The sequence below is a fragment of the Lacrimispora amygdalina genome (assembly GCF_003432035.1).
GTDB classification, from domain to species: domain Bacteria; phylum Bacillota; class Clostridia; order Lachnospirales; family Lachnospiraceae; genus Lacrimispora; species Lacrimispora amygdalina.
This window is the reverse complement of sequence record NZ_QOHO01000041.1, coordinates 1-57,671: the sequence shown is the minus strand read 5'-3', so window position 1 is coordinate 57,671 and position 57,671 is coordinate 1. Positions and strand designations below refer to the sequence as shown.

The following is a 57,671-nucleotide window of genomic DNA, read 5'->3' as shown; positions in this document are numbered from 1 at the left end:
CGAAAAATGCAAGAACAAACAGGGTGCAAAGATAGGGGATCATCTGGAGAAGCTGGTAGGGGGTGGACGGACTTAACAGCTGCAGCCGGATCTGCAGTGCATCGCAGAATCCAAAGAGCAGACAGGCTAACAATACGCCGGAAGGCATCCAGCGTCCGAATATAACGGCTGACAGTGCGATAAACCCGCGGCCTGCCACGATTCCTTCGGAGTAGGTGCTGGTGTAGCAGATGGTTAAATACGCCCCGCCGATACCTGCAAGTGCGCCGCAGATAACGCAGGCTATGTATTTTTGCAGCACTACATTGATTCCCAGTGTTTCTGCAGCTTTGGGAAATTCGCCCACGGCTTTAAAATTAAGCCCGGCTTTTGTCCTGTTAAAGAAAACTGCAGTGACAGGTACCAGGAGATAGGCAGCATATACCAGAGGAATATGGTGAAAGAACAAAGGCCCAAGAACCGGGATGCTGCTTAGGACCGGAATGGGAAGCGCCTTCATGGATACGCCCTGGATAAGTGTTGAAGTATCGGAAAAGGAAAGGCGGTATATGAAGGAAGCCAGTGCCGGTGCAAAAATATTAATTGCCATGCCATAAACAATCTGCGGAGCACACAAGCGAATGGTGCAGAACGCATAAATCATATTAATGGCAATGCCTGAAAGGGCGCCTGCAAGAATACCGGCTGTGGGGCTTCCGGTTTTATATCCGATTAAAAACCCGATTAATGCACCGAAGGACATGATTCCGTCAAGACCGATATTGACTAAGCCGGCCCGTTCCGAGTAGGTTTCAGCCAGTGCAACAAACAGGATGGGAGTAGCCATACGAATGGTGGAAAGCAGAAGCTCTGTAAGAAAATTGATATTTAAAAATGCATCCATCAGTTGGTAACCTCCTTTTTCCCAATATGGCTGTTTATGTACTGTCTGATTGCGGGGAGCTTTAAAAGCGCAGTGCCAGCCACCGCAAATATGATTACCAGTGCCTGAATAATATCAACTACTGCAGTGGGAATCTGCATACCGGTCTGCAAAGTACTGGCTCCTTTTCTCAGCACAGCAAAGATAAATGCCACAGCAGCAGTTCCGATTGGATTTAGCTGGGCGATCAGTGCGATTGCCACTCCGTCAAAACCGAATCCCTGCCCAAATCCGCCCATCAGTCTCAGCTGCTTGCCGTGAAGCTCCACGCTTCCGCCAAGTCCTGCCACTGCTCCGGAGGCAATAAAGGAAAAGAGAACATACCGGTTTACGGGGAAACCATTGAAAAATGCTGCAGTGGAATTTAATCCCACTGCCCTCAGCTTAAATCCCTTTGAGGTATAGAAAAGAAAGTAGTATCCTGCAAGTGCAAGTAATAATGCAATCCATACACCCCAGTGAACTGGAAAGCTTTTCGATACGACTGCCAGTCTGGTGCTGTCGGGGATGGCAAAGGTCTGGGGTACACTTCCGTCACGCAAAAGGGTTGTATAAACGTAACCCATAAAAAGAGTGGCCACATAATTCAGCATGATGCTGACAATCATTTCATTTAAGCCTCTTGTAATCTTTAAAATTCCGGGAATTGCGCCCCATACTGCTCCTGCTGCCGTGCCGATAAGAAGACTGAGCAGTATTCCTGCAGATCCTTCTATTCCGGACTTTGTAACAAAAAATATGCTGGCGACTGCTCCCATTACGAACTGACCTTCCCCGCCAAGATTGAATACACCGCATTTATAAGAGAAAGCGGCAGTCAGTCCCGTAAATATCAAAGGGCAGGCAATTACAAGGGTCTGAGCGATCTTTCTGCTGCTTCCGAAAGCACCGGAAAACAGAAATCCATATGCCTGAAAGGGGTTTTTGCCCAGGCAGATAATAATGATGCCTCCTATAATAAATGCTACCAGAATGGATAACACGGGCACAATGACCTTCATTAAATTTTCTTTCTGCTTCATGTCCTAATTCCCCTTTCCTGCCATTGCAAGTGAAATTTGTTCAATAGGCGGATTGACTCCTGAATAGGTTCCCATGACCTGTCCCTCGAACATGACCAGAATCCGGTCGGATAAATTAAGTATTTCATCAAAGTCCGCACTGATTAAGAGAATCGCACAGCCCTTATCCCTGGCAGCAGCCATGGTATCATGGACATAACGGGCGGCTCCGATATCTAAGCCTCTGGTGGGATGAACCGCGATTAAAAGTTCCGGGTCATTTTCCATTTCTCTTGCCAGTATAATTTTCTGCTGGTTGCCTCCGGATAAGTTGCGCACCTCCTGCTCGATGGAAGCGCATCGGATATCATTTTTTTCCTGCATTTCAAGGGCAAATTTGGTAATGGCCTTATTCTTTAACAGTGCTCCGTGCCCATAGGAGAAACGGGCTTCTTCTGTTGCCTTTAAAATCAGATTTTCCCTGACTGTCATATTGCCGATGAGTCCCATCTTATTGCGGTCCTCCGGGACATGGGAAACATGGGAGAGGATAAAGCCGTTTGGTGCAAAACGGGAGATGCGGGAGGCCTTTAACAAAACATTTCCCTCCTCAGGAGCGATAATCCCTGCAGCAAGCTGTGCAAGCTGTGACTGGCCGTTTCCATCCACTCCTGCAATGCCCAGGATTTCTCCCTTCCGTACGGTGAGACTCACATCATTTAAGCCGCTGTGCTTATGTTGTTTTTGATAGCTGATATTTTGAAAGCTTAAGACTTCATCACCGGGAGACGTTACTTTTTTATAATTACTGGGTACCATTTCCCTTCCGATCATTAAGTTTGCAAGCTGGGTGCCGTCGGTGTCCTCTTTATTTAATGTGGTAACGGTCTCACCTGCCCGCAAAATCGTGATCCGGTCACTGACTGAAAGGACCTCCCTCATTTTGTGGGAAATAAAAATGACGGATTTTTGTTCTCCGGTCAGCTTCCGGATAATGGCAAAAAGTCCTTCTGCTTCCAGGTCGGTAAGTGCAGCCGTCGGTTCATCAAGAATAAGAAGTTCCGCTCCCCGGTAAAGAGCTTTTAAAATTTCAACCCGCTGCTGGGCTCCTACAGAGATTTCCGTGATCTGCTTGTCCAGTTCCACATCAAGACCGTATTTTTCTGATAGTTCCAGGATTTCTTTTCTTACCTGGTCCTTTTTTATAAAGAAAGAGGAATCCTTCCGGCTTCCGAGAATAATGTTTTCTAATACGGTCATGGCTTCTACAAGCATGAAATGCTGGTGAACCATGCCAATACCCATTTTTACTGCAGCTTTTGGAGAATCAATTTTCACTTTTTCTCCACGGAGGAAAATGGCTCCGCCGGTGGGCTGGTATAAGCCGATAAGAATATTCATCAGGGTGCTCTTTCCGGCCCCGTTTTCTCCCAGCAGAGTATGTACTTCTCCCTCCCTTACAGAGAGATTGATATTACGGTTGGCATATACATCTCCAAACTGCTTGGTGATCTGCTCCATTCTCAGCAATTCCTTCATTGGTTCCTCCTAGCCTCTGATCTCCCTGATCAGGATTGATTTGCAATAAGCAAAATATGAATCTAAATCAAATGCCTCTTTGTCAACCAGAAACTGAACCGTGGCTCCCTCCAGCAGAGAGACCGCAATCCCGGCAATCAGATTCTGCTTTGCAGATGGCATATCCGGTGAAAATTTTTCTACGATTTCCCGTATTTCCGTTCTCCAGTTTTGATAGGAGAGGCAGAATTCCTTATGCATATCAGGATCCAGACGGGATTGATTCCAAAAATCCAGCTCAGCAACATCATATTTATCTTCTATTAAAATCGTGTAAATCTTTTGTTTTATAAAAATGTCCAGACGATCTTCAAGAGTCGCTTCCGGACCAATTCCTGACTGGTTAATGGATTGCTGGCGGATTTCGCGGTAACGGTTTAAGACTTTTTTCTGAACAGCAAGGAGAAGCTCTTTCTTGCTGTTATAATAATAGTGAATATTGGATTGAAACAAATGTGCTTTTTCTGCCACCTGCCGGATTCTCAGGCCGCTGATGGTTTTTTCCTGAATGATAGTAAGGGCTGCATCCAGAATCCTGTCTTCTGTTGAAATGCTGCAGGGTTTTTCTTCTATTGATAAAATTTGACCCATATCCTGCCTCCCTTTTGGTCAGATGACCAATTTCTTGCATTATACGGAACCGTTCTTATGGTGTCAATGAAAAATCAGAATAATTGGATATATTAAGCATTGGATTAAGAATATAAAAGAATAGCACTTGAAAATTAATAAAACAAGGAAAATAATAAGGGGCAATGGGTGAGATTTCCAGTTTTAGTTAAAAAACAGGATTGGAGAAAATTTCCAGATATTCCGAAATGTACCTTTGTTTGATATTATTTCTGTTATAAAAAAATTAAGAAATATATTGCAAATTTCCATTGTATATGATATAATGCCAGTGTTGTGAAACAAATATTTATGCGCGAGTGGCTCAGTTGGTGGAGTACGACCTTGCCAAGGTCGGGGTCGCGGGTTCGAGTCCCGTCTCGCGCTTTTTAAAAGCCTTGTATTTACAGGGCTTTTTCTTATTGTGTTACATTTCATGTTGCATAGTCTCAAAATGTTCTATGATCTTTCCCGTGAAAATCGTGTTGTAATCTTCCATAGTTCCCCGATAAATTAGAATTTAACGTATTATGAACATTGAAAACTTAATGTTGATAGTTAGTAGAAATTGAAGTATCATAAACATATAAGCAGTATTTTATATTGTTGTAATTCTAGTGTAAGTAAAATTTTAGAGGGATAAACATGAAATTGAATAAAAAAAAGGTACACATATTATTATTCTGTGCTGCTATCTTATGGGCTATAGTAACAGATGCGTGGGGATATTCTTCATTGCTTTTTGGAAATATGGATAATGATTGGGGGAAATCTTTGTATGGCATAATCAGCCGTGGAATATGGTGTATTCCCTTTATGTTTTTAATTGTAAAGTGTGATGATATCATTCCTATAGGTTTTAAAGACTTATTTTCTAATAAATGTCATTGGAAATCTATAATTATTATTTTTTTAGTTAATACAATTTATATAATGGCAGCAATGTATGTAAATCACGGTGATTTTTGGGTCAATCATGATATTCGTATTTCACAATTGCTTTTAAAGTTTTTAATGGTATGTTTTGTGGAAGAAATTGTTTATCGAGGATTTGGAATGAATGCTTTTTTAGCGTTCGTGAGTGAAAGGAAAGCTAACTTGTTTTCAGCTATATATTTTGTTTTGTTACATTTCCCTTCCTACTTTATTCACTGGTATTTAGATGGAACATTTGCTATTACAGCAATGCTTACACAGGCCGTATATGTATTGGTACTTGGGCTTATATTTGGATATTTGTTTAGAAAAAGCAAATCTATCTTACCCCCTATGATTATTCATTTTTGGTCAGATTTTGCATCAGTGATGTTTATAGGGTAATCATTTCTATGCAACACAGTATAAACATAACTTAAAGTCATTACATTACAATTATATTATCAAATCAGACAATGAACTACTAACTATGAAAATATTGTTTAGTAGTTTTTTTATGCAGCAAAACTGATATTTCCCGGAGTACCGGGAGAAAGGAAGAACCCGCATTTAATTGACAAAGGAGAGAAAATAATATAGAGTTAGATTAGAATAACGCTGTATACGGAGAATAAATGGAAGAATATTATGGAATTTTAAGAAAATCTGATATATTTCAACTGGCCGATGACGATACGTTAAAACATGTTCTCTATTGTTTAGAGGGACATGTAAGAGTCTATGGCAAGGGTGAAATAATATATCAATACGTGGCTGTCAGGAACAAGCGTTATTCCTGCATATTTCTTGACAGCTTTCCTTAAAGAAGATAAAATATGGGTATTAAAAGCTTATATTTCTTCGCTAATCTGATGATATGTCCATAAGCAGAGTTAATACAATCATATCAGAATATTCATGTAATAAATCCATAACAATATATAAAGGGGGAAATGGTATGTTTTTACACAAAAAAATTATGGTTATGTTGGGGGCAGGCATGTTTATGATAGCGGTTCCGTTTACGTCTATGGCTTCTTCCAACACAATCCAGGAGGTAAAAATTAATATTGATTTACAACAAGATGGGAACGATTTAGATGTCAGTGTCACCACCGATTCCAATATGTGCCGTGTAGATGATGTGGCTGTACTTAGTGGGTCGGATATTAATTGGACGGATGATGATGCGCATATTCTGAAAGTTCAGCTGAAGGCTGATGATAACAATACGTTTACTTATGGAATAGAAAAGCATATATCGATAAGTGGTGCCAATGGATCGTTAGTGAAAGGCCAGTCAAATGATTGGGAAATAACAGCATATATCGCGTTAGATGTTTTTAATAAATATAACATAAATGTGCGTGATTTAGCTTTAAGTGATCTGGAATGGGATGAGATGAATGGGATAGCCAGATGGAACGCAGCGGGTGACTCAGATAAGTATGAGGTGCAGCTTTACCGCGGCAGCCAATCCGTAACTTCTGTGTTTAAAACTGAAGAAACCAGCTATGATTTTTCCAGTTTTATTACCAAATCTGGTTCTTATACCTTTAAAGTTCGTGCTATAACGGATTCGTCACTTAAGGGTAGCTGGAAAAAATCCGAATCCTGGCATGTAAATTTGAAAGATGCTGAAAAGATAAGTTCCGGTGGTTCTGCTGATACGCTGTCAGGTCCTGGGGACAGCCGTAGTGGCAAATGGATAAAAGATGATAAAGGGTGGAAGTATCAGAATGCTGACAAAAAGAATACAATCAGTAACTGGCAGTATATTAATGGAAACTGGTATTATTTCAATGAATCGGGATACATGGTAACCGGCTGGATCAATTGGAAAACCAAGTGGTATTATTGTGGTGATGATGGAGCCATGGACATTAATGCAATCACGCCGGATGGGTATCATGTAGGAAATGATGGTGCGTGGACTGGGTCATGATAGTTAAGAATATGATAAAAGAAATATCTGTTTAATATCCTATGGTATGTGAACTGCATTTATCACGTTTAAAAAGCCTTGTATTGCAGGGCTTTTTATTTTACATGTTGTTGTTTTATTATAGCCGATCCAGTATTTAACAATGAGTGCGACTACGAAATCAGAAAATTAATTCTATTGGCTAATGCTAAACCAACCGCTTATACTGTATTATGGATATAAGCCGTAACATTTGGTATGGCATGATACAAAGTAAGAAAGTAGAGGGAAAAAGCACGAAAAAAAGAGGTCTTATTGTAATATCTTTTATTATACTATTTATAATTATAATATGTATTGCCATGAACCAGAAGAAAGTTATCACTGATATAGAAGAATATGGTTTTAACGGTTTTAAAGGGTATAGTAATTTAGATGTTTTTCCAGAAAGTATACCTGATGATGGTACAGATGCTCAATACTATTTTGAGTATAAAGATGGCATCTTTGACCCCTATTATCAAATCTATTTGAAATGTACTTACGATACACCAACATATTCTGATGAAGTCAAGCGATTAGCTCAAATAAAGGAAGACTACCAAGGAACTACACAGAAAATACGTTATAATACAGAGGATTTTGAATATCCGGCGTATGTTTCTATTTATGGGGATGATGGCTGTTATGAATATGCGCTTTTAGATGAAGGTAACCAGACTATTATTTATATATTTACACAATGGGCGAAAGCAGATAATATAAAATTCGAGAATGCTTACTTACCGAATAACTTTATGTTAGAATCAGAGCATGCTTTTTCTATTTACATGTTTGATTTAGGTGACGGAGGACGCTATGTAGTAGATAATAAATACAATAGTAAATAAATGCATCTTAATAAACTTTAGCTGGGTAATACAATCCATTCTTTCTTCCCGGTTCATTCATCACCTGAACCGATGTTTCATCTTATGAAAAGGTCTTTTTAATTTACATGTTGCATTCTATGCTGTACAGTCTTAAGATATTAAAAATGGCATTACGGTTTATTGTGAAGATTATCTATGAAAGGGTGCATCTGGTATGAGGCTGTTCCATGTGAGCGAGGAAGGTAATATTGATATTTTTAATCCCAGAATTCCAGAGAGAAAGGACTTAGATAAAAGTGTTGGATTAGTATGGGCTATCGATGAAAAACATTTACCTGATTTTTTAACGCCAAGAGATTGTCCGAGAGTAACTTACCACATAGGTGAAGGTACATCGGAACATGACAAGGAGGTTTTTTTCACCTCACTTGATATTGAGCATGTTGTTATTATTGAAAGTTCCTGGTTTCAAACTATGAAGAATACGCATTTATATCTTTATGAATTTGATGCGAAAGGTTTTGAATTGCAGGATGATATTGCAGGATATTATATATCGAGAGAGGCTCAAAAACCCATTGCAAAATATACTGTTAATGATTTATTTGAGGCTTTGTTAAAAAGAAATGTGGAACTTCGAATTATAAAGAATTTATGGGATATATCTGATAAAATTAAATCAACAACATTAAATTGGTCAATATGCCGTATGGGATATGCCCAGCCAAGATTATAAAGTAGATATTATATTAGAATCTCTTTTTTTAATTGACACCCTAAAACCATACATGAAAGATACAAGGAGAATTTAAAATGAACTATGATGCATTAATTATTGTAGACATGCAGACGGCTTTGGTGGAAGCAGAACCTTATAATAAGGTGGCTGTTGTAGAAAATATAAAGGCATTATTGGATTTCTGCAGAAAAAAGAGAATCCCGGTAATTTACGTTCAACACGATGGTGGAAATGGCGATGAGCTGGAGCATGGCAGCAGCGGCTGGACGATATATAAAGATATAGCTCCTATGCCAGACGAAAAAATATTTGAGAAACAATATAACAGTGCATTTAGAAAGACCGGGCTCCATGAATATCTCCAGGAGAAAGGTGTAAAAAACATTATCTTATGTGGTATGCAGACGGAGTATTGTTTAGATGCTACCTGCAAGGTAGCTTTTGAATATGAATATGATGTAACCATACCACAGTCAGCAACGACAACATTTGATAACGCTTTTGCAAGCGGTAAAGAATTAGCAGGATATTATGAAAATAAAATATGGAACAACCGTTATGCGAAAATTGTTGGTATGGAACAGATTCTAAAATTAATTTGTTCTTGACTCTTTCATAATGTGAGGGTTTATACTCCTGTTGTAAGATATTATAAACGTCAGGAGGCTTGGATTAATGCAGAAGAGACTGATTACGCTAAAGCATCACGCAGATGACTATGAATGTATGTGGAATGGAATTGAAGACTTGTATATACGGGAGACTGGAGAGACGCTTCCGCCGAGTTTCTTTTTCATTCTCGCCTCATTCGGATCATTCTGCTACATGAAAACACCAAAATCTAAATTGAAACGAATGATTGCATTGGGTGACGGCCGCACAAAGCAGATGTATGAATTTCTTGCTCCTATTGTAGGTTTTGAATATAAACATTACGAGTATAAGATGTTTGAACAGGCAATTAACAAGGCTAAGTCGGAAATTGACGCAGGCTATCCCCCTGTTTTGGGGGCACTTGATATGTGCTATCTGCCATACTATTCAAAATTTTATCTTGGAGAGCATATTCCATTCCACTATGTTTTGATGACTGGTTATGATGATGATGCACAGTGTATAGAGTTGTTTGACTGTGGGCGTGAGGAAATGCAGGTACTTCCTTATACAGAACTGCGTAAAGCGTGGAATTGCAGCTATTCTGGCTTGTCCGGACCAAACACCGTCTGTACGGTCAGATTATGTGCCGCAAAAACCAAATACCAGATTGCAAAGGAAGCGTTGGAAAAGAAAGCAAAAATGTTTTTATATCCGCAGGTGGGCTTTACTGGCAGAAAAGGATTTCAAAAGTTTATACAAGAATTACCTAAACTAAAAAGTGAACTTACGAAAGAGGATTATGATAATATACTCTCTAACCTGGTGATGTTTTTCGGTGCAGTACCCACAGTGCCTAACGCTCTGCGGGGAATTAGAAAACCGGATGAAGTAAACTTTAATGGTGGATTTGATAAAATGTGCCGTGTTCTCAATGAAATAGGAAAAGAATTTGGTAATGATACATGGCTTAAAGTGTCCATTATATTCCAACAGGGAGCCGAAATCGTCTCGGAAATCAAAGATGTGATAGTGGCCTATTTAACTGGAGAGAAGGATAGGACGGACGAACTGACGGAATTGTTTACAAAGATAATGGAGATTATGACAGAGGGCTTTATTCTTTTGGAAACATAGTATTCTATATCTTAAGGATAATAAATAAATCTTGGAGGTAAAAAAATGGCTTTTGATTTTAAGAAAGAATATAAAGATTATTATATGCCCAATAACATACCTGAAATAATAACTGTTCCGGTCACAAATTATATCGCAGTGAGAGGAAAAGGGGACCCAAATCAGGAAGGCGGAGCATATCAGAATGCGATGGGGATTCTATATGCGGTTGCATATACCATTAAAATGAGTTATAAGGGTCCCCATAAAATAGAAGGTTTTTTTGAATATGTAGTCCCGCCTCTGGAAGGATTCTGGTGGCAGGATCATGTCTCGGGTGTAGATTACACAAACAAGGACGCATTCAATTGGATTTCAGTTATTCGTCTGCCGGACTTTGTTACAAAAGAGGATTTTGACTGGGCAGTGACAGAAACGGGTAAAAAGAAAAAACTGGATTGCTCTTCGGCTGAGTTTCTGACGGTAGATGAAGGGGTATGTGTGCAAATCATGCACACAGGACCATTTGATGATGAACCTGTTACCGTTGCCATCATGGATGAGTATTTGCATGAAAACGGGTATATAAATGATATGACAGATACACGTTTTCACCATGAAATTTATCTTTCGGATACCCGTAAAGTGCAGCCATCAAAATGGAAGACAGTCATACGGCATCCGATAAAAAGGACCTGAATTTAGCAGTATATGACGCTTTTAGGAGATATAAGAATGAATGATATAAAAGCAATGGTATGGTTGTTTCCTATACTTTTTATTTTTCACGATTTTGAAGAAATAATTTTTATGCAATCGTGGGTAAGCAGGAATAGAAGTTATCTCTGTGAAAGATTTCCTGGATTATCAAAAAGATTATTACCTCATTGTGATAATATTACAACCTCATCTTTTGCATTTGGCGTAGCAGAAGAATTTATTCTGATTAGCATAATTACAGTTGTTTCTTATGTTATGAATTGGTATATCTTATGGATAGGAGTGTTTATTGCATTTACTTTGCATTTAGTAATACATTGTTTTCAGGCACTTATTGTAAAAAAGTATGTTCCTGCTATTATTACAAGTGTTATTTGTCTGCCTATATGTATTTACATTATTAAACATACAGTGGAACTGTTTCCTCTGGATACTGTTGTCTTGTACTCTGTTTTATCCTTTCTATTTATGGTGGTTAATTTAATTTTTGTTCACAAAGTTATGGAGGTATTCAGCAAATGGTTAGCACATAGCCACTGATTTAAGTCTTATTCCGGTATTCACTGGGCTGGATACCTACATAGGATTTAAAAACCCTGCTGAAGTAAGCACTATCCGGATATCCGGATAGTTCCCCCACCTTCTGCACTTCCATATCCGGATTATGGAGCAGCAGCCGTTTAGCTTCATTGATCCGAAGTCTGGTCAGATACTTGGAAGGCGTTTCTCCAGTACTTTTCTTAAATATCTTTCCAAGATATTCCGGTGTAAATCCGAATTTCTCACTCAATTCCTGAAAGAAAACTTCCTGCTTATAATTCTCCTGAAGATATTTTTCCATAAGTCTGCAAATAGATTCCTGGCTCAGTCTTTCGTTAACTGTGCAGTAGGATTCCAAAACATCAGTTTCGGATTTCATGGTAATCAGCAGTTTCTGAAGTGATTCGAAAAGGTTTTCAATAGTAACCGGCTTTAATAAATAATCTACGACTCCATAACGGATTGCGGACTGGGCATAGGAAAAATCATTATACCCGCTGATAATAATAATCTTAACACTGGGATGGTTTTTCTTTAAATAGCTTGCCAGTTCAATTCCGTCGCACTGGGGCATGTGGATATCCGTAATAATGAGATCAGGACAGTTTGCTTCTGTTAATTCTATGGCTTCCAGTCCATTGACTGCTTCGCCGGCCAGCTTAAGAGGTAAATTTAAGGAAGATATTTTCTTGATCAGGTTTTTTCGAATGAGGCTTTCGTCTTCCGCTGCAAGATAACTATAGCTCTGGATGGTGTTCATAATATTCCTCCCTTGACTGATAGATAGGGCCGCCCACTATAAAGCTGGTTCTGCCGGGAGTTGAACAGTCAATTTGAAAAACTGCTTCGGTCCCGTAGAGAAGCCTTAAACGAAGGCAGACATTTTTAAGTCCCATATTGCCGATCTGCAATGAATTCCATTCTTTATTCATATCCAGGTTTTCGTATAGCTTTAATAGTTCTTCTTTCTTTTCTTCGCTTAACAGGCCTCCATTATCCTCTACCTTTAAGTACCACTGCCCGTTTTCGGAGTAGGAAGAAATAGACAGCTGCCATGGCGGAGTAATCTGAAATCCGTACTTGAAGACATTTTCCACAATGGGCTGAATAATGAGCTTTGGTATATAGATCTGTTCCGTACCTTCTCCTATGTTCATGTTATAGGTAAAACCTTCATGAAAACGCATCTGCATACAGTTTAAGTAGCATTCCGTATAGAAGATTTCTTCTTTAAGCGGAACGATCATTTCCCTGGAAGAAGAAATATAACGGAAATAATCACAAAGGTAACGACACATTCGAATGATATCCTCATTCATATTTTCTTCCGCCATAACGGAAATATTTGTCAGGCAGTTATATAAGAAATGGGGATTGATCAGTGACTGGGCGGCCTGAAACTTGGCCCGGGTTTCCTCGGACTTGGACAATAATACCTCCTGTGAAGTGGAACGCAGCTTTTCGTACATGCTGCGAATGGACTCGCAGAGCAGGGAAAGCTCTTTAATACTGCTGTCAGCGGAGGTTAAATTAACCTTCTTTTCATCAAGGACACGGCTGATGGTGATTTTTCCTGTGGCTGCCGTCAGCTTTTCTAAGGGGACCGTCAAACGCTTGGAAATAAAAAAACAGATGAAGAGTGTTACCAGGATGGATAATGCCCCGATCAGGAAAAATGTTGTCCTGAAAAGAGAAAGAGATTTATAAAAAGCGGATTGGGGCCTGACCAGGATCACAGTCCAGTCGTAACCTTCGATAGTCTGGTATGTAAAGAGAAATTTTCCGCTGCTTTCTGTATTTAAGACTCCTGCCTGACCTTCAGCGGCAGCAGTGTGAGTTATCATGGCATAGTAATCTGGATAAGAAGAATCGGATGCATATGGATATACAAGCTCCTGCCTGGAATTGTAGATAAAAACACGGCTGTCCGGATTCTGGCTTTCAAGCTGCGAGGAAAGGGAAAAAATCCTGTCACAATCCTGGACAACTTCAACAATACCCTCCGGTTTGCCGTCTGTATCCAGAAAAAGGCGTACCAGGGAGATGAATTTCTGAGATTTCTGATTTTCGCCTTTGGCAGGCAGCTCTCTGTTTACCACGGGTGCTGTTATGTACTTATGTCCATTTAATGCCAGAGTCTGGGAATACCAGGGCAGGCGTTCCAAATCTACGGTAGTGGTCCTAAGCCAGTAACCGGCCTCCACACAGGAACCATCCATCGTATATAAGTTAATTTCAGAGGCACTCTGATATGCTCCGATCATGGCCGTAACGATGTCGTGAATTGCCATCGCCTTTTCCCTGGAAGCAGCCTGATCTGCGGGTGGCGTGCCGTCACGCTGGAATGTGGTGGAAAACTCCCTGAAATTCATTTTTATGGCGTTGGAATATACGATATTCATGGAAATTGAAGAGATGCTGTCAAGCTGGGTCCTGACCGAGCTTTCTACCGATGCGCACATATTTTCCAAATCCTTGGAAGCATCCTTTAAGGCATTTTTACGGTAATGGCTATAAGTAAAAACGAAGAAAATAACCAGTAGTATCAGGATAAAAAGACCATATATAATAAAGAGATACCATTTTTGGGAATATTGTTTTCCTGACTTTTTGATCGAAAAGCACCTCCCTTCGTGAACAATATTATACAATGTAGTTCAAAAAAATGCAAATGGCAGTTCGGAATTGTCTATTTTGCCCCGAAGCCCCTTGTGGTATTATGAATTTATAACAAAACATTACTTTTTTCAAAGGAATTTCCGGAAAAAGTAACAAGTCTAAGTGAGAAGAAAAAAGGAGAAGGTCATGAAAAAGAGAGGAAAGAAAATTATCAGTCTGACTTTGGCGGCTATACTCGCGGCAGGAATGACAGCGGGCTGCAATCCAGGAGGAAACAGCGCAAAAAGTGATGACAGCAGTGGTTCCAAAAAGAATGTTACGCTGACATTTGGCAGTCACCAAAGCGGTCTTCCTACTTCCGGTATCGTTCAGGAACTTGCCAAGGAGTTTGAAGGTGAAACCGGAATTAAGATCGATTTTCAGATTTCCCCGGATGCTCAGTGGAGGGATTTGATTAAGGTAAAGCTTGAGTCCGGAGAAGCACCCGATATTATATGCGCAGATACACCCATCAGCCTTGTCTCCAGTATTCACATGGATAAGTATTGCGCCGAACTGACCGGTCAGGACTGGGTAAACCGGTTAGATGCAAGTGCAAAGTCGGCCGTTTCTGTTGACAGTAAGGTATATGGAATTACTTTTCCAGGCGCAAAAATGTATTTTTATCTCTATAATAAAGACATTTTCAATAAATTAGGTCTGACGGTTCCCACCACTTATGCAGAGTTTAAAAATGTCTGCCAGAAAATCAAGGATTCCGGTACCACACCGATTTTTGAAGCTACCACCAATGGGTGGCACCAGGTGCTTCCGCTGTTTGAAACAGGCGGATTGTGGCTGGCTCAGGATCCGGATATTTACCAGAAATTAAATGACAACAAGATTGATCTGGATGAGATCCCGGCACTTTCTACCATTATCGGGCAGTTAGATGAATGCGCCAGAGCAGGATATTTTGGAGACGATTATTTAAGCAATGCATGGGAAAACGGAAAAGAGGCAATGGCCTCCGGAAGATGTGCCATGACAATTGCGGAACTGGGGTACCGCGGCCAGATCGACGCCGATTATCCTGATTTTAAAGCAACTGAGAAATTAGGAGCTTTCGTTATGCCGTGGGGGGATAATCAGACCATTGGAGTAAACCCTGCAAGCAATGCTTATTTCATTAACAAGGACAGCAAATATGTGGAGGAAGCAAAGCAGTTTTTCGAATTTCTTTCAAGACCTGAAAACTTACAGAAACGTCTTGACGGACAGCCGGAGTTAAGCAATTTATGCTGGCCTGAGATCAAGAGCAAATATTCGGAAGAGGATCAGAAGTTTTTGGATTCCTTAAAAAAGGCCAATGTGGTTCAGACCTCAGTGAATTACATTGACAGCCAGTGGATGGATGTAGGAAAGGATTTAGAATCAATGTATACCGGTGCAATGACACCTGAAGATGTTCTTGATTCAATTATGAAACGGCGTACGGAGCAGGCAACTCTGCAAAAAGACCCTGGCTGGACAAAATAAAGGAACGATGCAAATGAACAGAAAAAAAATATACCCATGGTATTATGCTGCCGGCGCAGCCATTCTCTTCTTTCTCCTTTGTTTCCTTCCGGGAGTGCTTGGAATCGCTTATTCCTTTACAGACTGGAATAATTTCAGCGATGAGATACATTTTGCAGGACTGGCAAATTATAAAACGGTTTTTCATGGAAATTCGGAATATATGAAATACATAGCCAATACCCTGTGGTTTACAATTGCTACAACGGTTCTTAAGACTGTTGCAGGGCTGGCTCTGGCTCTGCTATTAACTCAGACCTTCATCAGGGGTAAAAATCTTCACCGTATGGTCATATTTTCGCCCCAGGTCATGTCTTATCTGGTGGTAGGTCTGGTTTTCAGGAGTATGCTTCATCCGACTACCGGGTTTTTAAATAATTTCCTGAGAGGAATCGGATTTGGAGGGCTGGCAAAGAACTGGCTGACTGATTTAAAGCTTGTGTTTCCAACTGTGATCCTGGTTGATACCTGGAAGGGTATGGGATATATTATGGTGATAGTAATCGCGGGGCTGCTTTCTGTAGCCCCGGAGTACTACGAGGCCGCCAGCATTGACGGAGCCAGCTTTTTTAAGAAGTTTACCTGTATCACCCTGCCGCTGTTAAAACCGGTTCTAGTAAATGTGACAGTATTAAATGTTACGTATGGTCTGCGTGTCTTCGACATGATCTATTCCCTGACAAACGGCGGACCGGGTAATGCAACAGGAGTGATCAATACAGCAGTATATAAAGAATTTTCCAAAGGCAATCTGGCTATGGGTACCACTCTATCCAGTATATTGTTCTTTGTGGTTCTGTCTCTTTTGTATTTCATTATCTGGTCCATGGAAAACAAGGAGGTGGAGGTATGATGAAGAAAAGTATTGTTTCCATAGCGGGAAACCTGATATCATTTCTAATCAGTCTGATCGTCCTTCTTCCGCTGGCGGTGTTATTTATCAATTCGTTTAAGACCTCAGCGGAAGCCAACCGTATGACTCTTTCCCTTCCGAAAAAATGGGTAGTTGAGAATTATATTACAGTGGTAGAAAAGGGAAAGCTGTTCTCCTCCTTTTTAAACGGAATCCTGTATGCCTCCTGCAGTGTGGTGATTATTGTTATTCTGGTATCGGCTGCCGCTTTTGTGATCTCCAGGAATCAAAAGGGGATCAACCGCTTTTTGTACTATTTTATTATTTCAGGAATTGCAGTCCCCATTAATAACGTGGCGCTGATGAAGGTCCTTCAGGTTCTTCATCTGGTAAATACACGGATTGGCATAATTCTTTTATATGCGGCTATTAATATTCCTTTAAGCCTTTTTCTTTCTTTTGGATTTATAGCAACAATCCCGAGGGAGATTGATGAAGCAGCGGTCATTGACGGGTGCAGTCCCCGCCAGCTGTTTATAAGGGTTATCGTACCGTTAATAAAGCCCATTATGTCTACGGTATTCGTACTGGAATTTATGACGGTCTGGAATGATTTTACCATGCCGCTGTATTATTTGAATAATTCAGGAAAATGGCCTATGACCCTTGCAGTATACAGCTTTTTCGGAGCATTTGAAAATTCATGGAATCTGGTGGCAGCCGACATTATATTGACACTGGCACCGGTGTTAATTGTATTCATATTAGGTCAGAAGTATATTGTCGGCGGAGTATCCACCGGTTCGGTGAAAGGATAAGCAACAGGAGGTGTTCATGGAAAGGTATGAGATTGATGAACTGGTAAAAGAACTGACACTGGAAGAAAAAACAGGAATGATACACGGACAGGGGATTTTTCATACGGGCGGAGTAAAACGTCTGGACATTCCTCCTCTCTGGATGTCCGATGGACCCATGGGAGTGAGAAGAGAACTTGAGGATGATAACTGGAATCCCAAAGGAACCACGGATGATTTTGTTTCCTACCTGCCCTCAAATACCGCTCTTGCATGTACCTGGAGCCGCAGTCAGGCAGAACGGATGGGACGCGTTCTGGGAGCAGAGGCAAGAGGAAGGGGGAAAGATGTAATTCTGGCTCCCGGAATCAATATAATCCGCTCTCCGCTTTGCGGACGTAACTTTGAATATATGAGTGAAGATCCATATCTTACTGCCCAGCTGGCAGTTCCATTAATAAAAGGAATCCAGGAAAATGATACAGCAGCCTGCGTGAAACATTTTGCAGTTAACAACCAGGAAACAAACCGCCTGTCAGTCAGTGTTAAGGTCAGTGAGCGGGCACTGCGGGAAATCTATCTTCCAGGCTTTGAAGCAGCAGTAAAAGAGGGAAAATCGAAAACCATTATGGGAGCCTATAATAAATTACGGGGAGATTTCTGCTGCCACAACCGGTATCTTCTTTGGGACATTCTTCGTAATGAATGGAAGTTTGACGGAGTTGTGATTTCTGACTGGGGCGGTGTCCATGATACATCAGAAGCGGCTTTGGGCGGGCTTGATATTGAAATGTCCGTTACCAGTAATTTTGATGATTATTATATGGCAGATCTTCTTTATAAAAAGGTTCTGGCAGAGGAAGTGGCTGAGGAGATAATTGATGAAAAGATCAGACACATCCTGAATTTAATGAACAGCCTGTCCATGCTTGGTGATAAAAGGAAGACCAGAAGTCCGGGTGTATATAATGCCCCTGCCCATCGGGAGGCAATCCTGTCCTGCGCAGAAGAAGCGGTCGTGCTTCTGAAAAATGAAGAAAAAAGGCTTCCTCTGGTACTTGCCGGAAAGAAGCGTCTGGCGGTGATTGGTGAAAATGCGGACGCACTTCATGGGGCAGGGGGTGGAAGTGCAGGAATCAAGGCATTGTATGAGATTTCTCCTTTGATGGGGCTTACGATGGAGGCCGGCGGAAACATTGAGGTGGTTTATGAACCTGGAGCAGGGGATGATGGAGTGAAAAGAGCCGCTGTGCTTGCCGCGGAATGTGAAGATGTCATTGTCTTTTGCGGTCTGAATCATGAATATGATGTGGAAGGGCAGGACCGTAAGGATATGAAGCTCCCTGCCGGGCAGGAGGAGCTGATCTCGGCAGTGTTAAATGTCAATGATCATGCGGTTATTGCAGTACTGGCGGGGTCACCCGTTGATTTGGAAGCCTTTGCAGACCGTGCAAAAGCCATTGTCTATACCAGCTATAATGGAATGGAGGGCGGACGGGCGCTTGCCAGAGTCCTTCTGGGAAAAGTTAATCCTTCCGGAAAGCTGCCGTTTACGTTACCAAAGCGTCTTGAAGACTGTCCCGCTCATAAGCTGGGAGAATTCCCCGGAAGTGAAACGGTTGTTTACGGAGAGGGAGTATTTGTGGGATACCGTTATTTTGAATCAGAAGATGTTAAGGTACGATACTGTTTCGGTCATGGATTGTCTTATACTGAGTATGTGTATGAGGATCTTAGAGTTGAAAAGGCCAGTTATGGCTTTTTAGTAAGGGCAGATGTAAAAAACTGCGGAAATCGGGCTGGCTTTGAAACCGTTCAGGTTTATGTCAGAGCTGCAGGAAAGAATGTGAAGAGACCTGTCATGGAACTGAAGGGATTTAATAAAATAGCATTAGAGCCAGGAGAAAGAAAGACACTTGATTTTTATTTAGCTGAAAAGGCTTTTTCTTATTACAATGAAGAGCTTAAATGTTTTACTGTACCCGATGATGAATATGAGATTTGTATGGGCAGTTCTGTTTCTGATATACGCTTAAGACAGTGGGTAGAGGTTAAGGAATGTGTATTAGAGACAGAAAAATATGATATGGAATGAACTGATTAATTCAGGCAAGGAGAACAGATATGAAATTCACCAGTGGTTTTTGGAAGGTAAGAGATGAAATTACGCCCCTTTATGCTGTTGAATATGCAGGCAGCCGGATAAATGGAGGGGAATTAACGGTTTATGCACCGGGAAAAAGTATAAAAAGCAGGGGAGATATTCTGAACCTTGGGATGCTGACAATCCGTATAACAAGTCCCATGGAGGACGTGCTGAAAATCTCGGTTTCCCATTTTGAAGGGCTGGCTGACCAGGGACCATTAACAGCGGTTTCAGAGTGCAGTCCAAGGGTAAGCATTGTTGAATCAGGGGAAGATATTGTTTTTCAGACAGGACGCACCAAAGCTGTTATTGATAAACGGCCTGATTCCTGGGGCATCCGTTTTTATGACGGAGACAGGGAGCTTACCAGTACCGGTTTTAAAAATATGGCTTATATGAAAAACAGGGAAAACGGAAGATGTTATATGGTTGAACAGCTTGCTCTTGATGTGGGAGAATATGTTTATGGAATGGGTGAGAGGTTTACACCTTTTGTAAAAAATGGGCAGATCGTGGAAATGTGGAACGAGGACGGAGGAACTGCCAGCGAAATCGCATATAAGAATATCCCGTTTTATATGACGAATAAGGGTTATGGCGTTCTGGTCGGTGATCCTGGAGATATATCCTATGAGGTCGCCAGCGAGAAGGTGGAACGTGTTCAGTTTTCTTTAGAGGGAGAGCGGCTGGATTATTATATCATAAATGGTCATACACCCAAAGGTACCATTAAAAAATATACGGAATTAACAGGAAAGCCTTCCCTCCCTCCGGCATGGTCCTTTGGTCTGTGGCTGACTACTTCATTTACTACGGATTATGATGAGGATACCACATCTGATTTTATAGATGGAATGGCGGAACGGGATATTCCGCTGCAGGTCTTTCATTTTGACTGTTTCTGGATGGAAGGGTATGAGTGGTGTAATTTTACCTGGGATGCGAATACATTTCCCGATCCTGTGGGAATGCTGAAGCGTTACCATGAAAAAGGGCTTAAAATCTGTGTGTGGATCAATCCGTATATAGCCCAGAAGTCGTCTTTGTTTAAGGAAGGAATGGAGAAAGGATATTTAATCAGGAAGAAAAACGGGGCGGTATGGCAGACCGATATGTGGCAGGCTGGTATGGGAGTGGTTGATTTTACCAATCCTGACGCAGCGGCCTGGTATCAGGAGAAGCTAAAAATCCTTCTGGATATGGGCGTGGACTGTTTTAAGACGGATTTTGGGGAGCGGATACCGGTGAAGGATATTGCATACCATGACGGCTCTGATCCCGTAAGGATGCATAATTATTATACGTATTTATATAACAAGACTGTTTTTGATCTGCTTGAGAGGGAGCGGGGAAAAGGAGAGGCTGTTTTATTTGCCCGTTCTGCGGCTGCAGGCGGTCAGAAATTTCCGGTACACTGGGGAGGTGATTGTTCCGCTTCCTATCCTTCAATGGCAGAAACTCTTCGCAGCGGCCTGTCTCTGGCCTGTTCCGGATTTGGATTCTGGAGCCATGATATCGGTGGATTTGAGAGTACGGCAACAGCCGATGTATACAAACGCTGGTGCCAGTTTGGACTCTTAAGTTCTCACAGCCGCCTTCATGGATCCTCTTCTTACCGGGTTCCCTGGCTGTTTGATGAGGAAGCCTGTGATGTGCTGCGGAAGTTTGCTAAGCTGAAATGCAGCCTGATGCCTTATTTGTACGGGCAGGCAGCTGAGGCACATGAAGAAGGAATTCCGGTCATGCGTCCCATGTTTATGGAATTTCCTGAGGATCGGGCATGTGAGACTCTTGACAGACAGTATATGCTGGGCGACAGTCTTCTGGTGGCACCGGTTTTTAAAGAATCGGGTGAAGTGGAATACTATGTGCCGGATGGAAAATGGGTGAATCTGCTGAGTGAACAAGTGATTGAAGGTGGACGCTGGAGGAAGGAAACCTTTGATTATTATAACCTTCCGGTTTTGGTAAAACACAACAGTATTTTAGCTGTTGGCAGCTGCGACAGCAGAACAGATTATGATTTCTGTGACGGGGTTACGTTCTGGCTGTCCGTATTCGAGGATGGGGGCATTGGAAAAACGTCTGTTACCGACTTAAAAGGCAGAGTTGTGATGAATGTGAAAGCAGTGCGGGAAGCGGATGTGATCAGGCTTTATGTGGAGGGAGGAAATGGAAACTTTAGTTACAGGATTCTGGGAGAGCAAGAGGTAAAGGTTAGTTTGGTTCCGGTGATCCGGTAAAAAAACAGTGGGTATTGCTTGTGCAATACCCTATTTAAGTTTCTTGATTTTTATTCTCTTGTATGCTTCTTTATAGCTTTTCCAATTCTTTCTTATAAGTGTTTTCAACTGCAGCAGAATATAGCTGATTATTATAAAAATAATCAAAGGCAGATGTTCTGCAGGATTTTATGTGGTTGATCATACATTGTTCTGCATCGGCATATTTTCCATCAATCAATTTATTTAATATTTCTAAATGTTCTTCTTTGGCATCATGTACCTGTGATTGATTCTGTTTGCTCGATATAATAATGCGCGTATTTTCTTCAAATACTCTTCGCATCATATCTATGATAAAGTGATTTCCACAATGTTCAATAATAAACAGATGCATCGCAGTATCCAGACGGAAGCTGTTTTGTATATCTGTAATTGGATCGTTAAATTTTTTGCAGAAATTAATAAGTTCTTCCAATGGAAGATGGGAGGCAGCCAGTCTAAGGGCTATGGGTTCAATTTCAACACGGGTTTGAAAAACCTGTACGACGTCGTTTAAAGATATGTCGGTTACATATATCCCTTTTTTTGGTAAAACTTTGATAAAACCTTCCATTTCTAATTTGCTAATTGCTTCTCTTATTGGAGTACGGCTAAATTGCAGTTCATTTGCCAGCTGGGCTTCATTTAGTATGCAGCCTGGGGGATATACACAATCTACCAGTTTATCTTTGAGTAGTTGATATGCATGATTTTTAAGGCCTGGTTGAGCCTGAGTTTTTTTATTCATAATAACCTCAATTCCGCCGCTAAAGGCGGCAAAAATAGTAAGAAAGTAATCGTAACCTGTGTAAACTTATACGAAATCGTCAAAAGCTGTATATTTAAATTAATACGATTATTATTTATATATTATTATAGCGTTGTAACTATGTCAAGTATTCAAGATATATTCATGTAGTGTACAATACATATATCAGATAAAAACGTAACATTCGTTAATAGATAAAAGTGAATTGTATTATGCAAATTGCATGAAAAGAAAATGTTATATTTATCACAAATAACAATTGTAAAACTAAAATAACTGATGTATACTACACGTATATTAAGAGTATGCAATATGGTTTAAACACATGTCAATTAGAATTCGCGCGGCTAATTACCTGATGTAAGAATAGTATTGCAGATATCATAATTTTCTGATAGTTGTTAGGGGGAGTTTAAGCTTTTTTGGCCGCCAGATAGTTATTACTTCATGTTTAATATTACAATTTTATAATTTGAGGAGAAGAAGAGTTATGGATATGTTAGTGATATTATTGGGTCTTGCTATATTGCTTGTGCTTACACTTAAAAAAGTTCCAGTTGTATATGCAGCAGCAATCAGTATAATTTTTATTGCCGTATTTAGTGGATTGCCAGTTGTTTCCACAGTAACAAATGATTATATGGCAGGATTTTCAGGTTTTGTAAAATCTGCATGGCTTATGCTTTTGCTAGGTGCAATTCTTTCAAAGCTGATGGATATTACCGGCGCAGCTAGTTCAATAGCAGCAGTAATTATCAACAGGCTGGGGGTTAAACGAGCAATCCCAGCTATCGTTATTGCAGGCGGTCTTCTCACTTTTGGCGGTGTTTCTGCATTTGTTTCCTGTTTTGCCTTATATCCAATTACTCTGGCTGTATTTAGGAAAGCAAATTTACCTAGATATTTAATTCCCGCTTCAATTGGCGCAGGAATTTTCACTTGGGTGACAATGTTACCCGGTAATCCCCAGATTCAAAACATTATACCTTCATCTTATTTACCAACAAATGCAATGGCAGCACCAGTTGTGGGAATTGTATGTGCAGCCTTTACTTTAATACTGATACTCGTTTATTTAACGTATGAAGCAAATCGTGCAAAACAAAAAGGTATTGGATTTGAGACAGACGAAGAAACAAATAAAATATTAGCAAAAGCAGATGAAATGGAGGCAAATGGAAAACTTCCAAATGTAATCCTTTCCGTGCTTCCTATTGTTGTGATTGCAGTTGTACTAAATGTATTTAAAATGGATATTTCCGTTGCATTATTGTCTGGTATCGTATTATGTGCCGCAATGTTCTTTAAAAATATCACTGGCTTAAGGCAGTTACTTACGGACTCTGTAAACAGCGCAGCAATTACTATTGTTAACGCATCGGCTATTGTTGCAATCGGTGCTGTTATAAGAATTGCACCGGGCTTTCAGAAAATAGTTGATTTTATTCTTAATTTTAGTAAGTCAGGTGGAAATCCGCTTATAATCTTCGGTATTGCAACAACACTATTGTGTGGATTAAATGCATCGGGGATGGGAGGGCTGTCAACGACTCTCTCTGTATTGGCAGAACCTTTCCTGGCAATGGGTGTTAATCCGGAAATTATGCACAGAGTTGGTGTAATTGCTTCAGTTGGACTGGATAGTTTACCACATAGCGGTGGAATTGTGGCGATACTTGCGATATCAGGTGTTTCGTATAAAGACGGATATAAATATTTATTTGTTTGTACCGTAGTTATTACACTACTGGCACTTGCGCTGGCTTTGTTGTTAGGAAATATCATGTATCCTATTTCATAGTTAAAACAATCATTTTTAATAAAGGAGAAAATTAATGAGCAAATATGAAAAGAAACCGGTTAAGTCTTTTATTGAATTAGTTGAAAATGAGCAGATTTTTGCTCCTTGTGTATGGGATTGCCGTACTTCAAGAGCTGCTGAGCTGGCGGGATTTAAAGCTTTAATGTTAAGCGGGGGACAGTTGGCTGAAAGTGTAGCAGGTCTTCCGGATATAGGTTTAATAACAGCAGATGATCTGGTGCAGTCCACGGAAAGAATATGTAATTATTCTTCACTTCCGCTTATTGTGGATGCGGATGATGGATTTGGTGATACACCATTAACAACATATCGCCTTATCAAACGCCTTATTAATGCAGGGGCAAAAGGATGCACACTGGATGATACAACCGGGATCAGAGGCTGGAATAGATGGGGATTTGCAATGATGAACGGTTATAAAGACGGTGATATTAAGCATGAGGTTATTTCAAAAGAAAAATGGCTGGCAAAGATAGCCGCATCTTTTGAAGCGGCCAAAGGAACTGATTTTTTGGTTATTGCAAGAACAGAATGCAAATTACAATATGGGCTTGATGAGGCAATAAGCCGTTGTAAAGCAGCAGAAGCAATGGCTGAGGAAATGGGAGTGAAAGTTATGACACTCATCATTGGACTTAAGACGATTGAAGAAGCTAAAAAAGTCAGTAAAGAAGTAAAAGGCTGGAAAATGTGGCCTGACGTTATGAGCAAGAATGGAAAACCGGACGTATCACTTGAAGAGGTTGAACCTTATGGATTTAATTTTGTCACTTGCCATTTCCTTGAAAAAGCTTCTATGTTTGGTATGTATGAATACGCAAAACATGTAGTTGTCGATCGCCATACGGTTTATGCAGATGAACATGATATGGGTGGAATGGATCCTAAAGATATGCCAAACTGGATTGATATGGGACTTAATTACTGGATTGGAATTGAAGAAGAGTTTAATGAAAAAGCAAAAAAACATAATAAATAAAAATATTATATAACATAAGATAATACCTCTGCTTTCATGTGATAGTATAGTGAACAGAGGTATTCTTTAGTAAGAGATGAAAGAAGGATAACTTATGATTCGTAAAAGAGATGAAAAAATATATCATAAAAAGAAAAGTCCGTTCGAAGGAGAAGGAGAAATACTGGTCAGAAGTCTTTTAAACGGACCTGATGAGATGTATCAGGCAGGAAGAGTATTTGCGCATACTTCTGTATATCCGGGATCATCTATCGGATATCATATTCATGAAAAAGAATCTGAGACATATTATATATTAAGCGGTGTTGCAAAATATAATGATAATGGAACGATAAAAATAGTTACGGCCGGTGATGTAACCTTTACAGGTGTTGGAGAAGGTCACGGTATTGAGGCTGTTGGTAACGAACCAGTAGAATTGATAGCTCTGATTTTACTTGATAAGAGATAATAATAAAACGCTTGATTTCACTATGTTTTCTAAAATCAGCAAAGACTCTGGTAAGTTTGTAAAATCTTGAAATGATATTATATCAGTGATATGATAATTCTAACAATTATGTCCGTAGAATTTAATCAGAGGAGAGAGTATGGATTTTAGAAAAACGTTTGACACCATTCCGGAACAGTTTGACAAATGGAGAACAAGATATTGTGAGGAACTCTATACGGAAGTAATTAGTTGCGCAGATCTTGGACGAAACAAAGCAGTTCTGGAAATCGGACCAGGAACAGGACAGGCCACTGAGCCTTTCCTGAAAACAGGGTGTGACTATCTGGCAATCGAGCTGGGGGAGCATTTTGCAGCGTTTATGGAGAACAAATTTGGATCTTACCGCAATTTCCATATTGTGAATGATGACTTTGAAACCCACAATTTCCAAACGAAGAAATTTGATCTGGTTTACTCTGCCGCCACCATACAGTGGATTCCGGAAACCATCGGATTTCCGAAAGTTTTTGATCTATTAAAACCTGGCGGCACCTTTGCCATGTTCATGACATACTCAGATTATAAAAGCGGGAATGAAGATCTGTATGAACAAATGCTGGAAGTATATAGAAAGCATTTTTATGTCGAAACAAAGTATACTTGCAGATTAGATTACGAACATGTTCTCAATTACGGGTTCGTTGACTTAAATTACTTCGAATGGAAAAAAGAGAGAGTTTTAAATGCAGACGAATATGTGGATTACCTAGCTGGCACCCAGGTGGAGCACATAACGCTAAAAGAGCCCTATAAAACCAGATTCTATGAGGCAATCAGAAAAGCTGTTATGAATGCTGGAAACCAGATAAAAATAATTGATACGATTGCGTTATACATAACAAAAAAGCCTGAATTAAATAACAGTTCACTATAATAAGCAAAGAATCGGATTTCCTTTTGGGAAGTCCGTTTTTTTCGTTCTGTACCAGGAATTGTTCATTTTAATAATATTGACATTCCGGTTAATAATAAATAAGAAAATTCCTTAACAGAATAAGACATTGCATTTGGTGCAATAAAATATTATAATACATAGCTATTCTACTTCATATTTAAAGAATCCACTACAAAGGAGGCAAGCATGATTCAACATGCAAAAAACATATTAAAAATATTCGCGGGGGATTTAAAACATATATTTTTAAATCCGGTAGCAATGCTGATCGCCCTTGGACTGACCCTGCTCCCTGCCTTATACGCATGGTTCAATATAGCTGCAAGCTGGGACCCCTATGCAAATACAAAGGGGTTAAAGGTTGCGGTTGTCAATCTGGATGAAGGAGCATCCATTGACAGTATTTTTGATTCTGATATTGATGATTCCGCTATTAACATAGGAGAAATGATCCTTGACGAGCTGAGGAAAAATGATAAAATCGGCTGGCAGTTTGTGGATAAAGATGAAGCTATGGATGGTGTTGAGTCCGGGAAATTTTATGCAGCAGTCATTGTTCCTGAGGACTTCAGCCAAAAGATATCAAGTGTTCTGACCTCTCACATTGAACGGCCGGTATTGCAGTATTATGTAAACGAGAAAAAGAATGCCGTTGCAACGAAGATTACAGGAAAAGGTGTGGAGAGCGTGCAGCAGCAGATCAATGAAACATTTATCAGTTCCGCTTCCAAAGTGATGGGAAAACTGGTTAATGGATATTCCGATGACTGGAGCAGCCGCAAAGATACGGACAGAGGTGATGCGGTCAGCTCTCTGAATGAGATAAAGGACAGCTTAAACCAGCTTACTGATACCATCGGTATGCTAAAAGCGACACTTCATACAGTGAATAGTTTAAATGACGGAGTTAAGGGAACCCTGCCCGATGTAAACAAGATGATAGCCTCAGGAGAAGACACGGCTCAGAGTGCCAGAACTCTGGTTGATTCAACAAGGGGAATGTCAGATATTGTAACGGGCGGAGTGGATGATACACTGGATCAGATGACCCAGATCGAGGAGACAGTCTATGAAACCTTTCATGTGCTGGGAGACGTATCCGATACGTCTGCCGATGCAGCGATTAACACTTTAAAAGCCATGGAAAGTTTAACTTCTGGTATGATCAGCCAGTTAAACAGCTTCAGCACACTTTTAGGGGATATCAACAGCAAACTTCCTGTTAAGTTAACAGATGTTGCCCGGATCCAGCAGGAGACCGGCGCTGCAGTAAAACAGCAGCAGGAGCTTTTAACAAAACTGCAGTCGGCGGAAAAGACTGTGAAAGAGACGAGAAAATTACCTGGTGATATAAAAGATGACATCGGAGACAGTCTGTCTCTGGCCTATAATTCTATCTCTGATATTCATAATTACTATACAGGAAAGATTGAGGTACCCTTAAAGGACAGTCTTGATAAAACCTACGATGCTCTTGGCACCACCGCTGGAGCACTTGACAGCATCGGAAATCTGGCAGGACAGATTGATACCACGCTTACCAGTGTCAATACATCGTCTCAAAGTCTGATTGAGGCTTTGGACAGCGCGCTCAATCTGATTCACAAGAGCCAGGAGCGGGTCGATGACATGATTACAGACGTGAATAAGGTTGCAGATAATAAACAGCTGAATAAAATAATGGATATTATGAAGAATGATCCGGAGCAGTTCAGTGATTTTATGATGAAACCTGCGGATATGCAGACGAATAAAGTATACCCGGTGGAAAACTATGGTTCTGCCATGGCTCCTTTCTATACCATACTCGCTATTTGGGTAGGTGGTCTGATTCTGGTAGCATTGCTGAAAACAAAAGTAGAACCATCCCGTTCCCAGGGTCTGAGGCTTTATGAAACGTATTTCGGCAGATACCTTACATTTATGCTCTTCGGAATTATGCAGGCACTGGTGGTATCCCTTGGGGATCTCTATATGCTGAAAATCCAGTGCCTGGAGCCGGGAAAATTTGTGCTGGCTGCAGTCATTGCAAGCATTATATTTACCAATATTACATATTCCATGACAATTTCCTTCGGTGACGTAGGAAAAGCAATTGTAGTGGTATTTATGGTTATACAGGTGGCAGGGTCCGGAGGTACATTCCCTATTCAGGTAACACCCAGATTTTTCCAGATGGTAAATCCTCTGCTTCCGTTTACCCACTTGATCAATGCCATGAGGGAATGTGTGGGAGGAATATATGAAAACGCTTACTGGATTGATATCAGGAATGTTCTGGTATATATTCCACTCTCCCTGCTGGTGGGAATCGTATTGAGGAAGAAGGTGCTTGAACTTAATGAATTTTTTGAAGAAAAACTCAGCCAGACCGGCATTATGTAATAATAAGAAAATACTGTTTATTTGGGCAGCAGGAATAGCAGCTGTCATTGCTCTTGCAGCTGCAGGATGGCATTATTTCCCTATTTATTATGCCAGATTTTATCTGGCCCGCTCTGCACTGCAGACGCAGGGTATATTAAAGGAGCTTTGGGGAAATGAGAAGGGAGAAGGGGATGCTTATGAGGATTCCGTTAAGCTGGTTATAGATGAAGCCTTCGTAAATGGAAAGCAGGTACTGGTTCTGCCCGGCGGTCTTGGAATTTCTTTCACGGAACAGCGTGATCTTGAGAATACGTTTACCCAGGGAAAGGTTGATGTATATTTTCTTGGAGCAATACGGGAGGGAGCAGAATACTGGGCTGATGCCGGTCAGGTGGTGATCCAAGTGCCCCAGATCTCTGCAGCAGTGGTAAAGACAACCCAGACTGACGTAAAAGATCAGATTGGAATTTCTCCCATTCCAAATAAAAAGGAAAAACTGAAAAACAGCTTAAAGCAGCTGCAGGACCACATCGCAGATATGATGGAAAGGAGCAGAATTGAGTTTACCGGAAGAGACAAAAATGGTGTTACCATACGGGCGCTGGTCCCGGCCGGGCAATTTGACTCCGTTCTCAAAGAAACTGGAGCACTTTTGGAAGAAGTACCCGGGAAAGAGCCTGAAAGCTGGGCGAAGCTTCTTAAGGAACGGAAAACAGAGGGTGAGACCCAGGAAATACTCTTCTCTATACGAAAGGATCTCTCCATTTCACAAATCATCATACCAGGGCTCGCATATGCAGGCTTTCAAAGGATGGAGAATCAGGGAGCACTTCTGTCGGGCCGCATAACCGGGTCAGATGGTGAAATTAATTTTGATACAACGGTGTATTTTGGAAACGGTGAGGAAGAAAAACGGACTTTACAGATAAAAGAATTAAATATTATATACAATAAAAATGACTTAAATTTGAAACTGAAGCTTAGCGGGGGGTATGAGGGCGGAAGAATTTCGGCTGGTATACTGGATCATGATAGACTTTCTGCACAAGGGGAAGAAACCGTAAGCCTATCAGAATTAAAGGAAAAATTTATGGAGATGATAAAATTTCTTGGATTAGAAGTGAAATAAATATAGAATTCTATTGACAAACGCAACTGTAACTTTTATAATAACAGTAAGAAAACAAAGTAAGAGAAAACAGCAGAAAAAAGAGTCCTTTCCATAACAGGGCATAATCCGGGAAATATTGATAAGACTAATGAAATAAAGCAAATTCCCTGAAATAAGAGATAGAATGAAGGAGGAGTAATATATGTCAATCGTAACATTAACAAAGCAGAACTTTGATGAAGAGGTTTTAAAAACAGATGATGTAGTGCTGGTAGATTTCTGGGCAACCTGGTGCGGTCCCTGTAAGATGTTTGCACCGGTACTTGATGAGATTGCATCTGAGAACCATTCCGGGTTAAAGATTGGAAAGGTTGATGTGGATAATGAGCCGGATCTTGCAGGACAGTTTAAGGTTATGAGCATTCCTACTGTAGGAATTTTCAAAGGCGGAAAACTGGCGGCAACTTCTGTAGGAGTAAAGTCCAAGAAAGACATTCTGCAGATGGTGGAGCAGGTAAAATAATAACACTCATGAAACCACAGGTCAATCCGGTGAGAGGAGGAACCTGTGGTTTTTTTTGAATATAAATAACAAAGAAGTGGGTATTGACATTCCCCTATACGGGAAGGATTATACTGGTTGTATATGTAGAAAGTACGAATGATAAAATAGGTAAATCGGACAAGGAACACATAGACAATGCCAGTGCTTATGGGGGTTTACATGGAAGAAAAGAAACTGTACTCAATAGGGGAAGTGAGTAAGATCTGCAACATTTCAACAAAGGCTCTGCGTTTTTACGACAAGATCGGAATCATATCACCGGATATGATATGTAAGGAGAACAGCTACCGCTACTACAACAAAGAAACTCTTATGACGGTTCCTGTTGTAAAGTATTATAAGCAGATGGGATTTAAGCTGGAAGAGATGCAGGGGTTAGTCGAGGGCAATACCTACTATTATCTGGAACAGAATTTCCGCAACAAGATCGATCAGCTCTGTCTGCAGGAGCAGCAGATTCATAACAGCTATGTGGCTGTTAAGGACTGGTACGAGCTGATTCAGGAAGCCAAGATGGTGCTCCAGAACAATGTACATGAGGTATCTGTCAGATTCCTTCCGGAGTCCACCTTCTGCAGCCTGACACAGAAATTCGAATACAATTATATGGAATCCATTATAAATATTGAATGGACCAATCACCTTGAAAAGGCTGAGAATGAAATAACAGGTCCGGTAATCCTTAAGTTTGACTCTTTTGAGGATAAGATGAAAGGCAAATGCGATACGGCAACGATTATGCAGAAAGCCATTCACCCATGCAAGGAATGTTTAAACCGCCAGACCTATGGAGGTATCATGGTTGCTTCGGTTTATCATATTGGAAGACATGAGACCATTGATGAAGAGTACGAACGGATTGCAGGCTGGGCAGCCAAGCGGGGATATCAGTGCGGGAAAGAAAGCTTTGAACGGTATGTGGTGGATTACTGGACAACCAGGAATCCGGAAGAGTTTGTAACGGAAGTTATTGTTCCGGTTTACCGGCAGTAAGGGAGCATGAAGCGCTGTCTGACCGGATAAAAGAATAAGTCTGACAGGCTCTCCTGAAACAGAAATGATTAAAAATTTCTGTTTCAGGAGAGCCTTTTTTATGTGTGGAGCACCACGGAAAAATGTTCCATTTAAATTGCGGGAAAAATTAAAAAAAATCGGTTGACATTCCCCATAGGGGGAAGTCCTATACTAAATGCATAGAAAAATGCAGGCAGCCAGAAGAAAATTAGTAACATTAACAGGCACCGCGCATTTTCTAAACGTTTTCAGCTGAACGTGAAAGAAAAAGTAACAGGACAACTTAAATTTTGTGCACTATTCAGATGGGGAAGGAAACTTAAATGACGGAAGCGCGAAAGAAATTTAAACGAATTGGCATTACAACCGGTTTGATATCCGGTCTCATGTACGGGTTATACACCACCTTTGTACTGATTGCCGGGTACTACAAACCACTTGCCGGGGCGGTGGGGCTATTTGCTGCTCCCTACGTAACATCTGGTCTCAATGACTTATTTGCCGGTATCTGGCTTACTGTGTATAACATAAAGACCGGAAGAATACGTGAGATCGGAAGAAGCTTAAAGCTGTTTCCCGGCAAAATCATTCTTCTTGGCTCCCTGGTAGGCGGACCGATTGCCAGTGGTGCATATTTGATGGGGCTGGCTATGGCAGGAGCTTATGCAATACCAATATCTGCCATGTACATCCTTTTCGGAGCATTATTTGCACGAATCTTTTTAAAACAGAAAATCGTACCCAGAGTTGGTCTTGGTATGCTGATCTGTGTTGTTGGAGCGATTGTCATTAACTGGGTAAAACCAGAAGGCAGCACCAACTTTACGCTGGGAATCATTTGTGCCTTTGTTGCAGCAATTGGCTGGGCGCTGGAAGGCGTTTTTGCAGCTTACGGTAGTGCGATGCTTGATACAGATGTGGTAATTAATATCCGCCAGCTTTTATCCGGAATCGTTGATTTATTTGTAATTCTGCCTATGGTAGGCGGTATGGGACTTTTAAAAGGCACACTCTTTGCCCTGCCTCCCGTTGCATGGCTGATCGTTGCCGGCCTCTGTGCGGCAATCTCCTATCTCTGCTGGTATAAGTCAAACAGCACTGTGGGCTGTGCTATGGGAATGTCATTAAATATCACCTACGCGTTCTGGGGCGTGCTGTTTTGTATCCTGTTTATCAAACAGCCAGTGACCCCGACCATTATTATTGGTTCTATTATCATTATCATCGGAGCTATTTTAGTATCTGTTGACCCATTTGAACTGCTAAGTAAAAAGGAGGACTAAACAATGAAATATGATGCATTAGGAATGATCGAAACAAAGGGCTTAATAGGCTCAATCGAAGCTGCAGACGCTATGGTAAAGGCAGCAAATGTAACACTTGTTGGTAAAGAATTTGTAGGCGGCGGACTTGTTACTGTTATGGTAAGAGGTGATGTTGGAGCAGTGAAAGCAGCTACTGATGCAGGCGCAGCAGCAGCACAGAGAGTTGGCGAACTGGTATCCGTACACGTAATTCCACGTCCTCACGCAGAAGTTGAGACAATTCTTCCAAAGGATAAAAAGGAGATTAAGTAATGGGTAACCAAGGAATGACATCAGCATCTGCGGATGCGAAAATGGCAGCTATTAACAAAAAATTCAGGACAACTGGAATGACAACCGGTGCGTTATCCGGACTTACCTACGGAATCTACACGGTTCTTGTACTGGTAGCCGGCTATTATGAACCTCTTGCCAGCGCAGCAGGTCTTTTAGCAGGACCATATGTATTATCCGGCTTAAATGATCTTTTTGCAGGAATCTGGCTGACTGCTTACAATGCAAAAAGCGGCCGTATCCGTGAGATGGGCAGAAGTCTTAATACATTCCCTGGAAAAATGATTGTAATTGGATCACTTCTTGGAGGACCTGTTGCAAACGGCGCTTATCTGGTTGGTCTTGCCATGGCAGGAGCTTATGCGATCCCGATCTCAGCATTATGCAGTTTGTTTGGTGCAATTTTTGCATGGATTTTCTTAAAACAGAAAATTACAAAAAGAGTTATGGTCGGCATGATTGTATGCGTGGCTGGTGCCATCATCATCAACTGGACCAAGCCGGAAGGCAGCGACAATTTTACTCTGGGAATTATCTTCTCCTTCGTTGCAGCGATCTGCTGGGCACTGGAAGGTGTATTCTCTACCTACGGCGGAGCCATGATCGACACTGATGTTGCAGTAAATTTACGTCAGCTCATCTCCGGCATTGTGGACTTATTCGTAATTCTTCCTATCGTTGGAGGCTTAGGACTCTTAGGCGGAACATTAACTGCAGGAATTCCGGTTATATGGCTTGCAGCAGCAGGCTTAAGCGCAGCAGTATCCTTCCTTTGCTGGTATAAGAGCAACTCCACGGTTGGCTGTGCGATTGGTATGTCCTTAAATGTAACATATGCGTTCTGGGGCGTTTTCTTCTGTATCCTGTTTTTGGGACAGGCAGTTACCCCTACGATTGTAATCGGCTCTATCGTAATCGTATTAGGTGCGATTGTGGTTACCATGAATCCACTGGATTTATTCAGGAAAGGGGAATAAAAACATGTTATTACCTGCAAGAACAGCGGTTTTAAATTATTTATACGGAGTAGAAAGTGCTGATATCGCTCAGATTATGGGGGCTTTAAAGTCCCAGTACGGCGGAGAACGTCAGTTCACAAAAGATCGTTATATGGACCACGTAATGTCTTTAGAGGCAAACGGACTGGTTAACTTACAAAGCTACGACTTAGATGAGAAGGGTGAACTGCGCATGCGTTATTCCATTAACGATGACGGCAAGGCAACCGTTGACAAGTACGTAGATAAAAAATACCGCAATCACAAATAAATTTCAGGAGGTTTACGAAGGTGAGATATTACGGAGATGAAGCGTTAGGGCTGGTAGAAACTCTTGGATTGACCCCGGCTCTGGAAGCAGCAGATAAGATGCTCAAAGCAGCAGATGTAGAATTGATTTCCTATGAAAACGTAGGCTCCACCCTTGTAACCATTATGGTTAAGGGTGATGTGGCAGCCGTACGTTCCGCTGTAGATGCAGGCGCAGAAGCAGCAGCAGCTATCGGTAAACTGACTGCACATAATGTAATGCCAAGACCGATCAAAGAAGTTGGCGACATTGTATCAGTACATGATATTGACGCGTAAAGAGAGGAAAACAGTATATGGTAAGATATGAAGCCATCGGCTCAATTGAAACATTTGGTTTGGTATTCGCATTAGAAGCAGCTGATGCTATGTGTAAGGCTGCAGATGTTGAACTTATTGGTTATGAGAACGTAGCTTCCGGATATATTTCCGTTCTGGTACGCGGAGATGTAGGAGCCTGCAAGACTGCAGTTGATGCAGGAGTGAAAGCAGTAAGCGATATGGGTGCAGAGATTTACAGCTGTGTTGTAATCCCGAGACCTCATCCGGATCTTGAAAAGATCATCAGGAGATATGCAATCGCTGCGCCGGAGCAGGAATAAAACGTATCCCGGTTGAAGGGAGAACAATGAAATGAATTTTGTAGATAAAGACCTTCTCTCCATACAGGAGGCAAGGATTTTAATGGAAAGCGCAAGAGACGCCGGTAAGACCATGCTCACCTTCCCCCAGGAAAAGCTTGACAGAATCGTCGAAGGTCTTGCGAAAGCAGCAAAGGAACTGGCCGAAGAGCTGGCCGTTATGTCCGCGGAAGAAACCGGCTACGGACGTGCAAAGGACAAGCTGGTCAAGAACACCTTTGTCTGCGAATTTCTGCCGAAACACTTACAGGACATGAAATGTGTGGGCGTTCTGAATGAAGATCCTGTACGAAAAACCATGGACGTAGGTGTTCCAGTGGGAGTCATTGCTGCTCTTACTCCTTCTGTAAGCCCGGTCTCCACTGCTATATACAACGTACTGATTGCAGTGAAGTCCGGCAACCCCATTGTCATTGCTCCTCATGAGCGGGCAGTGAAGGTGACAGGAAGGCTTCTCGACTGTATGAAGGAAGCAGGTCTCCGCCATGGCCTTCCGGAAGGAGCCATCGGTTATTTGAAGACTGTAACGAAAGCAGGAGCTTTGGAGCTGATTCATCACCCGGCAGCAGCCATGGTGGTGAATACGGGAGTACCGGAATTAAACGGTGAGGCAGCAGAAAGCGGAAAGCCCTATATTTATGGAGGCACCGGAAATGGTCCTGTATTTATAGAGCGGACAGCTGATTTAAAACAGGCGGTTGAAGATATTATCGTAAGCCGTACCTTTGATTATGGAATCGTATCTGCGGCTGAGCAGTATGTGGTAGTGGACAGCTTAATTGCTGCAGAAGTAAAAGCGGAAATGCTGAAAAACGGTGCTTATTTCATGAACGGAGAAGAGGAGAAGCAGTTAATTGATCTTCTCAACCTGGAACATGGAAATGCAGATACGGAGATTATGGGAAGACCGGCGTTAGAACTTGCCAGACGTGCAGGTTTTACCGTACCGGAGAATACAAGCGTTCTGGTTTCCCAGCAGAAATATATTTCTGACAGAAACCCCTTTGCAAAAGAGCTTCTCTGTCCCGTACTTGCTTATTACATCGAAAACGACTGGATGCATGCCTGTGAGAAATGTATGAATCTCCTGGTAAATGAAAGCCATGGCCACACTCTGGTAATCCATTCCAGAGACGAAGAAGTAATCCGCCAGTTCGCTTTGAAAAAACCGGTTGGAAGAGTACTTGTCAATACCCCAGCCACATTAGGCAGCATGGGAATGACCACGAATTTATTCCCAGCCATGACACTGGGCAGTATCACAGCCGGAGCCGGTATTACATCGGATAATGTTTCCCCTATGAATTTCATCTATATCCGGAAAGTGGGATATGGAGTAAGAAATGCCGGCGAATATCTGGAAAATGCAAAGAAAGAGTTGTGTTCCTGCACAAAGTCTTCGGCACCAGCCGGGCAGCATGGGGATGCAAAAGAACTTTTAAAGCAGATTTTAGAAGCATTATCAAAGGAACTGTAAGAGAAATAATTGAAAGAGAGGGAAAACAGATTGGATATTCGTGAATTTTCAAATAAATTTGTAGAAGCAACGAAGAACATGACACCGGAAGAGAGAGCTTCCCTGATGAAGATGTTTGAAACTGTTTCTGACGAAATCAATAAAAATGAGCCTGCAAAAGCAGGAGCTGCAGTATGCACCGAGGAGACTACAAACATTCCTGACGGTATTACAACAAGACTTCAGCACTTAAAAGAGAATTACTTAACACATAAGCCTACCATCACAACATACCGTGCCCGCGCGATCACAAAGATTGCTGCAGAAAATCCAGGTATGCCAAAGATCATGCTTCGTGCAAAATGCTTCCGTTACTGCTGCGAAACAGCTCCTCTTGTAATTCAGGACAACGAGCTGATCGTAGGTGCTCCAAACGGCGCTCCCCGTGCAGGTGCTTTCTCTCCTGATATCGCATGGAGATGGATGGTAGACGAAATCGATACCATCGGAAGCCGCCCTCAGGATCCATTCTATATCTCTGATGAAGACAAGAAGATCATGAGAGAAGAACTTTTCCCATTCTGGAAGGGAAAATCTGTTGATGAGTACTGTGAAGACCAGTACCGTGAAGCTGGTGTATGGGAATTATCCGGTGAATCCTTCGTTTCTGACTGTTCCTATCATGCAGTAAACGGCGGCGGTGACTCCAATCCTGGTTATGATGTAATCTTAATGAACAAGGGTATGCTTGATATCCAGCAGGAAGCTAAGGATCATTTAAAAGAGTTAAATTACGAAAATCCAGATGACATTGAGAAGATCTACTTCTATAAGTCCATCATTGATACCACAGAAGGCGTAATGATCTATGCAAAGAGACTTTCCGATTATGCAAAAGAGCTTGCTGCTAAGGAAACCAATCCAAAGCGTAAAGATGAACTTTTAAAGATCGCTGAAGTAAATGCATACGTTCCGGCTCACAAGCCAAGAACCTTCTGGGAAGCAATTCAGGCTGTATGGACCATCGAATCCCTGCTTGTAGTAGAAGAGAACCAGACTGGTATGTCCATCGGACGTGTAGACCAGTATATGTATCCATACTATAAGGCTGATATCGAATCCGGACGTATGAATGATTTCCAGGCATTTGAGCTTGCAGGCTGTATGCTCATTAAGATGTCTGAAATGATGTGGATCACCAGCGAAGGCGGTTCTAAATTCTTTGCAGGTTACCAGCCATTCGTTAATATGTGCGTAGGCGGTGTGACAAGAAGCGGACATGATGCAACCAATGAATTAACCTACCTTCTGATGGATGCTGTCCGTCATGTGAAGATTTATCAGCCATCCCTTGCATGCCGTATTCACAACAAGTCCCCGAAGCAGTACTTAAAGAAGATCGTAGATGTTGTTCGTTCCGGTATGGGATTCCCGGCCTGCCACTTTGATGACGCTCACATCAAGATGATGCTTGCAAAGGGCGTTTCCATTGAAGATGCACGTGACTACTGTCTGATGGGCTGCGTAGAGCCTCAGAAATCAGGACGTCTGTATCAGTGGACTTCTACCGCTTATACCCAGTGGCCAATCTGTATCGAGCTTGTATTAAACAAAGGTGTACCGTTATGGTATGGCAAGCAGGTTTGTCCTGATATGGGTGACATCAACAGCTTTAAGACTTATGAAGAGTTTGAAGCAGCTGTTAAAGAAGAGATTAAGTACATTACGAAATGGTCTTCTGTTGCAACTGTTATCTCCCAGCGCGTTCACAGAGAACTTGCTCCGAAGCCACTGATGTCCATCATGTATGAAGGCTGTATGGAAAAAGCAAAAGACGTATCTGCAGGCGGAGCAATGTATAACTTCGGACCTGGAGTCGTATGGTCCGGACTTGCAACCTATGCAGATTCCATGGCAGCAATTAAAAAGCTGGTATTTGACGAGAAGAAATACACACTTGCACAGTTAAATGAAGCATTAAAGGCTGACTTTGTGGGCTATGACCAGATCCGCACCGATTGCCTCAATGCACCAAAATATGGAAATGACGATGATTACGCAGATTTAATCGCTGCTGACTTAGTTGACTTTACCGAGCATGAGCACAGACAGTATAAGACTTTATACTCCGTATTAAGCCACGGTACCTTATCCATTTCCAACAACACACCATTCGGTCAGTTAACCGGCGCATCTGCAAACGGACGCCATGCCTGGCTGCCATTATCCGATGGTATCAGCCCAACCCAGGGCGCTGACTTCAAGGGCCCGACAGCGATCATCAAGTCTGTGTCCAAGATGGCAAACGACAGCATGAACATCGGTATGGTACACAACTTTAAGATCATGGCCGGACTTCTTGATACACCGGAAGGAGAAGAAAGCTTAATCACTCTTCTTCGTACCGCCTGCATGTTCGGAAACGGCGAGATGCAGTTTAACTACTTAGATAACAATACTCTGATCGAGGCTCAGAAGCATCCGGAGCTTTACCGTGACTTAATCGTCCGCGTAGCTGGATACAGCGCATTCTTCGTAGAGCTGTGCAAGGATGTACAGGATGAGATCATCAGCAGAACCATGTTGACACATTTCTAAAAGAAAACGGAGAACAATCACAATGGACCATGGAAATACAGGAGATATCGAACGTAAGGCGCTCATCTTTAACGTACAGAAGTACAACATGTATGACGGACCGGGAATCAGAACCCTGGTATTCTTTAAAGGCTGCCCGCTCCGGTGTAAATGGTGTGCCAATCCGGAAGGACTGGTACGGAAATTCCAGGTGATGTTTAAGCAGAATTCCTGTACAGACTGCGGGGCATGCGAAAGCGTTTGCCCCGTAGGAATCCATGTGATGTCCAAAGAGACCGGAAAACATGAAATCAGACGGGAAAAGGATTGTATTGGCTGCATGAAATGTAAGAATGTCTGCCCCAATTCAGCGCTTTCCATTGCCGGAGAGGTTAAGACAATTTCCGAGCTGTTAAAGATCGTAGAGGAAGATGCCGCATTTTATGATATATCAGGCGGCGGTGTGACATTAGGCGGCGGAGAAGTGACGGCCCAGCCTGAGGCAGCCTTAAATCTTCTGATGGCATGCAAGCAGGAAGGCATTAACACAGCCATTGAAACCTGCGGCTACACAAAGACCGAAACGATTTTACAGATCGCAGAATATGTGGACTTATTCCTGTATGACATCAAGCATATGGATCCGGTTCGCCACAATGAACTGGCCGGAGTGAACAATGAACAGATCTTAATCAATTTAAAAGAGCTGCTTCACCGCCGGTACAACGTAAAGGTCCGTATGCCAATGTTAAAAGGAATTAACGACAGCCGGGAAGAAATCGATGCAGTGATTAAATTCTTAATGCCCTTCCGTGATTACAAAAATTTTAAGGGAATTGACTTACTTCCTTATCACAAGCTGGGAGTAAATAAATACAACCAGCTGGATATGGAATACCCCATAGAGGGAGATCCAAGCTTAAGTGCAGAGGATTTAGACCGCATCGAAGGCTGGATGAATGAATATCAGTTCCCGGTTACTGTGGTGAAGCACTAGAAAGGGGAGAGAGCCGTGGCAGAGATACAGCGAGTCATAGAAGAATCCGTTCCGGGCAAGCAGGTTACCATCGCTCATGTAATCGCATCTCCAATACCGGAGGTATATGAGTGTCTGGGCATCGATGAGCTTGGAGCCATCGGGATTTTAACCCTGTCTCCTTTTGAAACCTCCATCATTGCTGCTGATATTGCGGCGAAGGCAGCCAGTGTGCAGGTAGGCTTTTTAGACCGCTTCACCGGCTCCGTCATCATCGCAGGAGACGTGGACAGTGTGGAGACAGCCCTTCGGGCAGTGTGTGATACCTTACGGCGCGGGCTTGGCTACACCGTGCCGGATATAACCAAAACATGAGAAAAAAGAGAATCATGATCATCGGACCGGGCGGCAGCGGAAAAACTGCCCTTGCAGCCGCAATCAATGGTTTAGACGGTCCTGTTAAACGGACACAGAACATGGTATATGGGGAAAAAACCATAGATGTACCGGGAGTTTATTTAGAAAGTCCCTGGATGCACAAGCATATCATCGCGGCAGCTCAGGACGCCTCCCATGTACTGATGCTGGTAGACCAGTCCTCATGCCGGGAGAGTTATCCTCCGGGATTTGCAAAAGCATTCCGGGTGCCGGTAATCGGAGTTATTACAGGAAGCGGAAATAAGCCGGAGAATGACGGCTGGTGTATCCGTCAGTTAAAGAAAGCAGGGATTACACCCCCCTGCATTCACATCAGCTTATCGGACCGGACTGGAATTGATGAGTTGATGGAAGTTATAAGATGCCCAAAGAACGCGGGCAAAATTTAAAGAAATACCCTACGGGTATCCCTTTATGCCCAGAAAGCGTGGGCAAAATTTAAAGAAAGGAGGGAAATGTAACGTGGAGCAATTTGTAATGAACACAAAGGTATATATGGGATCTTCCTGTCTGGAGAAAATTAAGGAACTTCCTGTAGGAAAAGCTTATATCATCTGTGATCCCTTTATGGCTCAGTCCGGTAAGGTGAACTTAATTACAGACCTGCTTATAGAAAAAGGAAGCAGCTTTGAAGTTTTCTCAGAAGTAGTGCCTGATCCTACGATTGCTGTTGTATCAAAGGCAATCGGCGGAATGAAAGGCTTTGGACCGGATACGGTAATCGCTTTAGGCGGAGGTTCTGCCATTGATACCGCAAAGGCAGCCAGCCACATTTATACACAGATGGGAAATGATAAGCTGAATTTAATTGCAGTTCCAACCACCAGCGGAACCGGAAGTGAAGTAACTAATTTTTCCGTTATTTCTGATCCGGAAGCTCAGGTGAAATATCCTCTGCGCTCCGACAGCATGGTACCGGATGCGGCATTCCTTGATCCCCGCTTTACAGTGTCAGTACCGCCTCATATTACGGCAGATACCGGTATGGATGTCTTAACCCATGCGTTAGAAGCCTATGTTTCAACCAATGCAGGTGATTTTACCGATGCCTGCGCGGAAAAGGCAGTCAGACTGGTATGGAGCTATCTGGCACGTACCGTGGAAGAAGGAAGCGACATGGAGGCAAGAACTCACATGCACAATGCTTCCTGCCTGGCAGGAGTTGCTTTTAACGGAGCGTCCTTAGGACTCTGCCACAGTATGGCACATGCTCTGGGAGCCCGTTTCCACATTCCTCATGGAAGAAGCAATGCAATTTTGCTTCCTCATGTGATCAGCTATAACGCTGGTTTAGAAGATGCGGGAGATTTTGCAGCATGCAGCAGATATGTTGCAATTGCCAATATGCTTGGCATTGCAGCAGGAACAGAGAAAGCCACGGTACACGGCCTGGTGCGTCACATTAAAAATCTTATGAATAAGATTAAAATACCGCAGCAGATCACCGATTTAAACGTGGACAAAGACGAGTTTGAACAGGCTGTACGGGAAATGGCAGAGAAAGCACTTCATGATAACTGCACATTGACCAACCCAAGAGTGCCTGCGGTAGAAGAGATCGAAACAATTTACCGTAAGCTTTGTAAGGGGGGCTATTAATGAAATTCATCACCGAAGAAGATTTGAGAATTTTATTCAGAAGAGAACCCTTTGCCTCTTATGATCTTCCTGCGCAGGCAAAGCTTACACCAGGAGCACGTCAGTTTTTGCTGGACAAAAAGATATCATTTTGTGATGATCCCCTGACGGCAAAACGCAAACTGTCAAAACCTGCAGAAGTGATCGAAGAGACACCAGTTACAGAGCCTGCGCCGGACCGTTTCTTATTAAAACTGGAAACCTTAAAGGCACAGTTTCTGGAAGCCGGAATTTCCTTATTAGACAGGGACGTGCTGTTAGCAGAGCAGGTATTTGATTTAGAGCGGAAGTTATCTTTCGTGGGGAAAGGTGCTTTTGGCGAGATAAATCCATTTGAGCCCTGCACCGGATTTAATAAGGAAAACCAAAACGAACCATACTCTGACTGTTTTGAGATCACCGGCTTTCATGCCCAGTCCGAAAAAGGAAGAGAAATAGTCCTGTTACACCGTCTGCGCTGTCTCGTAAGAGAACTTGGGGCAGAAGCAGGAGAAAAGAATTTTAACCCGGTCATTAACCGCTTATCCCAGATGATCTGCCTGTTATATGGAGGAAACACATGTCAAAGAAAGAAATAACATTTGATAGCTGCAACCAGCTGGTAAGCCAGTTTGAAGCAGTGGTAAAAAATCCTGTCAGGGAACGTTCCTCCGTTTATTATACGGGAGTGGATTTAGGAACAGCGTGCGTGGTACTGGCTGTGCTTGATGAGAATTTTAAGCCGGTAGCCGGCGCTTACCGGTATGCGGATGTGGTCCGTGACGGAATGGTGGTTGATTATATCGGCGCCATCCGGATCGTTCGTGAGTTAAAGGCAGAACTGGAGGAAAAGCTGGATACGGAACTGCTTTATGCAGCTGCAGCCATTCCTCCGGGAACGGATTCACTGGACGGAGGGGCAATCAAGAATGTGGTACAGGGAGCCGGATTTGAAATCACCGCCCTTCTTGATGAACCGACGGCAGCAAACGCAGTATTAAAGATACAAAACGGCGCAGTGGTGGATATCGGCGGCGGAACCACAGGAATTTCCATTTTAAAAGATGGAAAGGTGGTTTATGTAGCCGATGAACCGACGGGAGGAACTCATTTTTCCCTGGTTGTATCCGGAGCTTATAATCTGTCATTTTCAGAGGCAGAGCTTTATAAGCGCAAGGAAGAAAACCACAAAGAGCTGCTTCCGGTATTAAAGCCGGTAATTGAAAAAGTGGCCTCCATCATTAACCGCCACATCAAAGGATATGACGTAGATGAGATTTACTTAGTAGGCGGTACCTGCTGTCTTGCAGGAATCGAAACAATTATTGAGAAGCAGACTGGAATCCGCACAAGAAAACCGGAAAACCCCATGTTTGTAACTCCTCTGGGAATCGCATTCTCCTGTACTCAGGAGGAAATGGATTAAAAGGAAGTGGACGTATGGAATATCGGATTATTAAATCGCCGTCACCTGGAACCATTGATATTTTAAACCGCAGAAAAGGCTCAGGGGCTTCCACTCCCATCGGAAAGGTGGATGCCATAGGTCTCATTCAGGGCCGGATTATTGAAATGGTATGTGCCGCCGATGTGGCGGAAAAGGCCGTGGGTGTTACGGTAGAAGATATTAAGGGGAGCTGCCCACAAAACATGATCATGCTAGCGATTTTTGGAGATACGGCATCGGTAGAGGCAGCGATGGAAGAAATCAGGCTGAGAGAAAAGAGAGGCGGGATAGAATGGTAGCAGCAAGACTGATTGACAATATCTGGGCGACCAGAAAGGCAGAGTCTTTAAACGGTTATAAATTTATGCTTGCCGAGATCATTGGCGGTACACGGGAAGGTGAACGGCTGATTGTAGCAGACATCATCAGCGCCGGAATCGGTGACCGCGTGATCATTTCCACCGGCTCTTCAGCCAGACGTATGCTGGGAAATGATGAGATTCCCGTTGATGCCGTAGTAATTGGGATTATTGATGAAGACTGCCAATTTATATAGAAGGGAAGTGATCATATGAAGCAGTTGATATGCGCAAAAGACGTAGAGACATTACATGCCGAAGGCAAACATGTATTTTACGTAGAGAGCGGAAGCATTATCACACCGTCAGCAAAGGATGCAGCAGATGCTTACGGAATCACCTTCTGCGACAAAACAGAAGAGAAGGCAGAAGCGAAAGGAGCGTTTGCAGGAATGGATATTGACAGCGAGAAAATTTATATGGTACTTAAGACTCTTATGGAGAAGGGAATGTTAAATGACATTTTAAAACCATATGAGTCAGAAAGCCATGGCAATGGTTTAAAGGTTGTTCGCGGAAGTTCTGTAAAGATGGATGTATTTGATACAGGCGATCCTAATGTAAAAGCTTATTATCAGGAGCTTGTAAGCAAAGAAGAGTCAAAAATGAGCGCCGGTTTCCTGGTGATTGACCATTCTGAATTTGAATGGGAATTAACCTATGAAGAAATCGACTATGTAATCGAAGGAACCTTGACTGTGACCATTGACGGAAAGACCTTTACGGCAAAAGCCGGAGATGTGCTCTTTGTACCGTCAGGATCAAAGGTAATCTGGGGTTCTCCGGACAAGGCAAGAGTATTCTACTCAACCTATCCGGCTAACTGGGCTGACTTGGTTTAAGGAGGTAAATGATGCAGGCACTTGGCTTTATAGAAACAAAGGGTGTGCTGGTGGCAATTGAAGCTGCCGATGCCATGTTAAAGGCGGCGGATGTGTCTCTGGTAGAGAAAACCAAAGTTGGCGGAGGTCTCATTACTGTTACGGTGACCGGCGATGTGGCGGCAGTGAAGGCAGCGGTTGAGGCCGGAGCAGCGGCAGTGGAACGGATTAACAGTGCCGCATTAATCACACGCCATGTGATTCCAAGGCCTCATGAGGAACTTGCAGCTGTCATCGGCGGCAACACTCCAGATGAACCGGAGCAGGCACCAGTACCGGAGATTACAACGGAACCGGAAGAAGAGGCAGCCGAACCAGTGAAAGAGACAGTTGAATCATCTGCCCAGATAACAGAAGAAGAACCAAGCTCAGAGACAGAGCTGGTGGATACCATAAAGAGAGAGACCATTGATCTGTGGATGCACCAGGACGGTCTTGCTGAGACCATGAAGATACTTGAAGATATGAAGGTAACAGAGCTTAGGACGCTTGCCCGGGAATATTCCGAATTCAGCATAGCTGGAAGAGAGATTTCAAAGGCAAATAAAACCCTGCTGCTGGAAGAATTCAGGAAGTATTATGGACAAAATGATTAAGATTTTTAGAAGAGGAGATACGGAACATGGAAAATTTTGATTATGATTTGCGTTCCATCCAGGAAGCAAGGGATTTAGCCAGATGCGGAGAAGCGGCCGCAAAAAAAATCGCCGGATATACGGCAGAACAGATTGATGCTATTTTAAGAAGTATGGCAAAGGCAGGCGAAGAGCATTCCCTGTGTCTTGCACAAATGGCAGTTGAAGAAACAGGATTCGGTAAAGTGATGGATAAGGCTTATAAAAACCACGCAGCTTCCACACTTTTATATGAAGAGATCAAGGACATGAAGACAAGAGGAATTCTTTGCGAAGATACCGTAAAGCAGACCTTTGACGTAGCAGAGCCGGTAGGTCTTGTAATGGGTATCGTACCTTCCACAAACCCTACCTCCACTGTATTCTTCAAATCCATGATCGCAATTAAATCAGGAAATGCAATTGTATTTTCCCCGCATCCATCTGCTGCAAAATGTACTCAGAAGGCAGCAGAGGTTATGCGTGAAGCTGCTATGGCTGCTGGTGCACCAGAGGGAATTATCGGCTGTGTAACCATGCCTTCCATGGGATCAACCAATGAGCTGATGAAATGCAAGGAGGTATCCTTAATCATCGCGACAGGCGGTCCTGGTATGGTAAAGGCTGCATACAGTGCAGGAAAACCTGCAATCGGCGTAGGCGCAGGAAACTCTCCGGCATACATCGAAAAGACAGCTGACGTAAAACATGCAGTAAGAACCATTATGGCCAGCAAAACATTTGACTATGGCACGATCTGTGCTTCCGAGCAGTCCATCATCTGCGAAGAGAGCAATCATGCAGAGGTTGTAGCAGAGTTAAAGAGCCAGGGCGGTTACTTCATGACAAAAGAAGAAACCGATAAGGTTTGCAGTTTGTTATTCAAAAATGGTCATAACATGAACGCGAAATTTGTAGGACGTTCTCCTGAAGTGATTGCTGCAGCTGCAGGCATTACCATTCCGGAAGGCACAAGAGTGTTAATCGGTAAGCAGGAAGGCGTTGGCGAGGGTTACCCGTTATCCTACGAAAAACTGACAACAGTTCTCGGTTTCTATACCGTTAAGGACTGGGAAGAAGCATGTGGTTTAAGCTACCGTCTGTTACAGAACGGTATCGGACATACCATGAGCATTCATACTCAGGACAGAGATATGGTATTAAAATTTGCAGCAAAACCAGCTTCCAGAATTCTTGTTAACACAGGCGGAAGCCAGGGCGGAACCGGAATCAGCACAGGTCTTCCAATTGCCTTCACATTAGGCTGCGGAACCTGCGGCGGAAGCTCTGTTTCTGAGAACGTAAGCCCGAAACATTTACTGAACGTTAAGACAGTAGCATTCGGCTTAAAAGACTGCGCAACCATTGTAGATGACGACCCAACTTTCATGTGGAAAGAAAAAACACAGACTTCCTCCTGCTTAAGCCCTGCTGAGCTTGTAGCTTCCTTTGAGAAAAAGGAAAGCGCTCCGGCAGCTTCCTGCCAGAGTAACTGCGATGACAATGATAAGCTTGCGGCTCTTGTAAAGGAAATCGTTCTGGCTATGAAAGGCCAGTAATCAGAACTGAAAAAGGAGAATAGCAATGGATAAGTATGAAGCGGTAATCAAGCTCTTAATGGATGCTGTAAAATCAGAATCCGGCAGTGATGAGCTGACGATTCCGGTAGGCGTTTCCAACCGCCATGTGCATTTGTCTCAGGAAGATCTGGATACTCTTTTTGGAAAAGGCTACGAGCTAACCAATATGAAAGAGCTGTCTCAGCCCGGACAGTATGCATGCAAGGAAATGGTAACGGTATGCGGTCCCAAGGGAGCCATTGAAAAAGTCCGCATTTTAGGTCCTGTAAGAAAACAGACACAGGTGGAAATTCTGGCTGCCGACTGCTTTAAGCTTGGCAGAAATACAACACCTGAAATGTCCGGCGAACTGGCAGGAACACCAGGAATTACACTGGTAGGACCGAAAGGCACCGTAGAGACAAAAGAGGGCTTAATCATCGCCCAGAGACATATTCACATGTCACCGGCTGACGCTTTAAAATTCGGCGTACACGACGGTGAAACAGTTAAAATTGAGACAGAGGGCATCCGTGGAGGAATCTTTAACAACGTGGCAATCCGCGTAACAGAGACTTCCGCATTAGAATGCCACTTGGATACGGAAGAAGCCAATGCTATGGGACTTTCCGGTTCATCTAAGATTACAATTGTTAAATAAGGGAACTATTAAAAATTTATTATAAAAACCCAGGAGGATTTAAAAATGAAATATGATGCATTAGGTATGATCGAGACTAAAGGTTTAATTGGATCTATTGAGGCAGCAGATGCTATGGTTAAGGCAGCTAACGTAACTTTAATTGGTAAAGAATTCGTAGGCGGCGGTCTTGTTACCGTTATGGTAAGAGGCGATGTAGGAGCTGTTAAGGCAGCAACTGATGCAGGTGCAGCAGCAGCTCAGCGTGTAGGCGAACTGGTTTCCGTACATGTAATTCCCCGTCCGCATGCAGAAGTTGAAACAATTCTTCCTGCTGCAAAAGAAGTATAATTGTCTTTATAAAAATACCTGGTTCTCTCTGGTTTTCCCAGTAGAGAGTCAGGTATTTTTGTAATTTTTAAAAGTAATATGTAGAATAATAACGTTTTTTGTTGGTTACAAATATTAAAGCATATCTATGCTTCATTTATGTACAATTGCTCATTTATTATACATTTTTTTAAAAAACAAGTTAAATTTCCGTATATAATAGACAAAGCAAAATTTATTAGGTATAATATCTATTATATGTGCAGGAGGCAGAAGGCAGGTGAATTCATGCGTCATAACAAAAGTGTAATGAGGAGTCTTTTGATGGTAACCCAGCTGGGGTTAAGTGTCATGGTGCCTGTATTTGTCTGTATTCTTGCCGGTTACTATTTCGACCGGTATGCAGGAACAAAGCTGCTGCTGTTATTCCTTATTATTGGCTTTATGGCTGGCGGTCTGAACGCATATAAGATTGCGAAAGCCACACTTGCCATGAACGAGAGGGAAGAAAAGGAAGCGGATCGGAAAGCACGCATGGAAAGGCAAAGAGAAGTAAATCCTATGGTGAGTAAACCCAAGCAGCCAAGCCGTATAAAAAAGGACAGTGACGAGAAGCTTAAATAAGCAGGAGGACTTGTAATGGAAAAAGCAACAAAGAATCTGATTGTTGAGGTTTCGGCAGGAATTGTGATTTTTACTGCGGTAATTTTGCTGGGATCGTTTTTCGTTTATCCCAGGACCTCTGTTTACGCAGGTCTGCTCCTTGGAATGGTGCTCGCTCTTGCCATGTTTTTTTCCATGGCACTGGTGCTTGACCGGTCCATGAAATCTCAGGATCCCGGAATCGTTCAGAAACGGGGAATAATAAGTGCAGCTATCCGTTATCTGCTGCTTGTTGCCATATTGGTAATAGTTATCAATTGGTTTTCAGACTGGTTTAATCCGGTAGCAGTTGTAATCGGAGTCTTAGGACTCAAGGCAGGAGCATTCTTGCAGCCTGCAATCCACAGGATCGCATCCCGTAAGTGAAACAAATTAAGTTTAATTAGCTGCGGTTTTGTGCATTATCATAAGAAAGGAGGCTATAGCGTATGGTCATTGCGAATGCCAGTAATGTGGACTTTATGATTAAAGGTGTCACAAAGTTTCACGCGTTCGGGCAGGATCTATGGGTAACAACAACAGAAATCGGTCTAAGCATTGTGACAATCGTGATTTTAATTCTCGCATTTGTCACAGACCGGAAGATGAAGCGGGCTACAGAAGTGCCGGGCACATTCCAGAATATTATGGAATTGCTGGTTGAATCACTGGATAAACTGGTGAAGGACACCATGGGGCATAATGCCAAGAAGTTTGTCAATTATATCGGAACAATCTTCCTCTTCATTTTATTATGCAATATCAGCGGTTTATTCGGGCTTAGAACCCCGACCGGAGACTTTGGTGTCACATTTATGCTCGGTGTATTCACATTCTGCATCGTTCAGTACCAGGGAATCAAAAACCACGGAATCGGACATCTTACAAGTCTTGCACAGCCGTTTCCCGTTTTGTTTCCGATTAACTTAATCGGAGAAATTACAAACCCATTATCACAGGCACTCCGTTTGTTTGGTAACATGATGTCAGGAGTCGTGATCATGGGATTGTGGTATGGGATGATGCCAATCTTCGTCAAGATCGGTATCCCATCATTCTTACATGTATACTGTGATTTGTTTTCAGGCTGTATACAGACCTATGTGTTCTGTATGCTGACCATGGTATATGTAAATGATAAGTTGGATTAATGAAACAATTTACTAATTATTTTAATTCAGGAGGATTTTATCTATGAACGGAATTTCAGGACAGGATTTTATCTACGGTTGCTCAGCAATCGGCGCAGGTATTGCCATGATCGCAGGTATCGGACCTGGTGTTGGACAGGGTATTGCAGCTGGACATGCAGCTGCAGCAGTAGGACGTAATCCAGGTGCAAAATCTGATATTACATCTACCATGCTTTTAGGACAGGCTGTTGCCGAGACAACCGGTCTTTATGGTTTCGCAGTTGCCGCTATTCTTATGTTCTTAAAGCCATTCAGCTAAATAAGGGTCTGGCAGGAATAAAAAGAAAGAGCGAGAGGAGGCGAAACCTTGGAACGATTATTGGGATTTGACCCACAGCTGCTTTTCGATGCGTTTATCACTGGCATTAACGTATTTCTTCTGTTTTTTGCTTTATCCTATAAGCTTTTTAATCCGGTGCGTGATGCTCTGGAAAAAAGAAAGTTAAAGATTGCAGGAGAGTTGAAAAGCGCTGCCGAAGATAAAGAAGCAGCTCATGTAATGAAGGAAGAATACGAAGCCAGACTTTTAGAAGTTAAAAAAGAGGCGGAAGAGATTCTGGAGGATGCAAGAAAAAGAGCGAAGCAGCGTGAGGCAGAGATTTTATCAGAAGCCAGGGAAGAAGCGAACCGCATTGTTATGAGAGGAAATCGTGAAGTGGAACTGGAGAGAAAGAAAGCGCTTGATGATATGAAAGAACAGATCATATCCATCGCATCTGTTATGGCCGGCAAAGTCGTGGCTGCATCCATTGATACTTCCATACAGGATTCTCTCATTAATGAAACCTTGAAAGAGATGGGTGAGAGTACATGGCAAAGCTAGTATCAAAAGTATACGGTGATGCATTGTTTGAGGAAGCCCTGGAAAAACAGGAAGTGGACGCTTTGTTCGAGGAAGTAAAAAGCCTGCAGGTGATTTTTGCAGAAAATCAGGATCTTGCAGGACTTCTTGATAATCCAAAGGTAGGCAAAGAAGAAAAAGCCGGGATTATTAAGGAAGTATTCGGCGGACGGGTATCGGAAGCTCTCATGGGGTTCCTGACAGTCATTGTCGAAAAAGGCAGACAAAAGGAAATCAATGCAATCTGTGAGTACTTTATTAACGCTGTCAAGGAATATAAAAAAATCGGCGTGGCGCATGTAACCAGCGCTGTGGAATTAAAAGAGGAGCAGAAAGCCCAGCTTCTCGAGAAACTGCTGGGAACAACCAGCTATCAGGAGTTTGAGATGGTTTATCAGGTTGACCCTTCCATTATCGGAGGACTGGTAATCCGGATCGGTGACCGGGTAGTGGACTCCAGTATTAAGACGCAGATTTATGAGCTGCGCCGCAGCTTGTCAAAGCTGCAGATATCGTAACAGAAACTTTGCAGAAAGAAGGTGCAGACCTTAATGAATTTAAGACCAGAAGAGATCAGTTCCGTCATCAAGGAACAGATTCAAAGATATTCAACGAAGCTGGAAGTCTCTGATGTCGGTACAGTCATTCAGGTAGCGGACGGTATCGCCCGTATTCACGGTCTTGAGAATGCAATGCAGGGAGAACTTCTGGAATTTCCGGGAGAAATTTACGGCATGGTTCTCAACCTGGAAGAAGACAACGTTGGTGCAGTTTTACTTGGTACCGGCGCGATCAGTGAAGGCGATACAGTAAAAACTACCGGACGAGTGGTAGAGGTTCCGGTAGGAGATGCTCTGACCGGGCGTGTAGTCAATGCCCTTGGTCAGCCGATCGACGGAAAAGGACCGATACAGACAGACAAATTCCGTAAAATTGAGCGTGTTGCTCATGGCGTTATCGACAGAAAGTCAGTAGATACTCCGCTTCAGACAGGTATTAAGGCAATTGATGCCATGATTCCCATCGGAAGAGGACAAAGAGAGCTGATTATCGGAGACCGTCAGACAGGTAAGACAGCCATTGCTCTCGATACCATTATTAATCAGAAGGGGCAGGGCGTGCACTGTATCTATGTAGCCATCGGTCAGAAATCATCTACCGTTGCTACAATCGTAAAAACATTGGAAGAGTACGGCGCTATGGATTACACCACCATCGTGGTATCCACTGCATCCGATTTAGCTCCTCTTCAGTATATTGCTCCTTACTCCGGCTGTGCAATCGGAGAAGAGTGGATGGAGAATGGCGGAGATGTCCTTGTTATCTATGATGATTTAAGTAAACATGCGGCAGCTTACCGTACCCTGTCACTTCTTCTTAAGAGACCACCGGGCCGTGAAGCTTATCCTGGAGATGTATTTTATCTTCATTCCAGACTTCTTGAACGTGCTTCCAGACTTTCCGATGAGTTAGGCGGAGGTTCCTTAACTGCACTTCCGATTATTGAGACTCAGGCAGGCGATGTATCGGCTTACATTCCGACCAATGTTATTTCCATCACAGACGGTCAGATTTATCTGGAGACAGAGATGTTTAACTCAGGATTCCGTCCTGCAATCAACGCAGGTCTTTCCGTATCCCGAGTTGGTGGTTCTGCCCAGATTAAGGCGATGAAGAAGATCGCTGCTCCGATCCGTGTGGAGCTGGCTCAGTACAGAGAGCTTGCAAGCTTCGCCCAGTTTGGTTCAGAGCTTGACAAGGAAACAACCGAACAGCTGGCACAGGGTGAGAGAATCAGGGAAGTATTAAAGCAGGGTCAGTATCAGCCGATACCGGTTGAATATCAGATCATCATTATCTTTGCAGCGACGAGAAAACTGCTTTTGGATATTCCGACAGCTAAAATTCTCGACTTTGAGAAGGCTTTAAGAAGCTTTATTGACAGCAAATATTCTGAGATTCCTGCAAGTATACGTGAAACAAAACAGATTACACCTGAGACAGAAGAATTGTTGGTGAAAGCAATCAATGAGTGCAAAGCAGGTGTTTTTTAAAGGCAGGTGAAAATCATGGCATCCATTAGGGATATCAAACGAAGAAGAGATAGTATTCAAAGTACCGAACAGATTACCAAAGCCATGAAACTCATATCTACCGTAAAACTGCAGAAATCCAGAGCAAAAGCAGAAGCTTCCAAGCCGTACTATGATATGATGTACGATACCATAAACTCCATGCTTAGAAAGTCCGGGACAATTGAGCATAAGTATTTAAAGGCAGGTGATTCCAAGCGGAAGGCAGTGATAGTCATTACTTCCAACAGGGGTCTTGCCGGCGGATACAACAGCAACATTGCAAAGCTTGTCCTTCAGGATGAGCGGTTAAAACCGGAGCTTACTGATGTCTATGCCATTGGCCGTAAGGGTAAGGATGCGCTTGCAAAAAAGGGTTACAATATTGCCCAGGATTATTCCGAGGTAATCAATGAGCCCATTTACCGCGATGCTGCTGACATAACCATGGAGCTTTTGGATGCATTTGGGCAAAACCGGATCGGAGAGATCTATCTGGTCTATACTTCATTTAAGAATACGGTGACCCAGATTCCCACATTAAAGAAACTTCTTCCTGTTGAGATGGCAGAAGGAAGCGAAAAAGCGGATCTGGCACTTATGAACTATGAGCCGAATGAAGATGAGGTTCTGGATTCCATTATTCCCAAATATATGAGCAGTCTGATTTACGGCGCTTTATTAGAGGCTGTAGCCAGTGAAAACGGGGCCAGAATGACTGCCATGGACTCTGCAACCAATAATGCGGAAGATATGATAGAAGAGCTTGGGCTGATTTATAACAGGGCAAGACAGGGTTCCATTACCCAGGAGCTTACCGAAATTATAGCCGGTGCCAATGCAATATCATAACTGTTCGGAGAACGAAACGAGCCGAACTTCCTTAATAAATAATGAAATATAAATAAAGGAGAAACAAGATGGCAGAACAAAATATTGGTAAGATCACCCAGATCATCGGTGCCGTACTGGATATCAAGTTCAGCCAGGGCAAGCTGCCGGACATCAATGAAGCCATTGATATCAACATAAAAGACGGCGGCAGACTGGTTGTAGAAGTATCCCAGCATCTTGGCGATGATACCGTAAGATGTATCGCCATGGGCACAACCGATGGACTGGTACGTGGTATGGAAGCCGTGGCAACAGGCGCTCCTATTACCGTGCCGGTTGGAGAAGAAACTCTGGGACGAATCTTTAACGTTCTGGGCGATCCAATCGATAAGAAACCAGCACCGGAAGTAAAAGAGCATTTACCGATTCACAGATCCGCTCCCACCTTTGAGGAGCAGTCGACTGAAACGGAAATTCTGGAGACCGGAATCAAAGTCGTAGACCTTCTCTGTCCTTATCAGAAGGGCGGTAAGATCGGTCTGTTCGGCGGTGCCGGAGTTGGAAAAACCGTATTAATTCAGGAATTGATCCGTAACATTGCCACAGAGCACGGCGGATATTCCGTATTTACGGGAGTTGGAGAGAGAACCCGTGAAGGAAATGACTTATATCACGAAATGCAGGAATCAGGCGTTATCAATAAGACAACCATGGTATTCGGTCAGATGAACGAACCGCCGGGCGCACGTATGAGGGTAGGTCTGACAGGACTTACCATGGCAGAATATTTCCGTGACCAGGGCGGTAAGGATGTGCTTTTATTCATCGACAACATCTTCCGTTTTACACAGGCCGGTTCTGAGGTATCCGCCCTTCTTGGACGTATGCCTTCAGCCGTTGGTTACCAGCCCACACTTCAGACAGAGATGGGTGCACTTCAGGAGCGTATTACATCAACAAAGAATGGTTCTATCACTTCCGTTCAGGCAGTTTATGTGCCGGCAGATGACTTAACTGACCCGGCTCCGGCTAATACCTTCGCTCATCTGGATGCGACTACGGTTCTTGACCGTTCCATCGTAGAGCTTGGTATCTATCCGGCCGTTGATCCTCTTGGATCTACTTCCAGAATTCTTGATCCCCGTATTGTGGGCGAAGAGCATTACCGTGTTGCCCGCGGAGTACAGGAAGTTCTTCAGAAGTATAAAGAACTACAGGATATCATCGCCATGCTTGGTATGGATGAACTTTCTGAGGAAGATAAGCTGACTGTAGCCCGTGCAAGAAAGATTCAGAGATTCTTATCCCAGCCTTTCTTCGTTGCAGGCCAGTTTACCGGTCTGGAGGGACGTTATGTGCCTATTGCTGATACCATTCAGGGCTTTAAGGAGATTCTGGAAGGAAAGCACGATGATATACCGGAAAGCTATTTCTTAAATGCAGGTAGCATTGATGACGTTCTTGCCCGCGTGAAAAAATAGGGGGTGGGAAGATGGCTGATTTATTTAAACTGCAGATCATAACTCCTGAAAGAAAGTTCTATGAGGGAGATGCCTCAATGGTAGAGCTTACCACAACAGAAGGCGAGATCGGTGTATACCGCGGACATATTCCCATGACGGCTATTGCAGCGCCGGGAGTCTTAAAAATTCATGAAGCAGGCGGCATAAAAGAAGCTGCTCTGATGTCAGGATTTCTTGAGATTTTACCGGAGAAGATCGTAATAATGGCTGAAGTGGCGGAGTGGCCGGAGGAGATCGATTTAAACCGTGCAGAAGAGGCAAAGGTTCGTGCAGAACGCCGCTTGAAAGAGCAGAGCGGAGAAATAGATATAGTAAGAGCGGAAACGGCGTTAAAAAAGGCGCTTGTAAGAATTTCGCTTACGAAATAACAAAAAGGGATTTGAACCGTTTTAAGTGGTTTAAGTCCCTTTTTTGTGGATAGAAATTCCGGAAACAGCCCGGATTGTGGATTATCTGCTCAAACTATGATATACTAAGGAACAGATAAAATCAAACAGGGAGAATGTATTATGAAAGAAACATCATTAGTAATTATGGCAGCCGGTATCGGGAGCCGGTTTGGCGGCGGGATCAAACAGCTGGAGCCGGTTGGACCCAGTGGAGAGATCATAATGGACTATTCCATTTATGATGCTCTAAATGCCGGTTTTAACAAAATTGTGTTTATTATTCGTAAGGATTTGGAACTGGACTTTAAAGAGATCATAGGAAACCGGATTGAGAAGATTGCACCTGTGGATTATGCTTTTCAGGAGCTTGATGATCTGCCTGAGGGATTTTATAAGCCGGAAGGAAGAACCAAACCCTGGGGAACAGGACAGGCAATTCTATGTGCCAAAGATGTCATACGGGAGCCGTTTGCAGTGATCAATGCAGATGATTATTACGGCAAAGAGGGGTTTGTAAAGATTCATGATTATCTGGTTAATCAGATGAACACTGATGTGAAACCTTTTGATCTTTGTATGAGTGGATTCATACTGGGCAACACCTTAAGTGAGAACGGGGGTGTGACCAGAGGGGTATGTCAGGTGGGGGATGATGGTGTCTTACAGAAAGTTACGGAGACCTATGAGCTGGTTATGGAAAACGGTGAAGCCTGCGGAAAGGATGAGGCGGGTAATTCCGTAAAAGTACCGCTGCAACAGAATGTATCCATGAATATGTGGGGGCTGTCTCCTGCATTCCTGGCGGAGCTGGAACGTGGATTTCCGGCCTTTTTAGAAAGCCTGAAGGAAGGGGATATAAAGTCTGAATATCTGCTTCCAAAGATTATTGACCGACTGATCAGCCAGGATAAAGCCAGAGTCCATGTGCTGGAAACAAGGGATAAATGGTTTGGGGTAACTTATAAGGAAGATAAACCGGCTGTTTCTGCGGCCATCAGAGAGCTGGTTTCAAAAGGAATTTATCCGGATCGTCTTTTTTAACTGCAATATCCGAACTTTTTCCACTTTCCTGGCATAGAATGGTGTTGTATAAGCTAAAAGCAGGGAGTGATAACAACCGTGCCAGGCAACCCGGACTATACTTATGGAAAGGATAATGAGAGCCTGCCTCCATATATGCTTTATGGTGACAGGAGCATCAGGGAAAGTTCTCTGGAGCCGAAAGATATCATTGCAAGGGATCTGGAATATTTACAGGGAATGTACCCGGGACATATGAAGCGTCTGCAGGAATACGTTGTTTCCGCATGTGATCATCTGGATTATAAAGACAGTCCAATGTACGATGAGTTCCCCGACCGTCTGCTCATTCATCAGGTTTGTGATTCCATTTGCGCAAAGATTCGCGAGGAGGGAACCATAACTGACGAACTGCTGATGGGGAACAACGACAGTACAAAAGCGGCCGCGCAGACGCAGCCAGAGTCGATGGACTGGGAATATGAAGAGGTAGAAAAGGCAGAAATCAATGACCGCTACTCCACATGGGGACCTCCGGGCTGGGGACCGCCCGGACCAAAACCTCCAGGTTGGAGACCGCCGCCCGGATCAAAACCGCCGTACTGGGGACCCGGCCCCGGGCCAAGACCCCCATACTGGGGTCCGCCCGGACCAAAACCGCCGTACTGGGGACCCGGTCCCGGACCGAAACCGCCGTACTGGGGACCAGGTCCCGGACCAAAGCCGCCTTATTGGGGGGCCAAACCCGGACCGCCTCAGGGGAATGGCTGGCTGGGCGATATTGTGTCTGTACTGCTTCTTAATGAAATGCACCGAAGAAGATGTAATTCCGGACGGTGCAGATAGGCTATATAAAAAGGGGCTGTAAAAAAACTCCCCTAAAAGAAAAATCGCTGAGGTCGTGAGACTTCAGCGATTTTTTGGTATAATTAATTA

At 42.8% G+C, this 57,671-nt stretch carries 62 protein-coding genes and 1 tRNA gene (1 of these 63 running past the window's edge); 56 read left to right on the top strand and 7 right to left on the bottom strand.

Going from position 1 to position 57,671, the window contains the following annotated elements; genetic code table 11:
• The 4 genes in view from DS742_RS13780 to DS742_RS13765 are tightly spaced (at most 9 nt apart) and all read right to left on the bottom strand, a layout consistent with a single transcriptional unit that may run on beyond the window.
• Positions 1-883: the 5' portion of an ABC transporter permease gene (locus tag DS742_RS13780; protein ID WP_117417553.1), read on the bottom strand. It extends 59 nt beyond the left edge of the window; only the first 883 of its 942 coding nucleotides appear in the window; it begins with the start codon at positions 881-883; its stop codon lies beyond the left edge, outside the window.
• Complete coding sequence (locus DS742_RS13775) at positions 883-1,944, bottom strand: ABC transporter permease (protein WP_117417552.1); 1,062 nt, start codon at positions 1,942-1,944, stop codon at positions 883-885. The genes DS742_RS13780 and DS742_RS13775 overlap by 1 nt, the downstream gene beginning before the upstream one ends.
• 3 nt (positions 1,945-1,947) lie before the next feature.
• On the bottom strand, positions 1,948-3,462 hold the full coding sequence (locus DS742_RS13770) for an ABC transporter ATP-binding protein (RefSeq protein WP_117417551.1): 1,515 nt from the start codon (positions 3,460-3,462) through the stop codon (positions 1,948-1,950).
• A gap of 9 nt (positions 3,463-3,471) precedes the next feature.
• Positions 3,472-4,092: a TetR/AcrR family transcriptional regulator gene (locus tag DS742_RS13765; RefSeq protein ID WP_117417550.1), complete on the bottom strand. Its 621-nt coding sequence runs from the start codon at positions 4,090-4,092 to the stop codon at positions 3,472-3,474.
• Between the two features lie 332 nt (positions 4,093-4,424).
• Between DS742_RS13765 and DS742_RS13760 the strand changes: the two genes are divergently transcribed.
• The 10 genes from DS742_RS13760 (at position 4,425) to DS742_RS13715 (ending at position 11,530) form a co-directional block, all read left to right on the top strand.
• Positions 4,425-4,497: transfer RNA gene (locus DS742_RS13760), tRNA-Gly, on the top strand.
• Positions 4,498-4,755: 258 nt separating this feature from the next.
• A complete protein-coding gene (locus DS742_RS13755) occupies positions 4,756-5,430 on the top strand; it encodes a CPBP family intramembrane glutamic endopeptidase (RefSeq protein WP_117417549.1) in 675 nt (224 codons plus the stop codon).
• A 230-nt stretch (positions 5,431-5,660) separates the two neighbouring features.
• Entirely contained in the window at positions 5,661-5,849 is a 189-nt protein-coding gene (locus DS742_RS13750) for a hypothetical protein (RefSeq protein WP_117417548.1), read from the top strand.
• Positions 5,850-5,983: 134 nt separating this feature from the next.
• Positions 5,984-6,970 carry a hypothetical protein gene (locus DS742_RS13745; protein ID WP_242996476.1) on the top strand — a complete coding sequence of 329 codons (987 nt, stop codon included), beginning with the start codon at positions 5,984-5,986 and terminating at the stop codon, positions 6,968-6,970.
• A 341-nt stretch (positions 6,971-7,311) separates the two neighbouring features.
• Positions 7,312-7,839 (top strand): hypothetical protein, encoded by a 528-nt coding sequence (locus tag DS742_RS13740; RefSeq protein ID WP_147325785.1) that lies wholly within the window; start codon positions 7,312-7,314, stop codon positions 7,837-7,839.
• A gap of 211 nt (positions 7,840-8,050) precedes the next feature.
• A complete protein-coding gene (locus DS742_RS13735; RefSeq protein ID WP_242996475.1) occupies positions 8,051-8,557 on the top strand; it encodes a DUF6886 family protein in 507 nt (168 codons plus the stop codon).
• A gap of 77 nt (positions 8,558-8,634) precedes the next feature.
• Positions 8,635-9,168, top strand: a complete 534-nt coding sequence (locus DS742_RS13730; RefSeq protein ID WP_117417545.1) for a cysteine hydrolase family protein — start codon at positions 8,635-8,637, stop codon at positions 9,166-9,168.
• A 67-nt stretch (positions 9,169-9,235) separates the two neighbouring features.
• Positions 9,236-10,291 (top strand): BtrH N-terminal domain-containing protein, encoded by a 1,056-nt coding sequence (locus DS742_RS13725; RefSeq protein WP_117417544.1) that lies wholly within the window; start codon positions 9,236-9,238, stop codon positions 10,289-10,291.
• A gap of 45 nt (positions 10,292-10,336) precedes the next feature.
• Entirely contained in the window at positions 10,337-10,969 is a 633-nt protein-coding gene (locus tag DS742_RS13720; RefSeq protein WP_117417543.1) for a GyrI-like domain-containing protein, read from the top strand.
• Between the two features lie 36 nt (positions 10,970-11,005).
• On the top strand, positions 11,006-11,530 hold the full coding sequence (locus DS742_RS13715; RefSeq protein ID WP_117417542.1) for an HXXEE domain-containing protein: 525 nt from the start codon (positions 11,006-11,008) through the stop codon (positions 11,528-11,530).
• A gap of 1 nt (position 11,531) precedes the next feature.
• Here DS742_RS13715 and DS742_RS13710 read toward each other — a convergent pair whose 3' ends face one another.
• Together DS742_RS13710 and DS742_RS13705 are read right to left on the bottom strand one after the other, a co-directional pair.
• Positions 11,532-12,290 carry a response regulator transcription factor gene (locus tag DS742_RS13710; protein WP_117417541.1) on the bottom strand — a complete coding sequence of 253 codons (759 nt, stop codon included), beginning with the start codon at positions 12,288-12,290 and terminating at the stop codon, positions 11,532-11,534.
• Positions 12,268-13,992: a cache domain-containing sensor histidine kinase gene (locus tag DS742_RS13705; RefSeq protein ID WP_242996478.1), complete on the bottom strand. Its 1,725-nt coding sequence runs from the start codon at positions 13,990-13,992 to the stop codon at positions 12,268-12,270. The genes DS742_RS13710 and DS742_RS13705 overlap by 23 nt, the downstream gene beginning before the upstream one ends.
• A gap of 343 nt (positions 13,993-14,335) precedes the next feature.
• Here DS742_RS13705 and DS742_RS13700 point away from each other — a divergent pair, with 343 nt between their 5' ends.
• Genes DS742_RS13700 through yicI form a run of 5 tightly spaced genes read left to right on the top strand, consistent with a single transcriptional unit; the run spans position 14,336 to position 21,745 of the window.
• Positions 14,336-15,667, top strand: a complete 1,332-nt coding sequence (locus tag DS742_RS13700; RefSeq protein ID WP_117417540.1) for an ABC transporter substrate-binding protein — start codon at positions 14,336-14,338, stop codon at positions 15,665-15,667.
• Positions 15,668-15,680: 13 nt separating this feature from the next.
• A complete protein-coding gene (locus DS742_RS13695; protein WP_117417539.1) occupies positions 15,681-16,559 on the top strand; it encodes a carbohydrate ABC transporter permease in 879 nt (292 codons plus the stop codon).
• Positions 16,556-17,377: a carbohydrate ABC transporter permease gene (locus tag DS742_RS13690; RefSeq protein WP_117417538.1), complete on the top strand. Its 822-nt coding sequence runs from the start codon at positions 16,556-16,558 to the stop codon at positions 17,375-17,377. Before DS742_RS13695 ends, DS742_RS13690 begins: the two co-directional genes overlap by 4 nt.
• Positions 17,378-17,393: 16 nt before the next feature.
• Entirely contained in the window at positions 17,394-19,451 is a 2,058-nt protein-coding gene (locus DS742_RS13685; protein ID WP_117417537.1) for a beta-glucosidase family protein, read from the top strand.
• 29 nt (positions 19,452-19,480) lie between these two features.
• Positions 19,481-21,745, top strand: a complete 2,265-nt coding sequence (gene yicI / locus DS742_RS13680; protein WP_117417536.1) for an alpha-xylosidase — start codon at positions 19,481-19,483, stop codon at positions 21,743-21,745.
• 70 nt (positions 21,746-21,815) lie between these two features.
• Here the strand turns inward: yicI and DS742_RS13675 are convergent, their stop codons facing one another.
• Positions 21,816-22,514 carry a GntR family transcriptional regulator gene (locus DS742_RS13675; protein ID WP_117417535.1) on the bottom strand — a complete coding sequence of 233 codons (699 nt, stop codon included), beginning with the start codon at positions 22,512-22,514 and terminating at the stop codon, positions 21,816-21,818.
• Between the two features lie 511 nt (positions 22,515-23,025).
• Here DS742_RS13675 and DS742_RS13670 point away from each other — a divergent pair.
• From DS742_RS13670 to DS742_RS28835, 41 genes are all read left to right on the top strand, one after another.
• Complete coding sequence (locus DS742_RS13670) at positions 23,026-24,336, top strand: GntP family permease (RefSeq protein WP_117417534.1); 1,311 nt, start codon at positions 23,026-23,028, stop codon at positions 24,334-24,336.
• A gap of 34 nt (positions 24,337-24,370) precedes the next feature.
• Positions 24,371-25,336, top strand: a complete 966-nt coding sequence (locus tag DS742_RS13665) for an isocitrate lyase/PEP mutase family protein (RefSeq protein ID WP_117417533.1) — start codon at positions 24,371-24,373, stop codon at positions 25,334-25,336.
• Positions 25,337-25,430: 94 nt separating this feature from the next.
• Positions 25,431-25,787, top strand: a complete 357-nt coding sequence (locus DS742_RS13660; RefSeq protein WP_117417532.1) for a cupin domain-containing protein — start codon at positions 25,431-25,433, stop codon at positions 25,785-25,787.
• Positions 25,788-25,926: 139 nt separating this feature from the next.
• A complete protein-coding gene (locus DS742_RS13655) occupies positions 25,927-26,703 on the top strand; it encodes a class I SAM-dependent methyltransferase (protein WP_117417531.1) in 777 nt (258 codons plus the stop codon).
• Between the two features lie 207 nt (positions 26,704-26,910).
• The gene (locus DS742_RS13650) at positions 26,911-29,109 is read left to right on the top strand and encodes a YhgE/Pip domain-containing protein (protein WP_242996474.1); all 2,199 of its coding nucleotides are present in this window, start codon (positions 26,911-26,913) and stop codon (positions 29,107-29,109) included.
• A complete protein-coding gene (locus tag DS742_RS13645; protein WP_117417530.1) occupies positions 29,066-30,220 on the top strand; it encodes a hypothetical protein in 1,155 nt (384 codons plus the stop codon). Before DS742_RS13650 ends, DS742_RS13645 begins: the two co-directional genes overlap by 44 nt.
• A gap of 184 nt (positions 30,221-30,404) precedes the next feature.
• Complete coding sequence (gene trxA, locus DS742_RS13640; protein ID WP_097003120.1) at positions 30,405-30,725, top strand: thioredoxin; 321 nt, start codon at positions 30,405-30,407, stop codon at positions 30,723-30,725.
• Positions 30,726-30,926: 201 nt separating this feature from the next.
• Positions 30,927-31,760 (top strand): MerR family transcriptional regulator, encoded by an 834-nt coding sequence (locus DS742_RS13635; RefSeq protein ID WP_117417556.1) that lies wholly within the window; start codon positions 30,927-30,929, stop codon positions 31,758-31,760.
• Positions 31,761-32,104: 344 nt separating this feature from the next.
• The gene (locus tag DS742_RS13630; RefSeq protein WP_117417529.1) at positions 32,105-33,064 is read left to right on the top strand and encodes a DMT family transporter; all 960 of its coding nucleotides are present in this window, start codon (positions 32,105-32,107) and stop codon (positions 33,062-33,064) included.
• 3 nt (positions 33,065-33,067) lie between these two features.
• Positions 33,068-33,358: an ethanolamine utilization microcompartment protein EutM gene (eutM, locus tag DS742_RS13625; protein WP_097003123.1), complete on the top strand. Its 291-nt coding sequence runs from the start codon at positions 33,068-33,070 to the stop codon at positions 33,356-33,358.
• Positions 33,358-34,356, top strand: coding sequence for a DMT family transporter (locus DS742_RS13620; RefSeq protein ID WP_117417528.1), 999 nt, complete (start codon positions 33,358-33,360; stop codon positions 34,354-34,356). Before eutM (DS742_RS13625) ends, DS742_RS13620 begins: the two co-directional genes overlap by 1 nt.
• A gap of 4 nt (positions 34,357-34,360) precedes the next feature.
• Positions 34,361-34,648 carry a hypothetical protein gene (locus tag DS742_RS13615; RefSeq protein ID WP_117417527.1) on the top strand — a complete coding sequence of 96 codons (288 nt, stop codon included), beginning with the start codon at positions 34,361-34,363 and terminating at the stop codon, positions 34,646-34,648.
• 20 nt (positions 34,649-34,668) lie between these two features.
• Positions 34,669-34,965 (top strand): BMC domain-containing protein, encoded by a 297-nt coding sequence (locus tag DS742_RS13610; protein WP_104433722.1) that lies wholly within the window; start codon positions 34,669-34,671, stop codon positions 34,963-34,965.
• Positions 34,966-34,982: 17 nt separating this feature from the next.
• Positions 34,983-35,288 carry a BMC domain-containing protein gene (locus tag DS742_RS13605; RefSeq protein ID WP_104433724.1) on the top strand — a complete coding sequence of 102 codons (306 nt, stop codon included), beginning with the start codon at positions 34,983-34,985 and terminating at the stop codon, positions 35,286-35,288.
• A 31-nt stretch (positions 35,289-35,319) separates the two neighbouring features.
• Positions 35,320-36,804 (top strand): aldehyde dehydrogenase family protein, encoded by a 1,485-nt coding sequence (locus DS742_RS13600; protein WP_117417526.1) that lies wholly within the window; start codon positions 35,320-35,322, stop codon positions 36,802-36,804.
• Positions 36,805-36,834: 30 nt separating this feature from the next.
• A complete protein-coding gene (gene cutC / locus DS742_RS13595) occupies positions 36,835-39,381 on the top strand; it encodes a choline trimethylamine-lyase (protein WP_117417555.1) in 2,547 nt (848 codons plus the stop codon).
• 22 nt (positions 39,382-39,403) lie between these two features.
• Positions 39,404-40,357: a choline TMA-lyase-activating enzyme gene (gene cutD / locus DS742_RS13590; RefSeq protein ID WP_117417525.1), complete on the top strand. Its 954-nt coding sequence runs from the start codon at positions 39,404-39,406 to the stop codon at positions 40,355-40,357.
• 15 nt (positions 40,358-40,372) lie between these two features.
• Entirely contained in the window at positions 40,373-40,711 is a 339-nt protein-coding gene (locus tag DS742_RS13585; protein ID WP_117417524.1) for a BMC domain-containing protein, read from the top strand.
• On the top strand, positions 40,708-41,163 hold the full coding sequence (locus DS742_RS13580; RefSeq protein ID WP_117417523.1) for a EutP/PduV family microcompartment system protein: 456 nt from the start codon (positions 40,708-40,710) through the stop codon (positions 41,161-41,163). The genes DS742_RS13585 and DS742_RS13580 overlap by 4 nt, the downstream gene beginning before the upstream one ends.
• A gap of 73 nt (positions 41,164-41,236) precedes the next feature.
• Positions 41,237-42,373: a 1-propanol dehydrogenase PduQ gene (locus tag DS742_RS13575; protein ID WP_170313455.1), complete on the top strand. Its 1,137-nt coding sequence runs from the start codon at positions 41,237-41,239 to the stop codon at positions 42,371-42,373.
• Positions 42,373-42,990 (top strand): hypothetical protein, encoded by a 618-nt coding sequence (locus DS742_RS13570; RefSeq protein ID WP_117417522.1) that lies wholly within the window; start codon positions 42,373-42,375, stop codon positions 42,988-42,990. The genes DS742_RS13575 and DS742_RS13570 overlap by 1 nt, the downstream gene beginning before the upstream one ends.
• Positions 42,972-43,817, top strand: coding sequence for an ethanolamine utilization protein EutJ (gene eutJ, locus DS742_RS13565; RefSeq protein WP_117417521.1), 846 nt, complete (start codon positions 42,972-42,974; stop codon positions 43,815-43,817). Before DS742_RS13570 ends, eutJ begins: the two co-directional genes overlap by 19 nt.
• A 14-nt stretch (positions 43,818-43,831) precedes the next feature.
• Entirely contained in the window at positions 43,832-44,137 is a 306-nt protein-coding gene (locus tag DS742_RS13560; protein WP_117417520.1) for a BMC domain-containing protein, read from the top strand.
• Entirely contained in the window at positions 44,131-44,394 is a 264-nt protein-coding gene (locus DS742_RS13555; protein ID WP_097003135.1) for a EutN/CcmL family microcompartment protein, read from the top strand. The genes DS742_RS13560 and DS742_RS13555 overlap by 7 nt, the downstream gene beginning before the upstream one ends.
• A gap of 15 nt (positions 44,395-44,409) precedes the next feature.
• The gene (locus DS742_RS13550) at positions 44,410-45,039 is read left to right on the top strand and encodes a cupin domain-containing protein (RefSeq protein ID WP_117417519.1); all 630 of its coding nucleotides are present in this window, start codon (positions 44,410-44,412) and stop codon (positions 45,037-45,039) included.
• Between the two features lie 8 nt (positions 45,040-45,047).
• Positions 45,048-45,674: a BMC domain-containing protein gene (locus DS742_RS13545; protein WP_117417518.1), complete on the top strand. Its 627-nt coding sequence runs from the start codon at positions 45,048-45,050 to the stop codon at positions 45,672-45,674.
• 26 nt (positions 45,675-45,700) lie between these two features.
• Positions 45,701-47,251: an acetaldehyde dehydrogenase (acetylating) gene (locus DS742_RS13540; RefSeq protein WP_117417517.1), complete on the top strand. Its 1,551-nt coding sequence runs from the start codon at positions 45,701-45,703 to the stop codon at positions 47,249-47,251.
• A 25-nt stretch (positions 47,252-47,276) separates the two neighbouring features.
• Positions 47,277-47,912: a phosphate propanoyltransferase gene (locus DS742_RS13535; protein WP_117417516.1), complete on the top strand. Its 636-nt coding sequence runs from the start codon at positions 47,277-47,279 to the stop codon at positions 47,910-47,912.
• 45 nt (positions 47,913-47,957) lie between these two features.
• Positions 47,958-48,242: an ethanolamine utilization microcompartment protein EutM gene (gene eutM, locus DS742_RS13530; RefSeq protein WP_104433751.1), complete on the top strand. Its 285-nt coding sequence runs from the start codon at positions 47,958-47,960 to the stop codon at positions 48,240-48,242.
• Between the two features lie 303 nt (positions 48,243-48,545).
• The gene (locus DS742_RS13525) at positions 48,546-48,845 is read left to right on the top strand and encodes an AtpZ/AtpI family protein (RefSeq protein ID WP_242996473.1); all 300 of its coding nucleotides are present in this window, start codon (positions 48,546-48,548) and stop codon (positions 48,843-48,845) included.
• Between the two features lie 15 nt (positions 48,846-48,860).
• Positions 48,861-49,250, top strand: coding sequence for an ATP synthase subunit I (locus DS742_RS13520; protein WP_117417514.1), 390 nt, complete (start codon positions 48,861-48,863; stop codon positions 49,248-49,250).
• Between the two features lie 62 nt (positions 49,251-49,312).
• Positions 49,313-50,014, top strand: a complete 702-nt coding sequence (gene atpB / locus DS742_RS13515; protein WP_117417513.1) for a F0F1 ATP synthase subunit A — start codon at positions 49,313-49,315, stop codon at positions 50,012-50,014.
• A 43-nt stretch (positions 50,015-50,057) separates the two neighbouring features.
• The gene (atpE, locus tag DS742_RS13510; RefSeq protein ID WP_104433759.1) at positions 50,058-50,315 is read left to right on the top strand and encodes an ATP synthase F0 subunit C; all 258 of its coding nucleotides are present in this window, start codon (positions 50,058-50,060) and stop codon (positions 50,313-50,315) included.
• Positions 50,316-50,363: 48 nt separating this feature from the next.
• Complete coding sequence (gene atpF, locus DS742_RS13505) at positions 50,364-50,879, top strand: F0F1 ATP synthase subunit B (RefSeq protein WP_117417512.1); 516 nt, start codon at positions 50,364-50,366, stop codon at positions 50,877-50,879.
• Positions 50,867-51,415, top strand: coding sequence for an ATP synthase F1 subunit delta (gene atpH, locus DS742_RS13500; RefSeq protein WP_117417511.1), 549 nt, complete (start codon positions 50,867-50,869; stop codon positions 51,413-51,415). Before atpF ends, atpH begins: the two co-directional genes overlap by 13 nt.
• A 33-nt stretch (positions 51,416-51,448) precedes the next feature.
• Positions 51,449-52,951, top strand: coding sequence for a F0F1 ATP synthase subunit alpha (atpA, locus tag DS742_RS13495; RefSeq protein WP_117417510.1), 1,503 nt, complete (start codon positions 51,449-51,451; stop codon positions 52,949-52,951).
• A 15-nt stretch (positions 52,952-52,966) separates the two neighbouring features.
• Complete coding sequence (gene atpG, locus DS742_RS13490) at positions 52,967-53,821, top strand: ATP synthase F1 subunit gamma (RefSeq protein ID WP_117417509.1); 855 nt, start codon at positions 52,967-52,969, stop codon at positions 53,819-53,821.
• Positions 53,822-53,889: 68 nt separating this feature from the next.
• On the top strand, positions 53,890-55,284 hold the full coding sequence (atpD, locus tag DS742_RS13485) for a F0F1 ATP synthase subunit beta (protein WP_117417508.1): 1,395 nt from the start codon (positions 53,890-53,892) through the stop codon (positions 55,282-55,284).
• 11 nt (positions 55,285-55,295) lie between these two features.
• Positions 55,296-55,694 (top strand): ATP synthase F1 subunit epsilon, encoded by a 399-nt coding sequence (gene atpC / locus DS742_RS13480; protein WP_117417507.1) that lies wholly within the window; start codon positions 55,296-55,298, stop codon positions 55,692-55,694.
• 141 nt (positions 55,695-55,835) lie between these two features.
• Positions 55,836-56,756, top strand: coding sequence for a sugar phosphate nucleotidyltransferase (locus DS742_RS13475; RefSeq protein WP_117417506.1), 921 nt, complete (start codon positions 55,836-55,838; stop codon positions 56,754-56,756).
• A 78-nt stretch (positions 56,757-56,834) separates the two neighbouring features.
• Positions 56,835-57,581 (top strand): hypothetical protein, encoded by a 747-nt coding sequence (locus DS742_RS28835; protein WP_170313454.1) that lies wholly within the window; start codon positions 56,835-56,837, stop codon positions 57,579-57,581.
• Positions 57,582-57,671 lie beyond the last annotated feature (90 nt).

Coding starts and splice junctions, on each gene's coding strand:
- DS742_RS13725 (WP_117417544.1), top strand. CDS start 9,236: ATGCAGAAGAGACTGATTACGCTAAAGCATCACGCAGATGACTATGAA.
- atpC (WP_117417507.1), top strand. CDS start 55,296: ATGGCTGATTTATTTAAACTGCAGATCATAACTCCTGAAAGAAAGTTC.
- DS742_RS13630 (WP_117417529.1), top strand. CDS start 32,105: ATGACGGAAGCGCGAAAGAAATTTAAACGAATTGGCATTACAACCGGT.
- DS742_RS13560 (WP_117417520.1), top strand. CDS start 43,832: ATGGAATATCGGATTATTAAATCGCCGTCACCTGGAACCATTGATATT.
- DS742_RS13660 (WP_117417532.1), top strand. CDS start 25,431: ATGATTCGTAAAAGAGATGAAAAAATATATCATAAAAAGAAAAGTCCG.
- DS742_RS13695 (WP_117417539.1), top strand. CDS start 15,681: ATGAACAGAAAAAAAATATACCCATGGTATTATGCTGCCGGCGCAGCC.
- DS742_RS13650 (WP_242996474.1), top strand. CDS start 26,911: ATGATTCAACATGCAAAAAACATATTAAAAATATTCGCGGGGGATTTA.
- cutD (WP_117417525.1), top strand. CDS start 39,404: ATGGACCATGGAAATACAGGAGATATCGAACGTAAGGCGCTCATCTTT.
- DS742_RS13720 (WP_117417543.1), top strand. CDS start 10,337: ATGGCTTTTGATTTTAAGAAAGAATATAAAGATTATTATATGCCCAAT.
- DS742_RS13710 (WP_117417541.1), bottom strand. CDS start 12,290: ATGAACACCATCCAGAGCTATAGTTATCTTGCAGCGGAAGACGAAAGC.
- DS742_RS13645 (WP_117417530.1), top strand. CDS start 29,066: ATGAATTTTTTGAAGAAAAACTCAGCCAGACCGGCATTATGTAATAAT.
- eutM (WP_104433751.1), top strand. CDS start 47,958: ATGAAATATGATGCATTAGGTATGATCGAGACTAAAGGTTTAATTGGA.
- DS742_RS13525 (WP_242996473.1), top strand. CDS start 48,546: ATGGTAACCCAGCTGGGGTTAAGTGTCATGGTGCCTGTATTTGTCTGT.
- eutM (WP_097003123.1), top strand. CDS start 33,068: ATGAAATATGATGCATTAGGAATGATCGAAACAAAGGGCTTAATAGGC.
- DS742_RS13615 (WP_117417527.1), top strand. CDS start 34,361: ATGTTATTACCTGCAAGAACAGCGGTTTTAAATTATTTATACGGAGTA.
- DS742_RS13690 (WP_117417538.1), top strand. CDS start 16,556: ATGATGAAGAAAAGTATTGTTTCCATAGCGGGAAACCTGATATCATTT.
- DS742_RS13745 (WP_242996476.1), top strand. CDS start 5,984: ATGTTTTTACACAAAAAAATTATGGTTATGTTGGGGGCAGGCATGTTT.
- DS742_RS13570 (WP_117417522.1), top strand. CDS start 42,373: ATGAAATTCATCACCGAAGAAGATTTGAGAATTTTATTCAGAAGAGAA.
- DS742_RS13545 (WP_117417518.1), top strand. CDS start 45,048: ATGATGCAGGCACTTGGCTTTATAGAAACAAAGGGTGTGCTGGTGGCA.
- atpA (WP_117417510.1), top strand. CDS start 51,449: ATGAATTTAAGACCAGAAGAGATCAGTTCCGTCATCAAGGAACAGATT.
- DS742_RS13775 (WP_117417552.1), bottom strand. CDS start 1,944: ATGAAGCAGAAAGAAAATTTAATGAAGGTCATTGTGCCCGTGTTATCC.
- yicI (WP_117417536.1), top strand. CDS start 19,481: ATGAAATTCACCAGTGGTTTTTGGAAGGTAAGAGATGAAATTACGCCC.
- DS742_RS13635 (WP_117417556.1), top strand. CDS start 30,927: ATGGAAGAAAAGAAACTGTACTCAATAGGGGAAGTGAGTAAGATCTGC.
- atpE (WP_104433759.1), top strand. CDS start 50,058: ATGAACGGAATTTCAGGACAGGATTTTATCTACGGTTGCTCAGCAATC.
- trxA (WP_097003120.1), top strand. CDS start 30,405: ATGTCAATCGTAACATTAACAAAGCAGAACTTTGATGAAGAGGTTTTA.
- DS742_RS13770 (WP_117417551.1), bottom strand. CDS start 3,462: ATGAAGGAATTGCTGAGAATGGAGCAGATCACCAAGCAGTTTGGAGAT.
- DS742_RS13520 (WP_117417514.1), top strand. CDS start 48,861: ATGGAAAAAGCAACAAAGAATCTGATTGTTGAGGTTTCGGCAGGAATT.
- DS742_RS13705 (WP_242996478.1), bottom strand. CDS start 13,992: ATGTGCGCATCGGTAGAAAGCTCGGTCAGGACCCAGCTTGACAGCATC.
- atpD (WP_117417508.1), top strand. CDS start 53,890: ATGGCAGAACAAAATATTGGTAAGATCACCCAGATCATCGGTGCCGTA.
- DS742_RS13700 (WP_117417540.1), top strand. CDS start 14,336: ATGAAAAAGAGAGGAAAGAAAATTATCAGTCTGACTTTGGCGGCTATA.
- DS742_RS13600 (WP_117417526.1), top strand. CDS start 35,320: ATGAATTTTGTAGATAAAGACCTTCTCTCCATACAGGAGGCAAGGATT.
- DS742_RS13535 (WP_117417516.1), top strand. CDS start 47,277: ATGGATAAGTATGAAGCGGTAATCAAGCTCTTAATGGATGCTGTAAAA.
- DS742_RS13755 (WP_117417549.1), top strand. CDS start 4,756: ATGAAATTGAATAAAAAAAAGGTACACATATTATTATTCTGTGCTGCT.
- DS742_RS13765 (WP_117417550.1), bottom strand. CDS start 4,092: ATGGGTCAAATTTTATCAATAGAAGAAAAACCCTGCAGCATTTCAACA.
- eutJ (WP_117417521.1), top strand. CDS start 42,972: ATGTCAAAGAAAGAAATAACATTTGATAGCTGCAACCAGCTGGTAAGC.
- DS742_RS13675 (WP_117417535.1), bottom strand. CDS start 22,514: ATGAATAAAAAAACTCAGGCTCAACCAGGCCTTAAAAATCATGCATAT.
- DS742_RS13550 (WP_117417519.1), top strand. CDS start 44,410: ATGAAGCAGTTGATATGCGCAAAAGACGTAGAGACATTACATGCCGAA.
- DS742_RS13750 (WP_117417548.1), top strand. CDS start 5,661: ATGGAAGAATATTATGGAATTTTAAGAAAATCTGATATATTTCAACTG.
- DS742_RS13665 (WP_117417533.1), top strand. CDS start 24,371: ATGAGCAAATATGAAAAGAAACCGGTTAAGTCTTTTATTGAATTAGTT.
- DS742_RS13620 (WP_117417528.1), top strand. CDS start 33,358: ATGGGTAACCAAGGAATGACATCAGCATCTGCGGATGCGAAAATGGCA.
- DS742_RS13730 (WP_117417545.1), top strand. CDS start 8,635: ATGAACTATGATGCATTAATTATTGTAGACATGCAGACGGCTTTGGTG.
- atpH (WP_117417511.1), top strand. CDS start 50,867: ATGGCAAAGCTAGTATCAAAAGTATACGGTGATGCATTGTTTGAGGAA.
- DS742_RS13715 (WP_117417542.1), top strand. CDS start 11,006: ATGAATGATATAAAAGCAATGGTATGGTTGTTTCCTATACTTTTTATT.
- DS742_RS13670 (WP_117417534.1), top strand. CDS start 23,026: ATGGATATGTTAGTGATATTATTGGGTCTTGCTATATTGCTTGTGCTT.
- DS742_RS13540 (WP_117417517.1), top strand. CDS start 45,701: ATGGAAAATTTTGATTATGATTTGCGTTCCATCCAGGAAGCAAGGGAT.
- DS742_RS13580 (WP_117417523.1), top strand. CDS start 40,708: ATGAGAAAAAAGAGAATCATGATCATCGGACCGGGCGGCAGCGGAAAA.
- DS742_RS13475 (WP_117417506.1), top strand. CDS start 55,836: ATGAAAGAAACATCATTAGTAATTATGGCAGCCGGTATCGGGAGCCGG.
- DS742_RS13605 (WP_104433724.1), top strand. CDS start 34,983: ATGGTAAGATATGAAGCCATCGGCTCAATTGAAACATTTGGTTTGGTA.
- DS742_RS13655 (WP_117417531.1), top strand. CDS start 25,927: ATGGATTTTAGAAAAACGTTTGACACCATTCCGGAACAGTTTGACAAA.
- atpB (WP_117417513.1), top strand. CDS start 49,313: ATGGTCATTGCGAATGCCAGTAATGTGGACTTTATGATTAAAGGTGTC.
- DS742_RS13740 (WP_147325785.1), top strand. CDS start 7,312: ATGAACCAGAAGAAAGTTATCACTGATATAGAAGAATATGGTTTTAAC.
- DS742_RS13685 (WP_117417537.1), top strand. CDS start 17,394: ATGGAAAGGTATGAGATTGATGAACTGGTAAAAGAACTGACACTGGAA.
- DS742_RS13555 (WP_097003135.1), top strand. CDS start 44,131: ATGGTAGCAGCAAGACTGATTGACAATATCTGGGCGACCAGAAAGGCA.
- atpG (WP_117417509.1), top strand. CDS start 52,967: ATGGCATCCATTAGGGATATCAAACGAAGAAGAGATAGTATTCAAAGT.